This is a genomic window from Selenihalanaerobacter shriftii, from assembly GCF_900167185.1.
GTDB lineage: Bacteria > Bacillota > Halanaerobiia > Halobacteroidales > Acetohalobiaceae > Selenihalanaerobacter > Selenihalanaerobacter shriftii.
The window spans coordinates 1-57671 of the sequence record NZ_FUWM01000017.1 but is presented as its reverse complement, the minus strand read 5'-3'; the positions used below and the strand labels follow the sequence as shown (position 1 = coordinate 57671).

At 31.6% G+C, this 57671-nt stretch carries 61 protein-coding genes, 1 pseudogene and 1 riboswitch (1 of these 63 running past the window's edge); all 62 genes and pseudogenes read left to right on the top strand.

Features of this window, described 5'->3' with window-relative positions; translation table 11 throughout:
- On the top strand, positions 1-151 hold the end of the coding sequence (locus tag B5D41_RS09985) for a DMT family transporter (RefSeq protein ID WP_078810485.1). The gene continues 761 nt to the left of window position 1, outside the view; the window shows 151 of its 912 coding nt (coding positions 762-912); its start codon lies off the left edge, out of view; it ends in the stop codon at positions 149-151.
- Between the two features lie 190 nt (positions 152-341).
- Positions 342-427, bottom strand: a riboswitch (cyclic di-GMP riboswitch).
- A 316-nt stretch (positions 428-743) separates the two neighbouring features.
- The gene (gene ltaE, locus B5D41_RS09980) at positions 744-1778 is read left to right on the top strand and encodes a low-specificity L-threonine aldolase (protein ID WP_078810484.1); all 1035 of its coding nucleotides are present in this window, start codon (positions 744-746) and stop codon (positions 1776-1778) included.
- A gap of 130 nt (positions 1779-1908) precedes the next feature.
- Positions 1909-2781 carry a shikimate dehydrogenase gene (gene aroE / locus B5D41_RS09975; protein ID WP_078810483.1) on the top strand — a complete coding sequence of 291 codons (873 nt, stop codon included), beginning with the start codon at positions 1909-1911 and terminating at the stop codon, positions 2779-2781.
- A 271-nt stretch (positions 2782-3052) separates the two neighbouring features.
- A complete protein-coding gene (locus B5D41_RS09970; protein ID WP_078810482.1) occupies positions 3053-4750 on the top strand; it encodes a GspE/PulE family protein in 1698 nt (565 codons plus the stop codon).
- A gap of 12 nt (positions 4751-4762) precedes the next feature.
- Entirely contained in the window at positions 4763-5809 is a 1047-nt protein-coding gene (locus B5D41_RS09965; protein WP_078810481.1) for a type IV pilus twitching motility protein PilT, read from the top strand.
- Positions 5810-5831: 22 nt separating this feature from the next.
- Entirely contained in the window at positions 5832-7049 is a 1218-nt protein-coding gene (locus B5D41_RS09960) for a type II secretion system F family protein (RefSeq protein WP_234983930.1), read from the top strand.
- A 138-nt stretch (positions 7050-7187) separates the two neighbouring features.
- Positions 7188-7676 carry a prepilin-type N-terminal cleavage/methylation domain-containing protein gene (locus B5D41_RS09955; protein WP_078810480.1) on the top strand — a complete coding sequence of 163 codons (489 nt, stop codon included), beginning with the start codon at positions 7188-7190 and terminating at the stop codon, positions 7674-7676.
- A gap of 397 nt (positions 7677-8073) precedes the next feature.
- Complete coding sequence (locus B5D41_RS09950) at positions 8074-9561, top strand: O-antigen ligase family protein (protein ID WP_159442938.1); 1488 nt, start codon at positions 8074-8076, stop codon at positions 9559-9561.
- Complete coding sequence (locus B5D41_RS09945; RefSeq protein WP_327293036.1) at positions 9558-10310, top strand: prepilin peptidase; 753 nt, start codon at positions 9558-9560, stop codon at positions 10308-10310. The genes B5D41_RS09950 and B5D41_RS09945 overlap by 4 nt, the downstream gene beginning before the upstream one ends.
- A 37-nt stretch (positions 10311-10347) precedes the next feature.
- The gene (locus B5D41_RS09940) at positions 10348-10800 is read left to right on the top strand and encodes a type II secretion system protein (RefSeq protein ID WP_078810478.1); all 453 of its coding nucleotides are present in this window, start codon (positions 10348-10350) and stop codon (positions 10798-10800) included.
- Positions 10801-10820: 20 nt separating this feature from the next.
- Entirely contained in the window at positions 10821-11240 is a 420-nt protein-coding gene (locus tag B5D41_RS09935; protein WP_078810477.1) for a type IV pilus modification PilV family protein, read from the top strand.
- A gap of 4 nt (positions 11241-11244) precedes the next feature.
- Positions 11245-11829 (top strand): PilW family protein, encoded by a 585-nt coding sequence (locus tag B5D41_RS09930; protein WP_078810476.1) that lies wholly within the window; start codon positions 11245-11247, stop codon positions 11827-11829.
- 156 nt (positions 11830-11985) lie between these two features.
- The gene (locus B5D41_RS09925) at positions 11986-13059 is read left to right on the top strand and encodes a hypothetical protein (protein ID WP_078810475.1); all 1074 of its coding nucleotides are present in this window, start codon (positions 11986-11988) and stop codon (positions 13057-13059) included.
- A 106-nt stretch (positions 13060-13165) separates the two neighbouring features.
- Complete coding sequence (locus B5D41_RS09920; protein ID WP_078810474.1) at positions 13166-14290, top strand: hypothetical protein; 1125 nt, start codon at positions 13166-13168, stop codon at positions 14288-14290.
- A gap of 90 nt (positions 14291-14380) precedes the next feature.
- Positions 14381-15442, top strand: coding sequence for a type IV pilus assembly protein PilM (gene pilM, locus B5D41_RS09915; RefSeq protein WP_078810473.1), 1062 nt, complete (start codon positions 14381-14383; stop codon positions 15440-15442).
- Positions 15420-15995, top strand: a complete 576-nt coding sequence (locus tag B5D41_RS09910) for a PilN domain-containing protein (protein ID WP_078810472.1) — start codon at positions 15420-15422, stop codon at positions 15993-15995. Before pilM ends, B5D41_RS09910 begins: the two co-directional genes overlap by 23 nt.
- The gene (locus tag B5D41_RS09905; protein WP_078810471.1) at positions 15964-16542 is read left to right on the top strand and encodes a type IV pilus inner membrane component PilO; all 579 of its coding nucleotides are present in this window, start codon (positions 15964-15966) and stop codon (positions 16540-16542) included. The genes B5D41_RS09910 and B5D41_RS09905 overlap by 32 nt, the downstream gene beginning before the upstream one ends.
- Positions 16542-17177 carry a hypothetical protein gene (locus B5D41_RS09900; protein ID WP_078810470.1) on the top strand — a complete coding sequence of 212 codons (636 nt, stop codon included), beginning with the start codon at positions 16542-16544 and terminating at the stop codon, positions 17175-17177. Before B5D41_RS09905 ends, B5D41_RS09900 begins: the two co-directional genes overlap by 1 nt.
- Positions 17158-18957 carry a LysM peptidoglycan-binding domain-containing protein gene (locus B5D41_RS09895; RefSeq protein WP_078810469.1) on the top strand — a complete coding sequence of 600 codons (1800 nt, stop codon included), beginning with the start codon at positions 17158-17160 and terminating at the stop codon, positions 18955-18957. Before B5D41_RS09900 ends, B5D41_RS09895 begins: the two co-directional genes overlap by 20 nt.
- A gap of 284 nt (positions 18958-19241) precedes the next feature.
- Positions 19242-20294, top strand: a complete 1053-nt coding sequence (locus B5D41_RS09890) for a hypothetical protein (protein ID WP_078810468.1) — start codon at positions 19242-19244, stop codon at positions 20292-20294.
- Between the two features lie 113 nt (positions 20295-20407).
- Complete coding sequence (gene aroC / locus B5D41_RS09885) at positions 20408-21607, top strand: chorismate synthase (RefSeq protein WP_078810467.1); 1200 nt, start codon at positions 20408-20410, stop codon at positions 21605-21607.
- 26 nt (positions 21608-21633) lie between these two features.
- Positions 21634-22149: a shikimate kinase gene (locus B5D41_RS09880; RefSeq protein ID WP_078810466.1), complete on the top strand. Its 516-nt coding sequence runs from the start codon at positions 21634-21636 to the stop codon at positions 22147-22149.
- 6 nt (positions 22150-22155) lie between these two features.
- A complete protein-coding gene (gene aroB / locus B5D41_RS09875) occupies positions 22156-23247 on the top strand; it encodes a 3-dehydroquinate synthase (RefSeq protein WP_078810465.1) in 1092 nt (363 codons plus the stop codon).
- Positions 23248-23258: 11 nt separating this feature from the next.
- Entirely contained in the window at positions 23259-23690 is a 432-nt protein-coding gene (aroQ, locus tag B5D41_RS09870; protein WP_078810464.1) for a type II 3-dehydroquinate dehydratase, read from the top strand.
- A 168-nt stretch (positions 23691-23858) separates the two neighbouring features.
- A complete protein-coding gene (locus tag B5D41_RS09865) occupies positions 23859-24929 on the top strand; it encodes a M24 family metallopeptidase (protein WP_078810463.1) in 1071 nt (356 codons plus the stop codon).
- Between the two features lie 77 nt (positions 24930-25006).
- Positions 25007-25564: an elongation factor P gene (efp, locus tag B5D41_RS09860; protein ID WP_078810462.1), complete on the top strand. Its 558-nt coding sequence runs from the start codon at positions 25007-25009 to the stop codon at positions 25562-25564.
- Between the two features lie 137 nt (positions 25565-25701).
- On the top strand, positions 25702-26682 hold the full coding sequence (gene spoIIIAA, locus B5D41_RS09855) for a stage III sporulation protein AA (RefSeq protein WP_078810461.1): 981 nt from the start codon (positions 25702-25704) through the stop codon (positions 26680-26682).
- Positions 26679-27197, top strand: coding sequence for a stage III sporulation protein SpoIIIAB (gene spoIIIAB, locus B5D41_RS09850; RefSeq protein WP_078810460.1), 519 nt, complete (start codon positions 26679-26681; stop codon positions 27195-27197). The genes spoIIIAA and spoIIIAB overlap by 4 nt, the downstream gene beginning before the upstream one ends.
- Positions 27198-27230: 33 nt before the next feature.
- Positions 27231-27425: a stage III sporulation protein AC gene (gene spoIIIAC, locus B5D41_RS09845; protein ID WP_078810459.1), complete on the top strand. Its 195-nt coding sequence runs from the start codon at positions 27231-27233 to the stop codon at positions 27423-27425.
- Positions 27426-27437: 12 nt separating this feature from the next.
- Positions 27438-27824 carry a stage III sporulation protein AD gene (spoIIIAD, locus tag B5D41_RS09840; protein ID WP_078810458.1) on the top strand — a complete coding sequence of 129 codons (387 nt, stop codon included), beginning with the start codon at positions 27438-27440 and terminating at the stop codon, positions 27822-27824.
- Between the two features lie 29 nt (positions 27825-27853).
- A complete protein-coding gene (spoIIIAE, locus tag B5D41_RS09835) occupies positions 27854-29053 on the top strand; it encodes a stage III sporulation protein AE (protein WP_143555696.1) in 1200 nt (399 codons plus the stop codon).
- 5 nt (positions 29054-29058) lie between these two features.
- The gene (gene spoIIIAF / locus B5D41_RS09830; protein WP_078810457.1) at positions 29059-29670 is read left to right on the top strand and encodes a stage III sporulation protein AF; all 612 of its coding nucleotides are present in this window, start codon (positions 29059-29061) and stop codon (positions 29668-29670) included.
- A 24-nt stretch (positions 29671-29694) separates the two neighbouring features.
- Positions 29695-30315 carry a hypothetical protein gene (locus tag B5D41_RS09825; protein ID WP_078810456.1) on the top strand — a complete coding sequence of 207 codons (621 nt, stop codon included), beginning with the start codon at positions 29695-29697 and terminating at the stop codon, positions 30313-30315.
- 9 nt (positions 30316-30324) lie between these two features.
- Complete coding sequence (locus tag B5D41_RS09820) at positions 30325-30894, top strand: SpoIIIAH-like family protein (RefSeq protein WP_078810455.1); 570 nt, start codon at positions 30325-30327, stop codon at positions 30892-30894.
- Positions 30895-31093: 199 nt separating this feature from the next.
- On the top strand, positions 31094-32959 hold the full coding sequence (accB, locus tag B5D41_RS09815) for an acetyl-CoA carboxylase biotin carboxyl carrier protein (protein ID WP_078810454.1): 1866 nt from the start codon (positions 31094-31096) through the stop codon (positions 32957-32959).
- Positions 32960-33005: 46 nt separating this feature from the next.
- Entirely contained in the window at positions 33006-34358 is a 1353-nt protein-coding gene (gene accC, locus B5D41_RS09810) for an acetyl-CoA carboxylase biotin carboxylase subunit (RefSeq protein WP_078810453.1), read from the top strand.
- 101 nt (positions 34359-34459) lie between these two features.
- Positions 34460-34855: an Asp23/Gls24 family envelope stress response protein gene (locus B5D41_RS09805; protein WP_078810452.1), complete on the top strand. Its 396-nt coding sequence runs from the start codon at positions 34460-34462 to the stop codon at positions 34853-34855.
- Positions 34856-34926: 71 nt separating this feature from the next.
- The gene (gene amaP, locus B5D41_RS09800) at positions 34927-35460 is read left to right on the top strand and encodes an alkaline shock response membrane anchor protein AmaP (protein ID WP_078810451.1); all 534 of its coding nucleotides are present in this window, start codon (positions 34927-34929) and stop codon (positions 35458-35460) included.
- Between the two features lie 12 nt (positions 35461-35472).
- Positions 35473-35703: a DUF2273 domain-containing protein gene (locus B5D41_RS09795; protein WP_078810450.1), complete on the top strand. Its 231-nt coding sequence runs from the start codon at positions 35473-35475 to the stop codon at positions 35701-35703.
- A gap of 100 nt (positions 35704-35803) precedes the next feature.
- Entirely contained in the window at positions 35804-36217 is a 414-nt protein-coding gene (nusB, locus tag B5D41_RS09790) for a transcription antitermination factor NusB (protein ID WP_078810449.1), read from the top strand.
- A 13-nt stretch (positions 36218-36230) separates the two neighbouring features.
- Entirely contained in the window at positions 36231-37181 is a 951-nt protein-coding gene (locus B5D41_RS09785; protein WP_078810448.1) for a Kae1-like domain-containing protein, read from the top strand.
- A 176-nt stretch (positions 37182-37357) separates the two neighbouring features.
- Entirely contained in the window at positions 37358-38227 is an 870-nt protein-coding gene (locus B5D41_RS09780) for a bifunctional 5,10-methylenetetrahydrofolate dehydrogenase/5,10-methenyltetrahydrofolate cyclohydrolase (RefSeq protein ID WP_407695266.1), read from the top strand.
- A gap of 136 nt (positions 38228-38363) precedes the next feature.
- Complete coding sequence (gene xseA, locus B5D41_RS09775; protein ID WP_078810446.1) at positions 38364-39587, top strand: exodeoxyribonuclease VII large subunit; 1224 nt, start codon at positions 38364-38366, stop codon at positions 39585-39587.
- A 251-nt stretch (positions 39588-39838) separates the two neighbouring features.
- Positions 39839-40087, top strand: a complete 249-nt coding sequence (xseB, locus tag B5D41_RS09770) for an exodeoxyribonuclease VII small subunit (RefSeq protein WP_078810445.1) — start codon at positions 39839-39841, stop codon at positions 40085-40087.
- A complete protein-coding gene (locus tag B5D41_RS09765) occupies positions 40087-40974 on the top strand; it encodes a polyprenyl synthetase family protein (RefSeq protein WP_078810444.1) in 888 nt (295 codons plus the stop codon). The genes xseB and B5D41_RS09765 overlap by 1 nt, the downstream gene beginning before the upstream one ends.
- Positions 40975-41001: 27 nt before the next feature.
- Positions 41002-41448: a divergent PAP2 family protein gene (locus tag B5D41_RS09760; RefSeq protein ID WP_078810443.1), complete on the top strand. Its 447-nt coding sequence runs from the start codon at positions 41002-41004 to the stop codon at positions 41446-41448.
- Between the two features lie 76 nt (positions 41449-41524).
- Entirely contained in the window at positions 41525-43399 is a 1875-nt protein-coding gene (gene dxs, locus B5D41_RS09755) for a 1-deoxy-D-xylulose-5-phosphate synthase (RefSeq protein ID WP_078810442.1), read from the top strand.
- Positions 43400-43413: 14 nt separating this feature from the next.
- Positions 43414-44223, top strand: a complete 810-nt coding sequence (locus tag B5D41_RS09750) for a TlyA family RNA methyltransferase (RefSeq protein ID WP_078810441.1) — start codon at positions 43414-43416, stop codon at positions 44221-44223.
- Between the two features lie 36 nt (positions 44224-44259).
- Positions 44260-45117, top strand: coding sequence for an NAD(+)/NADH kinase (locus B5D41_RS09745; RefSeq protein WP_078810440.1), 858 nt, complete (start codon positions 44260-44262; stop codon positions 45115-45117).
- Between the two features lie 13 nt (positions 45118-45130).
- Positions 45131-45583 carry an arginine repressor gene (gene argR, locus B5D41_RS09740; RefSeq protein WP_078810439.1) on the top strand — a complete coding sequence of 151 codons (453 nt, stop codon included), beginning with the start codon at positions 45131-45133 and terminating at the stop codon, positions 45581-45583.
- Positions 45584-45597: 14 nt separating this feature from the next.
- Positions 45598-47325, top strand: a complete 1728-nt coding sequence (gene recN, locus B5D41_RS09735) for a DNA repair protein RecN (protein ID WP_078810438.1) — start codon at positions 45598-45600, stop codon at positions 47323-47325.
- Between the two features lie 118 nt (positions 47326-47443).
- Positions 47444-48769 carry a SpoIVB peptidase gene (gene spoIVB, locus B5D41_RS09730; RefSeq protein ID WP_078810437.1) on the top strand — a complete coding sequence of 442 codons (1326 nt, stop codon included), beginning with the start codon at positions 47444-47446 and terminating at the stop codon, positions 48767-48769.
- Positions 48770-48903: 134 nt separating this feature from the next.
- On the top strand, positions 48904-49695 hold the full coding sequence (gene spo0A, locus B5D41_RS09725; protein WP_078810436.1) for a sporulation transcription factor Spo0A: 792 nt from the start codon (positions 48904-48906) through the stop codon (positions 49693-49695).
- A gap of 194 nt (positions 49696-49889) precedes the next feature.
- Entirely contained in the window at positions 49890-51011 is a 1122-nt protein-coding gene (gene steA, locus B5D41_RS09720; RefSeq protein WP_078810435.1) for a putative cytokinetic ring protein SteA, read from the top strand.
- 23 nt (positions 51012-51034) lie between these two features.
- Positions 51035-51631, top strand: a complete 597-nt coding sequence (locus tag B5D41_RS09715; RefSeq protein ID WP_078810434.1) for a copper transporter — start codon at positions 51035-51037, stop codon at positions 51629-51631.
- A complete protein-coding gene (locus B5D41_RS09710; protein ID WP_078810433.1) occupies positions 51621-52304 on the top strand; it encodes a glycosyltransferase family 2 protein in 684 nt (227 codons plus the stop codon). Before B5D41_RS09715 ends, B5D41_RS09710 begins: the two co-directional genes overlap by 11 nt.
- A complete protein-coding gene (locus tag B5D41_RS09705) occupies positions 52304-53104 on the top strand; it encodes an MraY family glycosyltransferase (protein ID WP_078810432.1) in 801 nt (266 codons plus the stop codon). Before B5D41_RS09710 ends, B5D41_RS09705 begins: the two co-directional genes overlap by 1 nt.
- Positions 53105-53404: 300 nt before the next feature.
- Entirely contained in the window at positions 53405-54316 is a 912-nt protein-coding gene (locus B5D41_RS09700; protein ID WP_078810431.1) for a bifunctional enoyl-CoA hydratase/phosphate acetyltransferase, read from the top strand.
- A 72-nt stretch (positions 54317-54388) separates the two neighbouring features.
- Positions 54389-55462 carry a Glu/Leu/Phe/Val family dehydrogenase gene (locus B5D41_RS09695; RefSeq protein ID WP_078810430.1) on the top strand — a complete coding sequence of 358 codons (1074 nt, stop codon included), beginning with the start codon at positions 54389-54391 and terminating at the stop codon, positions 55460-55462.
- Positions 55463-55483: 21 nt separating this feature from the next.
- Positions 55484-56557, top strand: a complete 1074-nt coding sequence (buk, locus tag B5D41_RS09690; protein WP_078810429.1) for a butyrate kinase — start codon at positions 55484-55486, stop codon at positions 56555-56557.
- Between the two features lie 95 nt (positions 56558-56652).
- Positions 56653-56862, top strand: coding sequence for a 4Fe-4S dicluster domain-containing protein (locus tag B5D41_RS09685; protein ID WP_078810428.1), 210 nt, complete (start codon positions 56653-56655; stop codon positions 56860-56862).
- A 261-nt stretch (positions 56863-57123) separates the two neighbouring features.
- Positions 57124-57671: pseudogene (locus B5D41_RS09680) on the top strand (3-methyl-2-oxobutanoate dehydrogenase subunit beta); the annotation flags it as partial.

The window sequence follows — 57671 nt, the reverse complement described above, 5'->3', positions numbered from 1 at the left end:
TGTTGGAGCAATATTTGCTTATCTATATTTAGGTGAGATGATATCTATTAACGGTTATTGGGGCGGTGCATTAATAGTATTCGGTATGTTATTAGCAGAAATTAAGTTTGGTAACCTTAAAGGTTTATTTGAAGAGATTACAGAAGTATAAAGGATTCTTGTTTATTATTAGTTTTGATAGTAATTAGATTAATAGATGTTAAACTGAAAAGGATGTCTCTTAAGAGACATCCTTTTCAGTGATACAAGGGGGTTTAAAAAAATTGATTTTAAAAATAAAAATTCCTTTCTATAACAACTACAAAGCTGCACAGAAAGGAATATATTAATCAAGTGTCCTCCTTGGCAACCTGGCAGTCTCAATCTTTTAAAAGAGAGACCCATAGTTTTGCGCCCTCGTTTCGCAACGAGTTTGCCTTTAGCAAGGTCAATATTTAGTTTGTATTTATATAGTAACATATTATAGAAGAAAAGTCAATAATTTATACTAAAAAATAATAATTATTGAATATTTGGATATAATTAACAAAATTATTAAAAAGATTAACTATATGACTCTTTACAAATATAGTTAATCTTTTTCTTCTTAAGAGTTGAATATTATAAAAGGTTAAATAGGGCTAAATAATAAGCAGGATTAATAGTATAATAGAGAGAATTATGAAGTTAGCTAGTGAATTGAGTCTAATAAGTTTTTTTAGGATTAAATAAATTAATTATTAAAAATAGGAGTGTGATTAAGAATGCAAGTAGTCGATTTAAGAAGTGATACTATTACTAAACCAACACTTAAAATGCGGGAGGTTATGGCTCAAGCTGAAGTAGGAGATGACGTTTATGGAGAAGATCCTACAGTTAATCGATTAGAGAATATGGCTGCTGAATTGGTAGGTAAGGAAGCAGCATTATTTGTACCAAGTGGAACCATGGGAAATCAGTTAGCGGTGATGACTCATACCCAACCTGGTGATGAGATTATTTTAGGTCAAGAGTCTCATATTTTTTATTATGAAGTAGGAGGTTTTGCTAAATTATCAGGTGTACAAGCTAGAACTCTTGATGATAGTATAGGTATTTTTTCAGGGGATGATTTAAAAAGTGTTATTAGAGATGATAATATTCATTATCCTAAGACAGGACTAATCTGTTTAGAAAATACTCACAATCGGGCCGGTGGAGTTGCTATTACTAAAGAAAAGACAGATATGATTTGTAAAGTTGCTCAAAAGAATAATATTCCTATTCATCTAGATGGAGCGAGATTATTTAATGCTGTGATTCAGTTAGATATAGAAGTTAAAGAGCTAGTTAAAAATGTTGATTCAGTGATGTTTTGTCTTTCTAAAGGATTAGCAGCACCAGTTGGTTCTATTTTGGCTGGTTCTAAAGAATTTATAGAGCAAGCTAGAAAGAATAGAAAGATGCTAGGGGGCGGAATGAGACAATCTGGAATTATAGCAGCGGCTGGTTTAATTGCTTTAGATGAGAGGGTAGAAGAATTGCAGGTTGATCATGACTTAGCTAATAGATTAGCTAAGGGAATTAAAGAAGCTGGTTTAAAAGCGATAGATATTAAAGAAGTAAATACTAATTTTGTAATTTTAGAGGTTGATGAAGATGTATATACTACTGATGAGGTCTTAGAGATATTAGCGGAGCATGGAGTAAAGATGACTTATTTCGGTTCTGGATTAATTAGAGCAGTAACTCATAAAGATTTATCTGTTGGAGATATAGACTATGTCATTGAGGTAATGAATGGTGAGTTATTAGTGTGAGTGTCTGTGTCAGGAATCAGTGTCAGGCAAGGTAAGGTTAGAGCTAAGTTAATAATCTAAAAAGCAGGAGCTTATTTAATTTCCCCTGACACTGCCACTGACAACTATGAAGGAAAGGAGCTAAAATATTATGCTAAAAATACCGATAGATAATTTGCCCAAAACAGAGATAGTTGGATTATTAGGTTATCCAGTAGAACATTCCTTCTCGCCATTAATGCATAATGCTGCTTTTAAAGAATTAGATCTAAATTATTTATATCTTCTATTTGAAGTTCTTCCTAAGAACTTAAAGGCAGCTATAGATGGTATAAGAGGATTAAATCTAAAAGGGGTTAATTTAACTATTCCTCATAAGGAAAAAGTGATTCCTTATTTAGATGAAATTTCTAAAGAAGCAGAACTTATTGGAGCGGTTAATACTATTAAGAATGACGATGGAAAATTAATTGGCTATAATACTGATGGTAAAGGATTTGTTAAATCATTATTAGAAAATGATTTTTATCCACAAGATAAGAATGTTTTAGTCATCGGTGCTGGTGGAGCTGCTAGAGCAGTAAGCTTTCAATTAGGGTTAGAAGGAGTCAATGGGTTATATATTACTAATCGTACTTTTGAAAAAGCTGAAGTATTAGTTAAAGAAATTGACACAAAATTGCATTTAAAAAGAATAGAATCTGTTCCGCTAGAGGAGCAAAAGTTGTATAATATAATAAGTAAGATAGATTTAATAGTAGATACTACTCCAATTGGAATGCACCCAAATCATAAAGTACCTCCGGTGATTAATCCTGAAATGCTTCATCAGGAACTAACAGTAGTAGATTTAGTCTATAACCCAGTGGAGACTACTTTATTGAAAGCAGCAAGAAAGGCAGGAGCTAAAGTTATTAGCGGTTTAGGAATGTTAATTCACCAAGGAGCAATAGCTTTTGAAATTTGGACGGGAAAAACAGCACCAACAGAGATTATGAAGAAAGAATTTGAAAAATATTCTTAAATAAAATGAAATTTAAAATATAGTAAAAAATGTAACAGAATAAAGGTGGATAAAGTGGTATCCAGAATATTATGTAATAAACTTATAATATTAGGTATAGATGACAAATATATAAATATTTAGTTATTAAGTGATTAATAGTTATATTTATCCAATAATTTTCCAAATTAGAAGGAATTTTGGTATTGATATAGAAATATTTTAGTGATAGATATTACAAACAGTAATATCTGTATAATGAATAAGAATAATTATATTACAGGTGATATAAATGATAAAGAAAAAACGGTTAGGTGATATTTTAGTTGAAGTAGGCTTGATTACTAAAGAAGAACTGAATAAAGCTTTAGATAAACAAAGAGGAAGTGGAGAGAAAAGGTTAGGCCAAGTTTTAAAAGATATGGGATTAGTTACTGAAGATCAGGTGATGGGTGCTTTAGAACATCAGTTAGGTATTCCACAGGTTGATTTAAAGAAATTTATAATTGATACTGATATAGTTAAATTAATTCCTAAGGCATTGGCTGAAAGACATATGGCTATTCCGATAAGACAGAAGAACGATATTCTAACTGTTGCTATGGAAGATCCGTTAGATGTATTAGCCATAGATGATATTAGGCTTAAAACTGATTATGAAGTTGTACCTGTTATTGCTAGTAAAGAAGAGATTAGATATGCTATAGATCAATATTTTAGTAATGAGAAGATGATTAATGAATTTATTAAAGATGTCAATGCTACGAAAGATACTGATGGTCAGGATATAGAAGTTGATAAACTACAAGAAATGGTAGAAGAAGCACCAGTAGTTAAATTAGTTAATAATATTATTCTAGAAGGTATAGAGTTAAGAGCTAGTGATATTCATATTGAGCCTCAAGAAGCAGAAGTAAGGATTAGATATAGAATTGATGGTATTTTACATAATGAAATGACTGTTCCTAAACATACTCATTCAGCTTTTGTTTCCAGGATTAAGATAATGGCTGATATGGATATAGCTGAAAGAAGGATTCCTCAAGATGGTAGAATTCAGATGATCGTTAAAGATAAAGAAGTAGATTTACGAGTTTCTATATTACCAACTGTAAAAGGAGAAAAGGTTGTCATTAGAATTTTAGATAAGAGCAACCTAATGTTAGATGTTGATGAATTAGGCTTTCTAGAAGAACATAAGAAGCAATTTAAAGAGATGATTCATAGCCCACATGGGATATTATTAATTACAGGCCCAACCGGAAGCGGTAAAACAACTACTCTTTATTCAGCTTTGAGTTCTTTAGATACAGACTCTGAAAATATAATCACTGTTGAGGACCCGGTTGAGTATAGATTAGATGGAATTAATCAGGTTCAAACTAATCCTAAAGCCGGACTTACATTTGCTAGTGGCTTGCGTTCAATCTTACGTCAGGATCCTAATATAGTGATGGTAGGAGAGATTCGAGATAAAGAAACAGCAAAAATTGCTATCAATGCTGCCTTAACTGGTCACTTAGTATTAAGTACTTTACATACTAATGAAGCATCTGGAGCTTTAACTAGATTAATAGATATGGGGATTGAACCTTTCTTAGTAGCATCTTCAGTAATTGGAGTTATTGCTCAAAGACTAGTGAGAAAAATATGTGATGAATGCATAAGTGAAGAAGAGAATATATTAGTTGATTCTAGATTAGAAGAGTACTTAGGTAATGGAAGAGATAGTATTACCTTAAAACATGGAAGTGGATGTAGAGAATGTAATGAGACTGGATATAGGGGTAGAACTGCAATCCATGAAATGTTAAAGATTAATGATAAGGTTAAGCGGTTAATAGTTAATAAAGCATCAGCGGCTGATATTGAAGAAGCAGCTAAAGCTGATGGGATGATTACTCTTGAAACTTGTGGCTTAGAAAAGGCTAATCAAGGGATAACTACTCTAGAAGAAGTAATGAGGGTGACAAAAGTGCAAGTCGACTAAGGGGGCAATTAGATGGAATTAGTTGATATATTGCAAAAGGGAATAAAGTTAGGTGCTTCTGATATTCATTTGACTGTTGGTATTAATCCTACTTATAGAGTCAATGGCAGATTAAGAAGTAAAGGCACTGAGGTAATAGAATCTGATCAACTTAATGCATGGGTTAAAGAGCTGATGGGTCCTAAACAAGAAGAGAAATTTGAGAGTAAAGGTCAAGTAGATTTTACTTATTATCAAGGAAAGTATACATTTAGAGTTAATGCTTTTCATCAACGAGGAAACCCAGCAGTTGTATTAAGGGTAATTCCCAATGAAATTATGGGATTAAATACTTTAGGATTACCAGATACATTAGAAAAGATGGCATTAAAACCTAGAGGTTTATTTGTAGTAACGGGCCCCACCGGGAGTGGGAAGTCTACTACTTTAGCAGCTATGATTGATTTAATTAATCGACGAAAAGATAAACATATTGTTACTTTAGAAGATCCAATTGAATATGTACATCAACATAAGAAGAGTATAGTTAATCAAAGAGCTGTTGGTATAGATACTGATAGTTTTGCTAATGGATTGCGTTCTGCTTTACGTCAAGATCCAGATATTATTATGGTAGGAGAGATGAGGGATCGTGAAACTATTTCTACTACTATCGAAGCAGCAGAGACAGGTCACTTTGTTTTAGCAACAATGCATACAAATAGTGCTTTAGAGACTATTGAACGGATTATTAATTCATTTCCTCCTTATCAGCAGCCACAGATTAGAATTCAATTAGCTTTAACATTAAAAGGGGTTTTATCTCAACAATTAATCCCAACATTTGATAATTTAGATCGAGTTGTAGCTACAGAACTTTTAATAGCAAATGCAGCAGTACAGAACTTAATTAGAGAAGGAAAAACTTATCAATTAGAATCGATAATGCAGACTAGTAAAGATAAAGGTATGCATACAATGGATAATTCATTATGTGAATTATATTCAGCAGGAAAGATAAGTCGATCTGATGCTTTAAGTAGGGCAGTAGATGTTCAAACATTAAGGAAGCGAATATAGCCATTTAGAATTGAAGGGGGTGATGACCATCGCTCAGTTATTCGATTATAAAGTTAGAAATGAAGATGGAGAATTATTAGAAGGTGTTATAGAAGGAAAAAGCAAGGAAATTGCTGGTGATAGACTTAAAGATAAAGGATATTATATAATTTCTCTTGAGCAGGACGAGGATAGTAGTGATATTAGTGAACAGTTGAAACAATTAAGACATGTAAAGACTAAAGATTTAGCTTCTTTTTGTAGGCAGTTTGCTACTATGATTAATTCTGGACTTTCATTAGTAAGGTCTTTAGATATATTAGTAGATCAAATTGATAACCCCAGGCTACAGGGAGCGGTTGAAGAGGTGCAAGATGATGTAGAGAGCGGATTAGATCTCTCTACTGCTTTAGGGAAACATCCAAATATATTTCCAAAGTTATTTATTAGTATGGTCGAAGCTGGAGAAACTGGTGGAGTTTTAGATGAAGCATTATTAGAAATGGCTGAACATTTTGAGAAAGAAAGTGAGATGAAACAACAAGTAACATCTGCATTAGTCTATCCGGCAGTTATCACTTTAGTGGCCATTGGGGTAGTAACCTTTTTAGTTGTTGGAATTTTACCTACATTTGAAAGCATCTTTGCAGGGATGGATAGACAATTACCTCTTCCTACAAGAATTTTATTACAGATTAGTGATCTTTTTCAAAGTTATTGGTATATCCCTTTAATTTTGATTGGAATCATTCTTTTCATTAGTTATCGCTATTATAGAACAGAAAATGGGAAGCGGAAGATAGATTATATTATATTGAAGATGCCTATTTTTGGTGATTTAATTACTAAGATTACGATTACTAGATTCAGTAGAACTTTAGGTACATTACTAAATAGTGGAGTTTCAATTTTGGAGGGATTAGAAGTTGTAAGTAGAGTAGTCTCTAATCAAGTAATAGTTGATGAAATTAATAGAGTTAGGCAGAGTGTTAGTGAAGGAGAGAACATGGTGGCTCCATTAAAACAGAATAAACTATTTCCAGAGATGGCATTGCAGATGATTAGAGTTGGTGAAGAGACAGGTACTTTAGATGAGATGTTAAAGAAGATAGCTCACTTTTATGAGCAAGAAGTAGAGCATAAGGTAGAATGGATGGTTTCTTTAATAGAACCAGTTATGATTCTAGTGTTAGGTGTAGTAGTAGGGGGCATAGTTATCTCTATGATGTTACCGATGTTTGACATGATGCAAGGATTTTAATTAGTAGTGTCAGTGGTCAGTGTCAGTTATTACTGACATTGATAACTAACTAGGGAGGTGATTAAGAGGATTTCTTAATAGAATTTATATTAGTTGTTAATTATGTAGTAAATTTTAAATTAATAAGGGGGAATAAAAATGATAAAAAAAATTAGAGAAAGATTATCTTTTTTAGCAGAAGGTGAAGAAGGCTTTACTTTAATTGAATTGATGATTGTAATTGCAGTTTTAGGTATTTTGGCTGGTATTGCTATTCCTAAGCTTGGTGGAGTACAGGATAAAGCGAAGGAGGCAGCTCTTACTACTATGGGTGGTACAATTAGAACAGGTATGGAAATGTACAATGCTCAAGAGGGAGATTATCCTACAGTTAATGATGGACGTAGTATTAGTAATTTTAGTGAGTTAGCTAGTGCTTTAAGTGTAGTAGGAGTTGATTTAGAAGCGCCAGATGTTTTGGATACAAGTACAAGCACAGGTACAGGTACAGGTATTACTTATAATGCTGATGATGATCAATATTTAATAGTACTTCCTAGTACTGCAAGTTCAACAATATATTATGTTGGAGATCAAGGAGTTTCAACTACTACAGGTGATGCTACTAGTGGTGGTGCTGTTAACTAGGATGATAAAATAATTATTACAACCTGGTTGACAACAACCAGGTTGTAATCTAGCAGTAAATTTTGTTAGTGAACTATTTATTTCTTATGTTATAGTTATTATTGAAAATTAGGAGATTACAATGAGAGTACAGAAACGGAATTCAAATATTAGATATTTATTTCCTATTGTTTTTATAATAGGGGCAGTGCCTTTAATAGTATTTGGGAAAGAGATTCCCTTAAAAGGTGTATTATTAGGGTATTGGGTTAAAGAATTAGATTTTTTCTCATATTATAAAATGGTGTTTCTCTTAATTAGTATTGTATTAGCATTAGTAATATCTTTTATATATTTTTTCAAAGGAGGAAGGATAAAAAAGACTTATTATTATGTTTCTATGGAGATATATGGTGTAATGATCATTCTATCAACGATGTATTCTGCTTATCCTAAAGTAGCAGTTTGGGGATTTCCTGATCGTTATGAAGGGATGCTTGTTTTATTATCATATTTAGTTGTAATGTTTCTAAGTATAAATTTAATAAATCATGAACGAGATATGAAATTTTTATTAAGAGTATTATTTATTTCGGCTAGTCTTATTTCAATAATAGGTCTTTTACAGTACCTTGGATTTGATATTTTTGCTAATGTAATTGAGAAAAAATTAATTTTACCCGATACTTTAAGCAAACTTAGTAATGAAATTAATATTAAATTTGACTATATTTATTCCACTTTATATAATCCGAATTATGTTGGAAGTTATATGGGAATGTTATTTCCTTTGACAGTAGCTTTATATATTTCAATTGAGAGTAAAAGAGATAAAATAATTTTAGGGTGCCTTAGCCTTTTAATATTTTCTAATTGGTTGGGATGTCTTTCTAGAGCAGGTATTATTGCTGGTTTTGGTTCTAATATTTTATTGTTCTTACTATTAACCAAAGAAAAATTAATGAAAAGTCGTTTACCAATATTAATTTTAGGAATTAGCTTTATACTTGTTTTTACAGTTATGAATTATACAGGAAACGGACGATTAATTAGAGAACTATTATCATTCAATAAAGAAATTCAAAAAGACACAAGAAGCTTAGAGAATATTGTGATTAACAAAAATAGACTATTAATAGTTACTGATAAAGATGAGTTACTAATAAAGATTAATTCTGATAATAGATTAGAATTTTTTAATAAAGATAATAAGATAATTAATTATAATATGGAAGAATCAAATGGAAAAATAAAATTTAAGAATAAAGAATATCAGAATTATAGATTTAAATTTATTAAGTCTACAAATTTATTAAATTTTGAATATGGAAAGGAAAAAGCTGATTTTAAGATTAAAACTAATCATGAAAAGGAATTTTTGATTTTAGGATTTATGGGTCGTGGATGTAAAACAGATGAAGTAGAAAAGTGGGGATTTACTAATCATGAAGGCTTTGCTAGTCATAGAGGATATATTTGGTCGAGGTCAATTCCACTTTTGAAGGAAACGTTTTTCACTGGTTATGGACCTGATCTTTATGCTCTTTATTTTCCACAGTTTGATACTGTAGGAAAACTGATTAATTTTGGAACCACTAGAATCATAGTAGATAAACCACACAATATGTATTTGCAGATTGCAATTAATACAGGGATTATTTCATTGATAACAGTACTATTAATGTTTGGAAGTTATATATACTCCAGTATTAAGCTCTACTGGAATAGAAACTTAAATGACTTTTATAGTAAAACAGGAGTAAGTATCTTTGTAGCCATAGTTGCTTATCTAATAGCTGGCTTATTCAATGATAGTGTGATTTCAGTAGCACCGGTATTTTGGACTCTACTAGGAATGGGGATTAGTATTAATTTAAAACTAAAGAAAGGTATGAAAACTAGATGACATACATGATGATTATCATCTTCATTTACGGTTTATTAATTGGTAGTTTCTTAAATGTAGTAATATATCGCTTGCCTAATGATGAATCAATCATTTTTCCACGTTCTAGTTGTCCTGAATGTAATACTAAATTAGGAATAATAGATTTAATTCCAGTCATTAGCTTTTTAATAAATAAAGGCAGATGTCGTTATTGTGAAACTAAGATTTCTTATCAATATCCAATAGTTGAAATTTTAACGGGAATATTGCTTAGTATGCTATTTATGTATTACCAATTTAGCGCTAAGTTTTGGATGTATTCTTTCTTGGTTTCATTATTAATCATCTGTACTTTTATTGATTTTAGGCATAAAATTATTCCTAATAAGATAACATATCCAGGAATTATAATTGGACTCATATTGAGTCTATTATTTAATCATATTTCTTTTAAATCTGCTCTATTAGGAATGGTGATTACTGGAGGAACATTACTATTAATTGCGATATTAACTAAAGGTGGGTTAGGGATAGGTGATGTGAAGTTTGTAGCTATGATTGGAACTTATTTAGGAACTTCCTATACATTAATGGGAGTATTTATTGGATCTTTTGTTGGTTCGATTTTAGGTATAAGTTTAATTGGTTTAGGTATTAAAGGTAGGAAGGATAGTATTCCTTTTGGTCCTTTAATAGCAATGGGTACTATATTAATGATGCTGTGGGGGCATAAAATTATTGCTTGGTACGTTAGTATTTATAACTAATATACGTTTAAAATAAAACGGTAAGAGGTAGTTGATAATGAAATTAAATTACAAGGGGAAAGAAGAAGGTTTTACGTTATTAGAGATTATGGTTGTATTAAGTCTTGTTGGTATTTTAAGTTCTTTAATCATCGTAAGAAGTGGAAATTTAGTATCAAGATATAGATTAGAAGCAACTATTAATGAGATGACATCTGATTTTAGACGAGTACAACAAAGAGCTATAAGTGAACAAGTTACTTATGGGATTAGATTTAATCCAACTAATGAGACATATACATTATTTAACGAAGATGATGGAGATATTGAAACTAAAGATCTAGATGATAGCTTAGAATACGATGATGTTGTTTTCGGAGGAGATCAAGAGGTAACATTTAAGCCTATAGGAACCGCAGATAATGGACATATTACAGTAGCTAATGATAATAACGATGGATATACAATTTGGGTTAGTATTTTAGGTAGAATTAGGTTAGAGAAGGTATAAGTGGTACTGGGGGAAGATAAATGTTTCAAAAAGAGTCTTTACAACAGGAAGAAGGTATGAGTCTGATTGAAGTGGTAGTTGGAATTACTTTATTAACTATTGCTTTAATTCCGATGATGAATTTCTTTGCTAATAATACGAGGATGACTCATAATCTTGGAATGAGAGAAAAGGCACTTAATTTAGCTCAAGCTACAATAGAAGGGTTAAAAGCCCAAGATTTTGATAGTTTAAGTGATAGTACTGATGATTATGGTAACATTACTATTGATGTTGATGGTGATGGGAATAGTGATTATTTAAATTTTAGAAGAGTAATTAAAATTGAACCATATCCAGCTGATCCGGGTGATTTAGCTATAAGATTAGTAACTGTAGAAGTTTTTTGGGATAATGATAACCAACATGTAGAGTTACAGACTCTAATTGCAAGAAGGTGATTGAATGATTAAGCAAGAAGAAGGTTTTACTCTAATTGAAATTTTGATTGTGCTAGCAATTTTAGGAGTAGTGAGTACAGCTATATATAATATTAATATTACAAGTTGGAGAGTATTTCATTTTAATCAAGATCAAGTAGATTTACAGCAAAATGGTAGGATAGCTATGTTAAGAATAGTTGATAGAGTAAAAGGAGCAATGGATGTAAGAGTAGTGAATAATGGTGAAGAGAATGATGAATTGCAGATAAAGTGGGAGAATGAGGATGAGGATGGTAATATTAATATCAATTATAGTAGATATTCAGTTTCTGATAATACTCTTTATTATGAGTATGTTTTACTATCTGAAATACCTAGTGATGATTCAGATTCTTGGCCCACTGATAACGATTGGAATACTTTGAGTCGTAGTGCTCCAATTACTACTGAAGTAGTAGATAGTATTCAATTTAATTCTAATTCTACAACAGATGCAGGAAATGTAAATTTATTGGGGATTAATTTGAGCCTTTCGGAGAACCCTGGGAATAATGATGCTCAAACATATGAATTACATAATGAAGTCTTTCTCAGAAATGTTCAATAAAATAATCATAATTTATAGTGAGGTTGATTAATAAAAAGAAAGTATCTAATATTGCAACAACTTTTATGAATTATTATATGGCATTTAGACTTAGCATTTAAACTTATCAACCTTAAGGACGGATTCTATTTATGGCATTAATGAAGGGGGATAAGTATGCTAACTATGTTTAATGATGAAAGTGGTTCGGCAATGGTGTTAGTTTTTTTAGTAATGACAATTATGATAATAATGACTACTAGCATGATGGCAATTGTGACTAATGAAATAAACATATCTAAAGCTAAGGCTGATGTAGTGCAGGCTTCCTATTTAGCAGAAGCTGGAATAGAGAATGTTATAAATGTTATTAATAATAGACCATTAGCTTTTACTAATGGGGTAGAAGATTTTATCAATGAAAGGAGTTCTAATTTAACTAGCATTTTATATAATGATTCAACATTAGGATATAATTATGATAAAGATGATGATGGTAGCATAGATAAAGATGATATTCAGAGAAATGGTAAGGTTTATACCATTACATCTGAAGGAGAAAGCAATGGGATTAATCGTACTACAAGTGTAGATGTTGAAATTGATGATCTGAATGCATTTGAGAATGCTATTACAGCTGGTGGTGAAATAGATATTAATAAGACTCTAATTTTGCAAAAACCTTTTGTTGATGTTATTGGTGGTCAGGTAGAGAATGCTAATAATATACTTGATTTTAAATTCAGCAAATATAAAAAAATAGCTCAAGTTAAGGATCAATATTTTACTAGTATTAATAAATTTAAAAGCACATTTGGATTAATAGAAGGTGTAACTATGCCACCAGGTGTTGTTTATATTGATAATGATTTACCTGATTTATCATTTTTGATTGGAGTAAAAGGACATAGTAAAGAAAAACCCACGATTCTAGTGATTGATGGGGATGTTAAGATTACAAACTTTCTTTCTAGTGGTGGAGAGAATATATATTTTATTGTTAATGGGAAGTTTGAACTTAAGTATAGTACTACAATGGATGTTAATAATATTTTTATATATGCAGAAAAAGGTGTTTCTCTTAGGGCATTGCATTTAGATTATTCAGGGGTAATAATGACTCCTGAAAGTGTTACTTTACGTAACCTTGATCTTGTTTCTTCAGATGTGACTTATAAGCCTATAGACATCGGAGCACTACGTCCTATAGATCAAGGTTGGATTGACATTAAAGGATATCAGTATAATTAAAGAGTAAAAAGGCTTAAAAGAAGTTTTAAAGACGAACATTATGGGGTTCAAGATTAAAATTAAGTAGACTTATCAACCTTAAGAGGTGTAAAATAGGGGGATAAGTATGCTGACTATGATTGACAGTGAAGATGGTATGGCAATGGTGTTAGTTTTTGTAGTGATAACAATTATGTTGACTATGATTGCTAGTATGATGGCAATTACAATTAATCAAATAAACATATCTGAAGTCAATGCTGATGGAGTGCAGGCTTCCTATATTGCAGAAGCTGGAATAGAGAATGCTTTACATATTATCGAGGATGATCCAATGAATTTTACTTCTAGTCCAAATGGTACTTTAACGAGTGATCTAACATTAGGATATGATTATGAACCTGTTCAGCAGGATGATAATTTTTACACGATTACATCTGAGGGAACGTCTAATGGGATTACCCGCAGTGTGAGTGTAGAAGTTGAAATTGATGATCTTAGTGCGTTTGATAATATTATTACAGCCGAGGGTGATATAAATTTCGATGGTGATAATCCTATTAATATTAGTGGAGATAAAAAAGATAAAATAGTAGCAAACACTAGTAATATACCCACATTTGATTTTGGTGCGTATGAAGAGGTAGCTAGAGATAATGATCAGTTTTTTGATGACTTAGCTGAATTTAAGAGTTGGCTTACAGACAGTCACAGATATATATCTAGTAGTGGGACGTTTCAAATAGTTGAATTACCATCAGGAGTTGTTTATATCGATAGCGGTATATCTGAGGTATCAGACTATATATCTTTAAATGGAGCTAGTAAAGAAAACCCAACAGTTTTAGTCATTAATGGGGATTTTGATATTGAGAATTCATTTGGAGGTATTAATTTTGGAGATAATGTATATGTCATTGTTAAAGGAACATTTAAATTTGATGGTAACTTTCCTGGAGGCCGCAGTATGTTAGTGGACGGTGATAATGTTTTTATATATGCAGAGGGATACGTTACAATTGTATCAGAATCCATCAAATATCATGGATCAATAATGAGTAAAAAAAGCAAAAAATTAGAAGAAGAAATGAAAGAGGAAGATGAAGAAGAAAAAGATAAAGTAAAAGGAAATGTTACTTTATCTAATGATAATTGGTGGCCAGAGTTGGAATATGATAATAATCTAAATGTCAGAGCATTACTTCCGGAGGAACAAGATTGGGTTACAGTTCATGGGTATCAATTTGATTAAAGAATTAAACTTAATAATAATAATAATAAGTTAGAGTATAGATTGGTTATTATATTCAAAAATTGATTTAGACTGAAAAGAGGTGTGAGAATGGGACTAATCAATAAGTTTAAGAGTCTATTACAAAGTAGTCTAATTGGTTTAGATATAGGTGATAGCTTAATTAAGTTATCAGAAGTTGAAATTAATAAAAGTAATGTGTGTTTAAATAATGTAGCTATTGGGAAGACACCAATAAATTCCGTTTCAGAAGGAAAAATCAAAGATGTTGAGATATTAGGTGATAAAATAAATTCATTATTAGAAGATAATAACTTTGCTTCTAATAGAGTAGTTACGGCTATCAGTGGGGAAGAAGTCTTAATTAGAATGGTAGAAGTTCCAGAAATGCCAGAGAATGAATTGGCTGAGGCAGTTAAGTGGGAGGCACGAGAACAACTTCCGATTCCAGTAGATGAAGCTATTTTAGATTATGAAATAATTAATCATAAGAAAGAAGGCGGCTATAAATTAATGATGGTCGCTACCAAACAGGATGTAATAAATAGATATTTAAAGCTATTTCAAGTATTAGATTTAGAAATAGTTGCTATAGAAATAGAACCTATTGCCATTGTGAGAAGTCTTAAATCTTCATATCCAAATAAGACCATGGCTTTAATAGACATGGGGACTCAGACTACTGATATTTTAGTCTTTAAAGATGGGCAACTTTTATTTACTAGGAATATAGGAATAGCTGGTCAAAATATAACAAAAGAAATATCTGAAAATTATAATATGAGCTTTAAAGAAGCTGAAGATTATAAGAAGAGTAATAATTTATTTGGTGATGCTGATTTGAATTTAATCATTAGAAATCTTACTACAGCAATATATCGATCATTAGATTATTTTCAGGTTAAATATAAAAGTTATGATATAGATAAATTGATTTTAGCTGGAGGAGGAAGTAAGTTACTTGGATTTAGAACGCATTTAACCAATGAGTTTGGGATAGAAGTAGAAGGTTTAAGTATTTCAAATAATATTGAATCGAAGGTAGAAAGAGTTAATGACCAATACTTATCTGAAGTAGCTCACTTATTGGGACCTAGTTTAGGTTTGGCTTTAAGGGAGGCGGTGCAGAATGATAAATTTACTACCTCCTAAATATCTTAAAGAAGAGAATAATAATAGGAATAAAATCTTAATATGGGTTTTAATTCTAAGTTTATTATTAGTTCCAACACTTTATTCAGTAAAATTATTTTATCAAAATGATAAGGTCGAAATGAAATTGAAAGTAGTTAGGTCTGAGTTAAATAAGTTAGATAAGGATATTAGTAAGTTAAATAAGATGAAGAAAGAGTATAAAAATCTGCAAAATAATTTGCAGAAGAGAACAGAAATAGTAGGAAGTGAAATTGATTGGTCTTCCGTTTTAAAAGAAGTAAGAGTGATTCTCCCGGGAGATAGTTGGATTAAGAATTTTAATATTTATAATCATAATTTATTTAGGATTACAGGTTATACTTTAAATCGTCAAGAGCTAAAGACAATAGTAAATAAAATGGGAAAATCAATCTATTTTAATAATATATCAATAGATTTTGTTAAACGCAAAACATTAAATGTATCAAATTATGATAAAACCCAGGTTATACATTATCAGTTGAGTGGAGTAATAGGAAATGATAAGGGTGATAATTATGAGGTGGAGTAATCTCACTAGTCGAGAGCAGAAATTATTGATTGTTGGGTTAATAATAATTATGGGAACTGCTTTTTATATTGGAATTTATCAACCTCAAGTAAAAACTTTAAGTAGCAATCAGCAGAAGGTTAAGCAAGCTATGAAGGATTTAAGATTAAAAAGTATTATGCTTAAAAAGAGATCAACATTAGAAGAAAGGTACAAGAAAATGCTTGCTAAATTAAATCAGAAAGAAGAAAACTTCCTATCGAAAAACCAAAAACCAAAATTAATCATGGATTTAAATGACTTGGCACTTAAAACTAATGTTAATTTAGTTTCTACAGATCCATTACAAATGGATAAAGATAATATATATATTCAATTCCCAGTTAGAGTTAAGCTAAAAGGCACATATGGCAATATAATTAATTTTTTAAAAGAAATAAATAATTTAAGCTATTTAGTTAGAGTTAAAAATTTGAAGCTGTCGTCACAATTAAATCCTACTAATCAATTGGAAGTAGAACTTAGAGTAGCTAGTTATGCTATAGTTCAAAGGTCTGGTGATAAATGATGAAGTTAAATATACAAAATCAAAACAAATTAAAATTTTCGAAAAATAGTGGAAAAATAGTATTGATTATTCTGTTAATACTAGTTTCATTAAGTGCTAGTGGCTTTCTTGCTTATCAAATTGTGAATTTAAAGGTTGATGACCAAGGTATGAAAGATTTTAAATTGAAAGTAAAAGAGATAGTAAATAATCCAAATATAAAAAAAGTGAAAGTTAAAGAGGAATTAGGTAAGAGTGAAGATGCTAATTCAAAATCGGCATTATTCATTTATAATAATGATTATAGTAATGTAAACCCTTTTAAGTCATTATTAAGAAAACAACCAAAGCCAAAGTCAAAATCACAGCTTAAATCTAAAAGAAAAAAGTCTAGTAAAGAAAAGGATAAAGCTTCTAAGATAGAAAAACCTAAAATTAAATTTATAGGCTTATTAGGTAATGGACTTGATAGGCGAGCTATTATACAGTTAAGTGATAAGGAGTCTGACACTCTTATTGTAAAGGAGGGAGATAAATTTGACCAATTAACAGTTGAAGAGATTACAGCTACGAAATTAATTATTGATAAAAGGGGTAAGGTTTTTGTATATAAATTTGGGGGTGAAGCGCGTAAAAATGGAAGACAAAACGTCTAAAAAAATTGTAATTGTTGGTTTGTTGATTTTATTAACAATTTCATTTTCAGTAGGTACTATGGCTGAGGAAACGAAACCTTTACCAGGGGCTAGTAAGAATATAAACTTGAAACTTAAAGGGGTAAATTTACGTGATGCTTTTAGAGCATTAGCGGATGTAGCTAATATGAATATAATTACTGATAATTCGGTAAAAGGAAAAGTAACCATTAATCTCAATAATATTACTTTTTTAGAATCTGTTGAGCTTTTAGCTAAGACAAATGGTTTATCATATAGGATTGTAGGTAATACTGTATTGGTAGCACCACCACAGCGGCTAGAGGCATCTTTTGCTGAAAAAGTAACGAGAGTATATAAACTAAAGAACTCTAAGCCAAAAGAAATAAAGAGTAGTTTAAATTTATTAGTAAATGAAAACTCAATAAGAATTGATGAAAGAACTCAGAGTCTAGTAGTGACTACATACAAAGGTAGAATTCCAGAAATAGAAAGACTGATTACTAAATTAGATCAATCCAGAAAACAGATAGTTTTACAAGCTAGAATAGAAGAGGTTTCACGAGATAAAGCTGAAGAATTAGGGATTAGTTGGGGATTTGGGAAATTAAATTTAAATCCTAATCTTTCTGAAACTACTGATGAAGAAAATAGTAATATTGTTAAGATAGGTAGTACTGAATTAGGTTATCAGGCGGCTTTGGATTTATTAGAATCTAATGGTGATGCTACCCTTTTAGCAAATCCACAGATTGCCACTATTGATGGTGAAAAGGCAAGCATCAATATTAGTGATAAGGTTCCAATTATAACTACAGTAACTACTGATAAAGAGGTTAGGGATAAGGTTGAATTTAAGGATATAGGAATTAAATTAGCAATTACTCCACGAGTTACGAATAATGGCAAGATAATTGTAAAAGTTAAGCCAGAAGTTAGTACTATTTCAGGATATGTAAATAGTGGTACTAACTCATATCCACAAATCAGTACTAGAAAAGCTGAGACAATGATTAGAATTCAAGATGGTAAGACGATAGCAATTGGTGGTTTAATTAAAGATAAGGAGATTAAAAATTTAGCTAAAGTTCCTCTATTAGGTGACCTACCTATTCTAGGAAAACTATTCCAAAATAAATCTACTACAAACAGAAAATCGGAATTAATTATCTTTATTACACCTAAGATTATAGGTGATGGTAATGCTGAAAGTCATGATATGCTTAAAGATAAATTATCAAAAATTTCTGATGGCACAATTACTATTCCAAACGAATCAGGTAGTGGAGAAGTAATGATAGTACCTTATAAATATAAGACACAGGAATCAGACACTTTCTGGAGTGTGTCTCAGCACTTTAATATTTCTTATACTAAGATTATGGGATGGAGTAATATCGAATATGTTAGACCTCTAGAAGCTGGAGAGGTCTTATCAATTCCATTATCACAGAGTCGATACTATAAAGTGCAGAAAGGTGATTCTTTAGAATCTATTGCTGGAGAATATGATATTAAAGTAGAAAAGATTAAGTTGATAAATAAGATTAGTTCAATAAAAGAAGCTAAACCATATTTAGTACTGCCGGTTACTGTTAAAGAAGAAGATAAAATAGAAGATTTCAAAAAAGTTCTTAATAAGATTCAAAAAGATGCTTTAAAAACAAAAAAAGATAGTTCAGAATCTCAAGAGGAAACAGCCCAAGATGCTTCTAGGACTAAGAATGAAGAAGCCTCTGACTGGAGTAACTTTAAAAGAAGGCAGGAGTACCAGCAGTAAGCAACCAGGATTAACTATCTTTCAAAAATTTATTAGGATAACTTTATAAGCTCCCTATTAATAGGGAGCTTATTCTCAATTTTAAAACTTCGTGATTAAATTCACTAATATTTGCGATAAATATTAATAGGCTATTTTATAAAAATGTAGGAGGTGGTGGAATGAAGTTATATTACCAAATCCGTTGACATAAATCAGGCAAGAATGATATAATTAATCACCCAAGCAAATTTTATGCAAAATTTATTATTTAAGTTTATCATGGAGAAACGAGGTTATAAGAGATGATCGAAGAAGAACAGGGTTCAGTAACTGTCTTAACCTTATTAATTATTACTCTATTATCTATAACAAGTGCTGGATTAATGAGTATGACTTATAATGAAATTAAAACATCTAATTATAACTATCAAAGGGTTCAAGCCTTTTATATAGCAGAAGCAGGGATTGAGTATGCTAAAAATAAGTTTGCAAATAATATTTCATGGTTAGCAGATGGGGAAGATAATAATAATGATTTGGCTAAGAGTTTTGCAGGGGGAGAATTTAATTTAAGTAAAGAAGTCAATAATAATATAGTAAAAATTAATAGTACAGCAAATTATAATGATTTGACTAAGACTGTAGTTGCAACTTATTTATATAATAATTCTTTTAAATATTCTATAGTAGCAGGTGCTTCAAGTACAACTGAAGAAGTGGCTATTAATATTAAGAAAAATGCTAAAATTACTGGTGCTGATAGTGGTGGAGATATTTATGTAAATGGAGAAGTTGATTTTGGTAAAGGGTATGAATTGATTAACTGTGATATTGTAGAGGATGATGAAGCAATTGGTTTAAAGTTTGATATTGACTTATTGGAAGCAAAGGCAGATGATTATTTTGTACAAGAGACAAGTCCAGTAATTAATGGGAATAGTATATCATATAGTGATCATAGTTTAGAGTATAATAATAAGAATAATCCATTTAATATTAATGGTAGTGGAATTTTAGTAGTAGATGGCAATTTAACGATTGGTAAGAATGCAGATATAAATTCTAATCAAAATAATGATGACTCTTTTATTATAATAACTACCGGTGATATAAGGATCAAAAAAGAGTTTGATATGCAAGGGCTATTATATTCCCAAGGTAGTATTAATATAAAAAAGGATGCAAGGATTAAAGGGAGTTTAATTGCACAAAAAGAAATTGAAATTGCTAAGGATTTAAATTTAGTATTTGATGATTCTTATCTCAATATTTTTAAAGATTTTAATCTTGAAGTAGTAGAGGTAGTTAAGGAACCGAGTTTAGATTTGATTTCTTGGAAAGAAGTAAATAATTGATTAAAATTTAGGTCCTATATAAATAGGTCCTTATTTTTTTACTTAATTTGCAGGATAATAATTATATTAACAGGAATTACAATATAAATTTACTTTATTGAGGAGTGGATAAGGTGTTTAGATATTTAACGACAGGAGAATCACATGGTAAAGCAGTAACTGCAGTAATTGAAGGATTACCAGCCAATTTAAAGTTAACACCTAAATATATAAATAATGAGTTAGCTCGTAGACAAGGTGGTTATGGTCGAGGAGGTAGAATGAAATTAGAGAATGATCAAGTAGAGATAATGTCAGGTATTAGAGCTAATTATACTCTAGGTAGTCCAATTACTTTTCAAATTAAGAATAAGGATTGGGTGAATTGGCAAGAGATAATGTCTCCTACAGGAGATGGGGGCTATGACCAAGGTGAAGTAAAGATTAAGAAGGATAAAAAAGTTAAAAGAGTAGAACCTAAGGTAACTAAACCACGGCCTGGACATGCTGATTTAGCTGGAAGTTTAAAATATGACCAACAAGATATTAGAAATATATTAGAAAGAGCTAGTGCACGAGAAACAGCAGCTCGAGTAGCAGTTGGAGCTGTGGCAAAACAGTTTTTAAGAGAATTTGGGATTAAGGTTATTAGTCATATAGTTCAAATAGGAAGTATAAAAGCAGAAGATAAAGATTTAGCGGTTAATCAGATAATAGATAATGTAGATAGCTCACCGGTTAGGACTCTTGATGCTCAAGCAGAAGAAGAGATGATAGCAGAGATTAAAAATGCAAAAGAAGAAGGAGACTCATTAGGAGGAGTTTTTGAAGTAGTAACTACTAATTTACCGATAGGATTAGGAAGCCATGTTCAATGGGATAGAAAATTAGATGGTAGATTAGCTCAAGCTTTAATGAGCATTCAAGCAATTAAAGGAGTTGAAGTTGGTTTAGGTTTTAAAGCTGCTGGGAAACCAGGGTCGCAGGTGCATGATGAGATTATATATAAATCTGAATTTAAACATAAAAGTAATAATGCAGGCGGTATAGAAGGTGGTATGACTAATGGAGAACCTTTAAGAGTTAAAGCTGCAATGAAGCCAATTCCTACATTATATCAGCCGCTAGAATCAGTAGACTTGGAGACAAAGGAAAAGTTTAAAGCCAGTGTAGAACGTTCTGATGTAACAGCGGTGCCTGCTGCAGGAGTAGTAGGAGAAGCAGTAGTTGCTATTGAACTAGCTAAGGCTTGGCTAGAGAAGTTTGGTGGAGATAGTATGGCAGAAGTAAAGAGAAATTATGAAAGTTATATAGAATCCTTAAAAAACAGATAAAATACTTAAAGAAGAGGTAAAAAGTTATGAGTAAGAATATAGTATTAATTGGATTCATGGGAACTGGGAAGAGTACAGTAGGTAAAGAATTAGCTGATAAATTAGGAATGAAGTTTGTTGATTCAGATGAAGTTATTAAAGAAGATAGTGATAAAACAATTGAAGAAATTTTTGCTGAGGATGGAGAGGATTACTTTAGAAATTTAGAAACTAAAGTTATATCTGATTTAAGTCAAAGAGATAATTTAGTAATTTCAACTGGTGGTGGAGTAGTACTTAAAGAAAACAACATAAAGCTTTTAAATCAAAATGGAATTGTTATTCTACTTACAGCAACACCTGAAGTAATTTTAATGCGGGTGAAAAATACTGATAGACCTCTATTACAAGTTGAAAAACCATTAGAGAAGATTAAAGAATTACTTGCAGAACGTGAAGAGTTTTATAATATTGCTAAATATCAAGTAGACACCTCTAGTTTAGAAGTGGATGAAGTCATAAAGAAGATTGAAGAGATAATTATTGGAAGTGAAGGTGATTAAAACTCTATGGAACTAGTAGGAGTAGATTTAGAAGAAAGAAGCTATGAGATTAAAATAGGAGCTGGACTATTAGCAAATTTAGGTCAATCTTTAATTGATTTAGATATCAAAGCAGGTACTAAAATTTTAATTATTACTGACAAAAGAGTTAATGATTTATATGGTTCTGAAATTAATCAAAGACTAGAAGAAACTGATTTTGAATTTAAGATAATTGTTGTGCCTGAAGGTGAGAAATCTAAAAGTTTAAATATGACCAAAGTATTATATGATGAAGCTGTTGATTTTGGATTAGATCGTAGTTCATTAATTATAGCTTTTGGCGGAGGAGTAATAGGTGATTTAGCAGGTTTTATAGCTGCTACCTATATGCGAGGTGTGCCATTTATACAGATTCCTACTACTTTGTTGGCTCAAGTAGATAGTAGTGTAGGAGGTAAGACAGCCGTTAATCATGAAGCAGGGAAGAATTTAATAGGAGCCTTTTATCAACCTGAGTTGGTTTTAATAGATTTAGAGGTTTTAAATACCTTAGATCAGCGGGATGTTAGGTCAGGATTAGCTGAGGTAATCAAATATGGAGTCATTTGGGATAAAGAATTTTTTAATTATTTACAGGCTAATCATAAAGAAATTAAAGAATTAGATTTAGATGTTTTAGCTAAAGTTATTCAGCGGTCTTGCCAGATTAAAGCTGAAGTAGTTGCTAAAGACGAGAAGGAATTAGGATTGAGAGCTATTTTAAATTATGGACATACTATTGGTCATGCTATTGAAGCTTTAGCTGGATATGGGGAGTATCGTCATGGAGAAGCGGTAGCAATTGGGATGATCAGCGCTATGGAATTAGCGTACAAATTAGATATGGTAACTAAAGAGGAAGTAGAGGCGCAAACAGAATTAATTAATAATTTTGGATTACCTACTACTATTAATAAGTTAAGACTTGATCAGATAATCTCTAAGACTAAACAAGATAAGAAAGTAAAAGATGGTGAGGTTAATTTTATTCTACCTAATTCTATTGGAGAAGTAGAGATAGTAAGTGGAGTAAAAAACGAAGTATTGACAGAGGTATTGGCTAAACAGTTACGTTAGGGGGAGTAAGTATGTATTTAGTCATTCATGGTCCTAATTTAAACTTATTAGGTAAAAGGGAACCAGAAGTTTATGGGAATTTAACTTTAGAAGATATTAATCAGCAATTAAAAGATTTAGCTGTTGATTTAGAAATAGAGCTAACAATTACTCAGTTAAATGGAGAAGGAGAGATTGTGGATTGTATTCATCAAGCTTTAAATGATGAAATTGAAGGAATATTAATTAATCCTGGAGCTTATACTCATTATAGTATAGCCATTAGAGATGCCATATCTGGAGTAGAAATACCAACAGTAGAGGTGCATTTAAGTAACATTTATCAACGAGAAGATTTTAGACATAAATCGGTTATTGCTCCAGTAGTAAAGGGGCAGGTATCAGGATTAGGTTTAAATAGTTATTTATTAGGGTTAAGAGGGTTGGTCAGTGAAGTTTGGTAAGAGATTATCAAGCTAAAAAGTAATAGCTAGCATAAGCTTATGACCAGCTTTGTTCTTTAAGCTGGACAAAAGGGGCAGGTATCAGGATTAGGTTTAGATAGTTATTTATTAGGGTTAAGAGGGTTGGTTTAGATAAAAAGCAAGTGATGAAAGAAAGGGAATGATATAATGGAAGGAAGAATAAAATTAGTACGTAATAAATTAGATGAATTAAATTTAGATGGAATTATGATTAATAATCCCCAAAATCGTTATTATATGACTGGCTTTACCGGTACAGCTGGAACCATATTAATTACTAAAAAAACTGCTAAGATAATTACAGATTTTCGTTATACTGAACAAGCTAAAGAGCAGGCTGTTGATTATGAAATAGTTGAACATGGCAACTCTAAACTTGAGACTTTAAGCGAGGAGTTAAAAGATTTAGAGATAAATAGATTAGGATTTGAGGCTGCTTACGAAACATATAAGCAGTATAATAAATACCAAGATAAATTTGGTTTTTTAGAGCTGGTTTCTACTAAAGGTTTAGTCGAAGAGTTGAGAAAGATAAAGGATGCTTCTGAAATTAAGGAGGTTAAGAAAGCAGTAAAGATTGCTGACCAAGCTTTTGATCACATTTTAGATTACATAGAACCTGGTTTGACTGAAAGAGAAGTGAGTTTAGAATTAGAATATTTTATGAAAAAACAAGGTGCTACTGATAATGCTTTTGATTTTATTGTAGCGTCAGGTAAACGTGGAGTACTTCCACATGGAGTAGCTACTGATAAGGAGTTAGAAGCTGGAGATATGTTAACATTAGATTTAGGTTGTGTTTATAGAGGATATAATTCTGATTTAACCAGAACTATTATTATAGGAGCAGAGCCGACAGAGAAGCAAGAAGAAGTTTATCAAATAGTATTAAAAGCTCAATTAGCAGCAATAGATGCTATTAAACCAGGTAAGACAGGAGCAGAGGTTGATAAGATAGCTCGAGAGATTATCACTAAAGCTGGATATGGAGAGAATTTTGGACATGGATTAGGTCATGGAGTAGGTTTACAAGTTCATGAAGAACCTCGCCTTGCTAAGACTGGTAAAACAAAATTAGAATCAGGAATGATAGTTACTGTGGAACCTGGGATTTATCTACCTGATTGGGGTGGAGTGAGGATTGAGGATATAGTAGAAGTTACTATAGATGGATGTAGAATTTTAACAGAAGCCTCTAAAGAATTGATTAGAGTTTAATTAAGGGTTTAAGCAGGAGATTGGGAAGAAAAGCTAGAATTATAGAGGTGATTCAAAATAATAAGGAGGTTTAAGTGTTGATTTCAACTAATGATTTTAGAACAGGAATGACGATTGAATTAGATGGAGATCTTTATAAAATTATTAATTACGAACATACTAAACCAGGTAAAGGTGGAGCATTTATACAGACTGAATTAAAGAATCTAGATACTGGGTCTACAACAACTAAAAGATTTAGGTCTGGTGAAAAAGTAAATAAGGCCTATATTGAAACTAAGCCGTATCAATATTTATATCGCAGTGGTGAAGATTTTGTTTTTATGGACAAAGAGACTTATGAACAGATTAATTTAAATGAAGAAACATTAGGTGAAGCTATTAAATACTTAAAAGAGAATGAAGAGTTAGAACTTAAACTTTATGAAGAAGAAGTTATTGGAGTAAATATACCTAGCTCTGTAGAATTAGCAGTAGCAGATGCACCTCCAGCTATAAAAGGAAATACAATAAGTGGAGGTTCTAAAGTTGTAACATTAGAAACTGGAGCAGAAGTAAAGGTACCTCTCTTTATTGAAGCGGGAGATATCTTAAAGATAGATACTCGGACTGATGAATATATTGAGAGAGTTTAAAATATAATTTAAGTTAGATATAAATATTAATCTATATGATTTTAAAAGTGTGCTGAGATTTCTCAGCACACTTTTTTTATTTTATTTGCATATTTTTACCAATAAATTAATATAAATTATAAAGAGGTGGTTAACTTATGGTCAATAAAATACAAAAAGATATTATACCTATCTTAGCAACTAAATTGAGAGAAATATTAAAACAGGTTGACACTAAAATTTTGAGAGTAACTGAAGAGGTTAGACTTAGAATTAATCAACCATTAATCTTGAATTTAAATAATGGTGAAGCCATCTTAACTGAGAGAGGAAAAATAACTTCAAATCCTAAACAAGCTTATCAGATTACTCAAAGAGATTTGAAAGATACTATGAATTTAATGACCCAGAATTCTTTATATGCTTTAGAAGAAGAATTAAGACAGGGATATTTAACATTAGAAGGAGGACATCGAGTAGGTTTTGTAGGAAGGGTGATAACCAATTCAGAAAAGATAGAATTAATTAAAGAATTTACTGGTTTAAATATTAGAATAGCTAAAGAAGTGATTGGTGCAGCGGATTCAGTAATTAAGAAAATTATTAAAAATAAAGATATGATTTATAATACTTTAATTATTTCACCTCCCCAGTGTGGTAAGACAACCCTTCTTCGTGATTTAACTAGACAATTAAGTAACGGATTACCGTCAATAGATTTATCAGGTTTAAAGATAGGGGTGGTTGATGAAAGAGGAGAAATAGGTGGAAATTATCAAGGGATTGCTCAAAATCAATTAGGAATTAGGACTGACATATTAGCTAATTGTCCTAAATCTGAAGGAATGCTTTTATTAATTAGATCTATGTCTCCAGAGGTAATCGTTACTGATGAAATAGGCAGTCATAAAGATGTCCAGGCTATTTTAGAAGCAATTAATGCTGGAGTTAAGATTATTGCTTCAGTTCATGGAAGTGACTTAGCAGAAATAAAAAGGAGACCAGCCTTAAAAGGGTTACTAAATCAAAAACTTTTCCGACGTTTTATTATTCTAAGTAGGAGAAGTGGGCCAGGAACAGTAGAAAAGATTCTAGGAGAAAATAAAGAAAGGATTAGAGGAAGAAGGCGGATAGGATGATTAAGATTCTAGGGAGCGTATTGATAATTGGAGCTAGTACTTGGCTAGGGTTTGCAATAGCTCAGGACTTGATTTTAAGGACTAAGCAACTACAAGAATTACAGACGGCCTTTCGGCTGTTAGAAACAGAAATCATGTATACTGCCACTCCTTTACCAAAAGCTTTATTGAAAATAGGAGAGAAGGTTAATTCACCTATAGCCGATTTATTTTTAAAATGCGAAGTGATTTTAAAGAATGAGTTAGGCATTACTGCTGATCAGGCATGGAATCGAGCAGTAGAAAAAATAATACCTAAAACCGCTTTAACTTATGATGATAAAAAAATATTGACTAGTTTTGGAAAAAACTTAGGTAATTCTAGCCGTGAATATCAGGAAAAGAATCTAAAATTTATTCAAGAACAATTAAAGTTAGCGGAGAAAAACTCAGTAACAATTAAAGAAGATAGAGTTAAAATTTGGAGGTACTTTGGGGTTTTAGGAGGGGGATTAATAGTCATCTTACTCTATTGAGCAAATCTTTATTTGGTGGAAGGAGCGGAATAGATGAATGTAGATTTAATATTTAAGATTGCCGGTTTAGGAATCCTAATTTCTATCTTCAATATAGTTTTAGAACAAGCAAATAAAGAGGAACAAGCAGAGATGTTAACATTAGTAGGAGTAATTATAGTCTTAATGATTGTTATTCGCTTAATTAACGATTTATTTACAAGTGTACGACAGATATTTGGTTTTTAATGAGGTGGTCTGATGCAAATAATTCAGATCGTAGGATTAGGTCTGATAGTAACTATTTTAGCTACTATAGTTAAAGAAAAAGAGCCAGAGATTGCTTTACAATTAAGTTTAGTAGTAGGAATTATGATTTTTAGTTTAATGTTAGGTAAGATTATAGCTATTATAGATCTTTTACGAAATCTAGCTTTAAAAGCTAATATTAATTTAATCTATTTAGATACTATTCTTAAAGTTATAGGGATTGCTTATATTGCAGAATTTGGAGCAGCTATTTGTCGAGATGCTGGTCAGAGTATTATAGCTTCAAAGGTAGAGTTTGCAGGTAAAGTATTAATTATGGTCTTGGCTATTCCAATTATGTTAGCAATTTTAGAATCAGTAATGCAATTAATGCCATAAATTCATTAGAAATCAAAGGTGTGAGTTAGTTGGAGATTAATAAGAAGGTTATCTTAGTTACTATATTTATAATTGTCATGAGTCAATTAATAGTTGGGCAAAGTTGGGCTCAAGATAGAGAAGATGTTAAGAATAAGAATCGACAATTAATGGATAATCAGTTAGAAAAACTGGATTTAAAACAGATTAAGGAGCAGATAGACAAGTTAAATAGGGAAGCAGGAGAATATTTACCGAAACTAACTTTAAATGATGTTGTTAATCTTTTTACTAATGGAGAGTTTAATTTAAAATTCAAGGCTATCTTTACAGGTATGTTAAAATATCTGTTTAAAGAAATAGTAGTTAACTTTAAATTATTAGGGCAATTGATTATTCTGGCTGTAATAGCTGCAGTTTTAAAGACCTTCCAAAATTCTTTTGCCCAACAAGATATAAGTCGATTAGTTAATAGCATAGTTTATTTAGTCCTAGTAATTATTGCTCTTAATTCATTTAAAATAGCAATTAATGTTGGGGTACAAGCAATAGATGATATGGTTAGTATAATGCAAGCCTTATTACCAACTCTACTGACATTATTGGTAGCAGTAGGAAATATTACTTCGGCAGCACTCTTTCAGCCGATTACTTTCTTAATAGTTAACTTATTGAGTGTATTAATTAAGAATATTATCTTCCCATTAATATTATTTTCAGCAATTTTAGCAGTAGTAAATAATATTTCAGATAATTTTAATATTTCTGGTTTAGTTAAGTTGATTAGTGAAATAAATGTAGGTTTACTAGGAGCTTTTTTAACTGTATTTATTGGAGTCTTAGTAGTACAAGGAACAGCTGGAGCAGTAGGTGATGGAGTTACTATTAGAACTGCTAAGTACTTAAGTGGTGCTTTTGTACCGGTAATAGGTGGGATCTTTGCAGATGCTTTAGATATGATAATTGGTGGTTCATTATTGATCAAGAATGCTTTAGGTTTATTAGGAGTAATTATTATCTTTCTTTTCTGTACTTTTTCACTAATAAAAATAATAGCTTTAATCTTTATTTATAAGTTTGCTGGGGCTGTTATCCAGCCAATTAGTGATTCTAAAATAGTAACTTGTTTAAATGATTTAGGTAATAGCTTAATACTAGTTTTTGCTTCTGTACTTTCAGTAGCATTAATGTTTTTTATTACCTTAACTATCTTAATTGGAGTAGCTAATATGACAGTAATGCTGAGGTGAATTAAATGATAACTTATTTAGAAGTATGGATTAAGAATTTAGTATTAATTATGATCTTAACTTCATTTGTGGAATTATTACTACCTAAAAATAAATTAGAGAAGTATATACGAGTAGTATTAGGATTATTTATTGTAATAGCGATTTTAAATCCCATTTTAAATCTCTTTAGTGGCAATTATGATCTGCGAGAGATAACTGATCTATTAACCGTCCCAAAGAATAATACAGGGCAGATGGCAAGTATAATGCAAAGAGGGCAGGAATTAAAAAATAATAATCAATCTAAAGCTAGAAGTAATTATAAAAAACAGCTTGCTAAACAGATTAATGCCTTATTATCTTTTGATGATAATTTACCTCAGACTTCTATAGTTGTTAACTTACAAGCCAATAATCAAATTGAAAATATAATAGTTAAATTAACAGGGAAGAAAATTTCAAATAATTTTAGTCAAATTAAACCGATTGAAGTAAGTAATGTTGGAGATGAAAATCAGGAGAAGATTGAGGACAAAAGAGAATATTCTCAAGCAAAAGTTAGTAAACAAATCAAGGAAAGATTAGCTGACTTTTATGGTTTAAGTATTAACCAAATTTTAATTCAGGCAGAATGATTTAGTTGGAGTGGGGGGAAGATAATGGCCGACAGTAAAGAATCTAAAGGAATAATTGATCAGATATTTAGTGGTAATATATTAAGTGGAAATAATGGCAAACTAGTACGAAGATTGATTATCCTAATATTTGCGGGAATTGTATTCATCACTTTAGGTAATTTAGCAGATTCTGATAGGCATTCTCAGGTTAGTCCTGTAAAGGATTCCAATATAAAAGTTAGTAAACAGAATTCTCAAAGCTATGACCCTGAATCAATGATGGAAGAAAAACTAGTTAAAACTTTAAGTAATATTTCAGGAGTCAGAAAGGTAGCAGTAGATATAACATTAGACACTAGTTCTAAATATGAATATGCTAGAAATAATAATATTTCATCTAAATTAACAGATGAAGTAGATAGTAATGGTGGGGAGCGACAGATAGAACAGGAAGATAGACAACAAGAAGTAGTAATTATTCGTAATAATGATGGTAGTGAGGAAGCTGTGGTCAAAAAAGAGATAAAGGCACAGATAAGAGGGGTAATGGTAGTAGCACAAGGCGCTGAATCTTCTTATATTAAGGCTAATTTAATTTCAGCGGTTAAAGTAGGCTTAGGAGTACCTGCATATAAGATAGTTGTATTACCAATGAAAAGGTAGGTGAAAGAAATGTCAATCGTTTTACGTAAGAAAGTAATATGGTTTTTGGTGTTAATGTTATGGGTGGGGATGGTATCAGCAATTGTTGTTTATAATGTGGATGATTCAGTTCCAGCTAATGAATTAAAAATCAATGAAAAAATTAAGCCAGAAGAAAAGTTAAGGTTAGCAGAACAGAAGGCAGTCAGTGTAGCTAAAGTGAATCAAAAGGTAAAGAATGAGAAGAAAGATTTTTTTGTAGAATATAGATTAGAGCGAGATAAGATTAGAAGTGAACAAGTGAATTTATTAAGAGAGATGATTAATAATCCAAACTCAAATCAGGATTTAAAGAGTAAAGCTCAGAATAGATTATTAGGTATAACTAAAAACCTTGAAAAAGAAATGGAAATAGAGAGTTTAATCAGAGCTAGAGGGTATAAAGATGCAATTACCTTTATTCACCAAAATTCTGTAGATATAATTGTTTCAACTAAAGGGTTAAAGAAGAAGGATGTTGCTAAAATAGGTGATATTGTGGCTAAAACTACAGGTTTAGGATTAGAAGATATTACGATTATAGAAAAAACTCTTAGTTAATAGATTGACAAAATCACTAAAAAACTATATAATAGTTAAATAAGGCTATACAACTCAGGTTATAAATATACAGACCTGAGTTTTTTTATAAATAAATTTAAAATTCATACAAGGTTTACTTTATCTAAAAGCAGTTCAAAAAAGGAAATTATAATTAAGTCTAGAAAGTAATATTATGAGAAAAATAGGAGGGAGAAGTATGTCAACACAGGTTAAAATAACAGATACTACCTTACGTGATGCTCATCAATCATTGTGGGCTACGAGGATGCGTACTGAAGATATGTTACCTATAGTTGGTAAATTAGATGAAGCTGGTTATCATTCTATGGAAGTTTGGGGTGGAGCTACTTTTGATGTTTGTATGAGATATTTAAAAGAAGATCCTTGGGAAAGGCTAAGGTTATTAAATAAATATATTCGCAAAACTCCATTGCAGATGTTATTAAGAGCTCAGAATGTAGTTGGTTATAAACATTACCCCGATGATGTAGTGCGAAAATTCGTTGAGAAAGCAGCCGAGAATGGAATAGATATTTTTAGAATTTTTGATGCATTAAACGATGTTAGAAATATGAAGACAGCCTTAGAAGCAGTTAAAGAGTCAGGAGCTCATGCTCAAGCAACAGTAGTATATACAGTAAGTCCAGTACATACTATTGATCATTATGTAGAGACAGCTACTACTTTAGAAAACATGGGGGCAGATTCCATCTGTATTAAAGATATGGCTGGATTATTAAAACCTTATAGGGCTTATGAATTAGTAACTGCCTTTAAGGAAGCACTAGACATTCCAATTCAAGTACATAGTCATTATATTGGAGGTTTAGCAATTTCTACTTATCTTAAGGCAATAGAGGCAGGTGCTGATGTAGTTGATACTGCTACGGCATCATTGGCTTTTGGTTCTTCACAACCGCCAGTAGAAACAGTAACAGCTATTTTAAGTGATACTGAATATGATACAAAACTGGAATTAGAACATTTATTTGATATAGATCGTTATTTTGAGCAAGTTAGAAGAAACCGTGGATTTGAAAGAGGAGTCACTAGAATTACTGATATGCAGACTTTTTCTCATCAAGTTCCTGGTGGAATGATATCTAATTTGGTTTCACAGTTAGAACAACAAGATTCCTTAGATAGAATTCATGATGTTTTGAAGGAAATTCCAAAAGTAAGAAAAGAATTAGGATATCCACCATTAGTAACTCCAACTAGTCAAATAGTAGGAACTCAAGCAGTATTTAATGTTTTATTAGGTGAAAGGTATAAAGTTATACCAGATGAAGTTAAATCATACATTAAAGGTTATTATGGAAAACCACCAGCAGAGATAGATCCTAAGATTAGAGAGAAAGCAGTTGGGGATGAAAAGATAATAACTTGTCGTCCTGCTGACTTGTTAGATCCAATGTTAGATGATATTAAGGATGAAGTAGAACATTATGTAGAAAAAGAAGAAGATTATATTTCTTATGCATTATTTCCACAAGTTGGTTTAAAGTTTTTAAAAGAACGAAAGCAAGAGAAAGATATATTTGGAGAAAATGAAGAAGGAGTAGTAAAGGAGGAAGAAGAAATGAATTTCAAAGAAATTAAAGAGTTAGTTGAAATATTGAATGAAACTGATATTTCTGAGATTAACTTAGAAGGTGATGGTACTAAGGTCAATATCAAGAAAGGCGGAGTCATAGCCAAAGAAGTTACAAAGTCAGTAGAAAATACAGAAGTGCAACCTCAAGTGCAGTCTACATCTAAAAATGTAGAACAACAGGAGGCTAAAGGTGTGCAGGAAGAAGTAACAGAAACTGTTGCTGGTGGAGAGAAGATTGAAGCACCTATGGTAGGTACTTTTTATCGAGCACCATCTCCAGATGCAGATCCATTTGTAGAAGTAGGAGATATTGTTGAAGAAGGAGATACACTATGTATTATAGAAGCAATGAAATTAATGAATGAGATTGAAGTTGAATATAAAGCTAAAATAATAGATATTTTAGTTGATGATGCAGAACCTATCGAATATGGTCAACCATTATTTGTAGTAGAGAAATTATAGTAGGTAGTTAATAGATGAGATCTAGAGATGGAGAGGTTGTGATATAATGTTTGAGAAAATTTTGATTGCTAATCGTGGTGAGATTGCTTTAAGAATAATTAGGGCCTGTAAAGAGTTAGGGGTTGAAACAGTAGCTGTTTATTCAGAAGCCGATAAGGATGCATTACATGTTAGGTATGCCGATGAAGCTTATTGTATCGGTCCACCGTCCTCTACTGACAGTTATTTAGATATTCCCAGCATCATTGCTACAGCAGATATAGTTGGAGTAGATGCAATTCACCCTGGATACGGGTTTTTGTCGGAAAATGCTCATTTTGCTGAAGTCTGTGAAACATGTGGGATTAAGTTTATCGGTCCATCAGCAGAGAATATGGAAAAAATGGGTGATAAATCTGTAGCTAGAGAGACTATGATTGCTGCCGATGTTCCGGTTGTTCCCGGAACAGAAGGTGGTTTAGATGATGAAGATGAAGCTATAAGAATAGCAGAAGAGATTGGTTATCCAGTCATTGTTAAAGCAGCTTTTGGTGGTGGTGGGCGTGGAATGAGAACTGCCCATAATGAAGATGATTTAATCCAAGCTATTCAAACTGCTAGTTCAGAAGCAAAAGCTGCTTTTGGTAATGCGGAGGTTTATCTAGAAAAATATATAGAAGAACCACGTCATATTGAATTTCAGATTTTAGCTGATGAACATGGTAATATAATTCATTTAGGAGAGAGAGATTGTTCGATTCAACGGCGGCATCAAAAGGTAATTGAAGAAGCTCCTTCTCCTGCTTTAGACCCAGAATTAAGAGAAGAAATGGGGAAAGCAGCAATTAAAGCAGCTAAAGCAGTTAATTATAGTAATGCTGGGACTGTTGAATTCTTATTAGATACACATAATAACTTCTATTTTATTGAAATGAATACTAGAATTCAGGTAGAGCATCCAGTGACAGAGCTAGTTACTGGCATTGATCTCATTAAAGAACAGGTTAAAGTTGCTACTGGTCAAGAATTAGAATATACTCAAGATGATATTGAATTTGATGGGGCAGCTATTGAATGTCGAATTAATGCTGAGGACCCATATAATGACTTTAGACCATCCCCTGGTAAGTTAGAAGAATATTTAGTACCAGGTGGATTAGGAGTTAGAGTTGATAGTTGTGCTTATCCTGGATACTTAATTCCACCTTATTATGATTCCATGGTGGCGAAATTAATCGTTTGGGGCAAAGATAGAGAAGAGGCAATTACAAGGATGTTAAGATCTTTAGATGAGTATGAAATTTCTGGCATTAAAACTACTATACCTTTTCATAAGATAGTCTTGAATAATGCTTTCTTTAGAAAAGGAGAATTTTATACTAACTTCATTCAACGTAGAATTGGTAATGAATTAGATTAATGCTGGTAATTATTGGTTATAATATACATGAATTATTTATAATATATTTAAATGAAATATATAGAATAAATTTAGTTAATAACAACTAGGGGGTGGAAGTTATGACTAAAAATGAGAATGAGGTAGGAACAGTTAGAATAGCTAATGAAGTAGTAGGGATTATAGCTAGTTTAGCAGCTACAGAGGTAGAAGGTGTGGCTGGAATGAGTGGAGGCATTGCCGGCGGTATTGCGGAGATGTTAAAGAAGAAATCATCTAAAGGCGTTAAAGTTGAGGTTGGTGAAAAAGAAGCAGCCATTGATCTTTATATGATTGTAGAATATGGGAGTAAGATTCCAGATGTTGCTTGGCAAGTCCAAGATAATGTACGGCAAGCAATTGAAGATATGACAGGTTTAAAAGTAGTAGAGGTTAATGTTCATGTGCAAGGAATTAATTTTGAAGAAGAAGAAGAAGAAGAAGTACAAGAAGTAATAGATGAGACTAGAGTTAAATAAGCGATGAAGTAACTAACCCTTACTTAAATAGCAAGGGTTAGTTATATTTTTACTTAGGAAAGGAGATTTAAATGAAGATTGTAGACCGGATTATTATTTTAGTTTTTACAATTATTTTAATTTTTGTTTCATTAGGAATGATGTTATCAGCTTTTGAATTAATCCCACAAAGTTATATAACTAATTTTGTTATGCAATATTATGGTAGAGTAGAAGTTGGAATTATTGGTCTTATTTTCTTTATAATATCTATTAGAATTCTCCATCCTTTATTTAGTAAGAATAAAAAGCCGAACGCAATAGTTCAAGAAACTAGTTTAGGACAAGTACAACTGTCTTTGGTTGCTATTGATGCTTTAGTTAAAAAAGTAGTTATCCAGACGAGAGGTGTTAAGGAACTTAAATCTGACTTAGAGGTTAGTGAAGATGGTTTGAGAGTGGTTTTGGAAGTTATTGTAACTCCTGACATCAATATTCCAGAATTGACTGAGGAATTACAAGAGCAGATTAGCGAGTATTTAGACCAGACTACAGGAATTATGGTTAGCCAGATAGAAATTTTGGTAGATAATATTGCTCAAGACTCTAATTTGAGAGTAGAGTAAGGGGTGCTAATAATGGAAAAGGAAATATTTGAAAAGGTTTTAACCCTTCTCTATGAATATAGAGGGAGGGCAATAGGAGCTCTACTGGGTTTATTATTTAGTTTTGTTTTTATAAATTTTGGATTTATTTTAACAGTCTTTATTTTTGCATGTATTTTTGTAGGTTATTACATAGGAAGAAAGTATGACCAACAAGAAGATCTTCGGGAAATAATTGATGATATTTTACCACCTCGTAGATAAGAATCTTTATTTTTATTACCACCTGAATTAAGGTGGTTTTTGCATGTTTTATAGATAAAATGTTAAACTAAAGATAGAGTTAACATAAGGAGGAGAAGATATGGCTAAAAAATATAGTAGACATAAAGCACGTAAAATTGCATTACAGACATTATATCAGATGGATATAAATGAAGAAGATTTAGAAAAAAACTTAGAAATGTTGAAAAGTAGGATGGATATTAATAATTTAGAGTTAGAAGCTGCCTTTTTAGAAGATGCAGTTAGAGGTACATATGAATATTTAGATCAGATTGATGAAAAATTAAATCGAAGTGCTGAGGGTTGGAAGGTAAGTAGAATGGCAAAGGTAGATAGAAATATATTACGTTTGGCTGTATATGAAATTTTATACCGAGATGATATTCCTATAGAAGTATCTATTGATGAAGCAGTAGAGTTGGCTAAAGATTTTGCAACAGATAAATCTCCAGCTTTTATCAATGCAGTTTTAGGTAAAGTACTAGACGAGTAGGAGGATATCAATTATGGGGTTAATTTTAGGGATTGATACGAGCAACTATACTACTTCAGTGGCTTTAATGGACGAAGAAGGTAATTTAATAACTGAAGTTAGAGAATTGTTAACGGTACAAAAAGGGGAGCGCGGTTTACGTCAATCAGAAGCTGTCTTTAAGCATGTTGAACAGTTTCCAGAAGTAATTAATGGATTAGATTATACTACTTTTAGAGAAGAATTAGTTAAAGTAGTCGTCAGTGATCGGCCTAGAAACGATATTGATTCTTATATGCCTGTCTTTAGAGTCGGTGAAGGACAGGCTAAAAGTATTGCTAAATTATTTCAAATTCCTTTACAGAAATTTTCTCATCAAGAGGGACATCTGATGGCAGGGATTTGGTCAGCAGGTGGTCCTAATGTTAAAGAATTTTTAGCTGTTCATCTTTCTGGAGGAACTACAGATATTTTAAAGGTAACTAAAAAGAATGATAATGGATTTAGAATAGAAAAATTAGGTTCAGCAGTTGATTTACATGCTGGTCAATTTGTAGATAGAGTGGGGGTTAAGTTAGGGCTTAATTTTCCTGCGGGTCCTGAATTAGAAGAAATGGCTAAATCAGGAAAGAAAGGAGAAGTAATCTTACCTTCTTCAGTAAATGGCTATAATATTAGTTTTTCTGGCCCTAATTCTGCTGCCATGCGAGCTATTGAAGCAGGAAAATGTTCAGAGGATATTGCTTTGGCTGTACAGTCCTGTATTGCTAAAGCATTGGAAAAGGTATTAAGATTAGCTTTATCTGAGCATAAGATAGAGCAAACTTTAATAGTAGGAGGAGTAGCAGCCAACCAATATATTAGGCAAAGATTGAAGAAGAAGCTGGAACATCCTGCGGTTGGTGGTAGGCTTTTCTTTGCTGAACCTAAATTTAGTAGTGATAATGCCGTAGGAATTGCTGCTTTAGGTTTAGACTCAATATAATCTGCAAATAGAATAATTTTCTAAAAATTATTAAAATAGAAAGGTATTTTATTACAGTTTGGTGAATAAATAATATGGTGAGACCTTTACTTTAATTATAATTAAAGTAATAATTATACAAGAAAGCCGTTCTTTTTCTAAGGAGAAGGTCTTGTCAAATATTTATTCATGGAGGGATTCTAAAAATGTCAGAGGAAACTTTGATCTTAGATGGTAGTGTTAAGTCAAAAGAGATTCAGGAAGAAATTAAAAGAGAAGTGGAAAAGTTAGAAGATGAGGAGGGGGTTGTACCTAAATTATCTATCGTTTTTGCCGGTAATAATCCTGCTTCAAAATCTTATATTAAACTTCAACAAAGAATTTGTGATAAAGTAGGTATTGAGTCAGAAGTAGTTGACTTACCAGGAGATATTTCTGAGGAAGACTTATTGGCAGAATTGGATGACTTAAATAATGATGATGATGTTAATGGTATTTTAATTCAAATGCCTTTACCAGACCAGGTGGATGACGATAAAGTGATTAGATCTATTGATCCTGATAAAGATCTTGATGCTTTTCACCCTTATAATATCGGAGAGTTAGTAATTGATGGGGATGCATATGTTCCGTGTACTCCAGAAGGAGTTATGGCCTTATTTGACATGTATGACATTGAGTTAAAAGGTAAAGATGTAACTGTAGTTGGTCATAGTAATATAGTTGGTAAGCCAATGGCGCTTCTATTATTAAATAGAAATGCTACAGTCTCTGTTTGTCATATTGATACTAAGGATACTGCTAGTTATACTACAGAATCAGATATTGTCATTGTGGCTGCAGGAGTACCTAATTTAATTACGGCTGATATGGTTAAAGAAGGAGCAATTGTAATTGATGTGGGAATTAATGAAGTAGATGGAAAAATAGTAGGCGATGTTGATTTTGAAAATGTAAAAGAGAAAGCAAGTGCAATTACTCCTGTACCTGGAGGAGCAGGCCCGATGACTATTGCTATGTTATTAAAAGATACGGTTCAATCTTGTAAGGATATGTTAGCTAACTAATAGTTATATTAATATTAATAAAGATGCCAGGAGTCAGTTTAAATTAACGACACTTGGCATCTTTATTGTTGTGTAGCCTTCTCACTTTCTAACTTGGGCTCTAATTAATACTAAATAAGGAGTTATTAAATTAATTATGAAACAAAAGATAATTACAGTAACAGAGTTAACTAAATACATTAAAAGTAAATTAGAGCAAGATGAATTATTGAGTAATCTCTTAATTACTGGTGAAGTATCTAATTTTCATCATCATAGTTCAGGACATATGTATTTTACTCTTAAAGATGAGAATACACAAATAAGTGGTGTGATGTTTAGAAGTTATAATCAGAATTTAAAATTTGAACCTGAAAATGGAATGCAAGTATTAGCTACCGGTTATGTCAGTGTTTATGAACCAAGAGGTCAATACCAATTTTATGTAAAAGATTTACAGCCTGATGGTGTCGGGGCTTTACATATTGCTTATGAACAATTAAAAGAACGGCTAGAAAAAGCAGGATTTTTTGCAGAAGAGTATAAAAAAGAGATTCCTAAGATTCCTAAAAAGATAGGAGTTATTACTTCCCCAACAGGTGCAGCTATTCGTGATATTTTATCAGTTATTAAAAGAAGATTTGCTAATGTTTCAATCTTAATTGCACCAGCTACGGTACAAGGGGACCATGCTGTTCCTACGTTAGTAAATGCTCTAGAAATACTGAATCAACAAGATGATGTTGATGTAATTATTATGGGAAGAGGCGGAGGATCATTAGAAGATCTTTGGGCTTTTAACGAAGAGGAGTTAGCTAGAGCTATCTTTGATTCTAAAGTTCCAGTTATATCTGCTGTAGGCCATGAGACGGATTATACTATCTCTGATTTTGTAGCAGATTTAAGAGCTCCTACTCCGTCAGCAGCAGCAGAGTTAGTAATTTCTAATCGTGAGAATTTAAAAAAATATTTAGACAGATTAACCAATAATTTAGTCCAAAGTATGAAAAAGAAAGTGAAAAATTCTCATGAGAATTTAGAGGACTTAACTAAAAGAAGAGCTCTTTTAGAACCTAAAAGTAGATTACAGGATTTAAACCAAAGGGTTGATGAACTAAAAGAAAGATTAACTAATAATATGCAGAATCGTATTAATTTAGCTAAAGAGCAGTTTCAAAGTCAAGTAGGCAAATTGAATAGTTTATCCCCTTTAAATATTTTAACAAGAGGTTACTGTTATTGTAGGAATGAAGAAGGATTAGAAGGATTATCTTCAGTAGATGAAGTTGAGCTTGGTGATGATTTAGAAATTATATTATCAGATGGTAGAATAAAGTCTAAAATCAACAATATAAATAAAGAAGAGATTGGCAAAGAATAACGAGTTAATAGTAAAAATAATTTTCAATGCTATTAAAGCATTACCCAGGAAATTTTAATTAGATTCTAATCCTCTATCAGATGTATATGGTAGAGGATTTCTTATTGTATAGAAAAATACTTATTCCTGAATTAACCTACGGTTATACTAAGATTACAGTAAGAAAATCAGTATTTTGCAGGGAATAGAAATTTGATGTAGAAATAAGTTATGTGATATTAATGTGGATTAACTTAAGGGGAGTTGTAATGATGAGTAATAAAGATGAATTATCTTTTGAAGATGCTCTAGAAGAATTAGAGGAAATTGTCGATAAATTAGAGGTTGGTGAGCTAGGGTTAGAAGAGTCATTAACGGAGTTTGAAGAAGGGATTAAACTTTCTAAATTCTGTTCTCAAACCCTGCAAGAAGTTGAAGAAAAGATAGAAATAATTATTAATAATGAAGTAGATGGTTTAGAAGTGAAATCTTATAATTTAGAGGAGAAAGGGGCAGAATAATGGATATTAATGATTTTATTATATCTAAAGCTGATATAATAAATGAAGCTTTAACTATTTATTTGCCAGCTAAAGAAGAAAAACCTAAAGCTTTACATCAAGCAATGGGATATAGTGTTTTAGCTGGTGGTAAACGTTTAAGGCCAGTCTTGACTTTAATGGTAGCTAATTTATTATTTAAAAAGAAAGAAGAAGAAGTTTTACCGGCCGCTATAGCTATAGAATTAATTCATAATTATTCATTAATTCATGATGACCTACCCTGTATGGATGATGATGATTATCGTCGCGGGAAATTAACTAATCATAAAGTCTTTGGTGAGGGGATTGCAGTTTTAGCTGGGGATGCCTTATTAACTTATGCATTTGAGCTAATAACTCAATTAGAAGGAGATTTTACTCCTAAACAAGTAATTAAAGTAACAAAGGAAGTAGCAAAAGGGGCTGGCCATCAAGGAATGATAGGAGGGCAAGGAGCTGATATTGTTGCTGAAGGTGAAACAGTATCAGAAGATGAATTAGAATATATCCATAACCATAAGACGGGTGCCCTATTGAAGACGGCAGTTAGAGTAGGGGCGATTCTTGGTGGGGCTAATAATGAAGAGTTAACAGCATTAACCACTTATGCTCATAATATAGGATTGAGTTTTCAAATCATTGATGATATCCTAGATATAGTAGGGGATGAAGAAAAGTTAGGTAAAGATGTTGGTAGTGATATAGATAGAGACAAAGCAACGTTTCCTGCTATCTATGGTTTAGAAGAATCAAAGAGAATGGCTAAGGATAAAATTCAGGAAGCTAAAAAGATTCTTTCTATCTTTGGTGATGATGCTGAACCTTTAATTGAATTGGCTGATTATATAGTAGACCGTGAGTATTAATCTAATATTGATATAGGGATGGGATACATGTTTATAAAACAAATATTAGCTAATCAGGTCTTACTAACTGGAGCTACTGCTTGGTTAATTGCTCAGTTATTAAAAGTTATTCTTAATTATTCAATGAACCGTAGGCTAAACTTAGAACGGTTTGTAGGTTCTGGGGGGATGCCTAGTTCACATGCTGCTTTTATAATGGCCTTATCGACTAGAGTTGGCTTAAAAGAAGGTTGGAATTCTAGTCTATATGGTGTTACTCTAGGGGTAGCATTAATCGTGATGTATGATGCTGCAGGTGTAAGAAGAGCAGCAGGGAAGCAGGCTAAAATATTAAATGAGATAGCTGATGAAATTTTTCATCATGGGGAGTTAAAACAACAAAAGCTAAAAGAATTAGTTGGACATACTCCGTATGAAGTTATTGTTGGTGCATTATTAGGTATTCTTATTGCTTTATTACTTTACTATTATTAAATCTTTCAACTGTGAGTTTATAATTCTTAAGTATTAATAATTAACTAATAAAATTGTGAGAAGGTGATATCTTATTATGTCAGAATATTTATCGAAGATTAGTTCACCTCAGGATTTGAAGAAGCTTTCATTAGATGAATTAGATGAATTAACAGAAGAAATTCGTAAAAAAATTATACTTACTTTATCTAAAACAGGAGGGCATTTAGCTTCAAGTCTTGGAGTAGTGGAGTTGACTTTAGCATTACATACCGTTTTGGATAGTCCTAAAGATAAGATAATTTGGGATGTAGGTCATCAGGCTTATGCTCATAAATTAATTACTGGACGTTATAATAAATTCTCTTCTTTACGCCAATATGGAGGTTTAAGTGGCTTTCCTAAACGTAGTGAAAGTGAACATGATTTTTTGGATACTGGTCATAGTAGTACTTCTATTTCTGCAGCTTTAGGAATGGCTTGTGCTGCTGAACATAAGAATGAAGATAACGATGTTGTAGCGGTAATCGGTGATGGAGCTTTGACAGGTGGGATGGCATTTGAAGCTTTAAATCATGCTGGACATTTAGGTAAGGATTTAACTGTTGTATTAAATGATAATGAAATGTCCATAGCAGAAAATGTAGGGGCCATATCAAATTATCTAACTAAATTAAGAACAGAACCGATGCTCCATCGAATTAAAGAGGATGTAGAGTATTTACTTAACAAGATTCCTGCTATTGGGGGAAAAGTATTTAATACAGTAGATAGGGTAAAAGATGGTTTAAAGTATTTAGTAGTTTCAGGTGTTTTATTTGAAGAGTTTGGTTTTACTTATTTAGGTCCTATAGATGGTCATGATTTAGAGGCAGTACAAGAAAATTTAAAACGTGCTAAGAAGATAAAGGGGCCTGTTTTATTACATGCCATAACTACTAAAGGTAAGGGTTATCCACCGGCTAAGAATTCACCGACAAGTTTCCATGGGACAAGCCCTTTTGAGATTAAAACAGGAAAGAGTAAAAGAAAGCGAGAGATTCCAACGTATACTGAAATATTTAGTGATGCTTTATTAGAATTAGCTGCTGAAGATAATGATATTGTAGGGATTACAGCGGCTATGCCTAGTGGAACCGGATTAAATAAATTTAAAAATAAATTTCCAGAAAGATTTTATGATGTAGGAATTGCTGAACAGCATGCAGTAACTATGGGGGTTGGTTTGGCATTAAGTGATATGAAACCAGTAGTAACCCTTTATTCTACTTTTTTACAACGTGCTTATGACCAAGTGGTACATGATGTAGCTTTACAAGAAGCCCCTGTTACATTAGCGATAGATAGAGCAGGTTTAGTAGGTAAAGATGGGGAGACGCATCAGGGAGTATTTGATTACTCTTTTCTAAGACATATTCCTAATTTAACTATAATGGCACCTAAGGATGAAAATGAATTACGGAATATGTTGAAGACAGCTGTTAATCATCCAGGTCCAACTTCAGTTCGGTATTCTCGGGGTTCAGCTATAGGAGTAGAACTAGATGATGAGATTAAGGAATTAGAGATAGGTAAAGCTGAAGTATTAAGGGAAGGAAGAGATATTGTTATTTTGGCTATTGGTTCTATGGTTATGCCGGCGCTAAAGGCTAGTAAAAAATTAGCTGACCAAGGCATAGAAGCTACCGTAGTTAATAGTAGGTTTGTTAAACCTTTAGATAAAGAGTTAATTTTAGAATTAAGTAAAAAATGTGGTAAAATATTAACAATTGAAGAACAGGCGTTACAAGGTGGATTTGGTAGTGCTATTCTAGAAATGCTATCTGATAATGATTTAAACGATATTCAAGTTAGTCGTATGGGGATTCCAGATGAATTTGTCAAACAGGGTGCTCAAGATATTCTATTGGGTAAATATGGTTTGAATCAAACAGGAATCATTAATAGAGTATTAAAGATAATAGAAGATTAAGGAGCTGACTGTTGATGTCTAAAGATAGATTAGATAAAATAGTTACTAAAAGAGAATTGTTTCCTAGCCGGTCTAAAGCTAAGAGAGCTATTATGGCCGGTTTAGTTTTGGTTAATGGTGAAATAGAAGACAAAGCTGGAACTCAAGTTGAGAAGGATGCAGATATAGATGTTAAAGGTAAAGTACATCCTTATGTTAGTCGAGGTGGTCTTAAATTAGAGAAGGCATTAGATATATTTGATATTGATCTTCAAGATAAGTTCATTGTAGATATTGGGGCCTCTACAGGTGGTTTTACTGATTGTTCATTACAAAATGGCGCTAAGTGTGTATATGCTATTGATGTTGGTTACGGACAATTGGCTTGGAAATTACGACAGGATGATAGGGTTGTTAATTTAGAAAGAACTAATGCTCGATATTTAAAACCAAAAGATTTTGATGTCAGGTTTAATTTAGCAACTATTGATGTAGCATTTATCTCGTTAACTAAAATATTACCAGCCTTGATAGATTTATTAATAGAAGAAGGAGATATTATAGCTTTAATTAAGCCTCAATTTGAAGCAGGGCCAGAAAAGGTAAATAATAATGGGGTAGTTAAAGATCCTGCAGTGCATAAAGAGGTTATTAATAGAACTGTAAATTTTGCACAAGATATTGATTTATCTTTAATTGATCTATCTTTCTCACCGATTACAGGAGCTCAAGGACATAATATTGAGTACTTAGCTCACTTTAGTCTTAAATTTACAGAGAATAGAATTGATAATTTAGAGCAAAAAATTGCAAAAGTAATTGAGAAGGCACAGAATGAATTATAGACAAGGATAATGAACAGGTTATGAAGGAGTGGTTTGGTGAAAAGAGTTGGATTAATACCTAATCCTACTAAAGAAAGAGCAGTTGAAGTAGTTAAAGATGTTATAGAATGGTTTCGCGAGCAGGGAGTTAATTATTTAATTGAAGAGAATGCTGCTAAAGTAATAGGAGATATAAAACATAGTTCGTCCTATCAAGAGATGGTAGGTAAAGTAGATCTCGTAATTGTATTTGGTGGTGATGGAACTTTTTTAAATACTGCTCGTAAGTTTGCTACTGCTGAACTTCCTATTTTAGGAGTTAATTTGGGTAGTTTAGGTTTCTTGACTGATATAGAATTAAATGACCTTAAGAAGGCCTTAAAAAATTTAGTAGCAGGTAATTTTGAAGTAGAAGAACGAATGATGATTGAAGCAGAGGTTATTAGAGATGGAGAAAGTATTAGTAAAGTAATTGCTATTAATGATGTAGTAATAACTAAAGGATCTTTTGCTAGACTGATAGAACTAACTACTTATATAGATGGAGAATACTTAACTACATATCCAGCTGATGGAGTAATTATTGCTTGTCCTACTGGTTCGACTGCGTATTCTTTATCCGCTGGAGGACCAATAGTTAACCCAAAATTAAAATCATTAGTTATAACTCCTATTTGTCCACATACTCTACATGCTCGTTCAATAGTAACTTCTCAAGAAGAGGTAGTTAAAATAGAAGTTGGGGCTGATCATGAGGATGTCATGTTAACTGTAGATGGTCAAGAGGGGTTAAAATTATTCTCGGATGATCAAGTGATAATTAAACAATCTAATTTAGTTACTAAGTTAGTTAAGTTAAAAGATTATAATTTTTATAAAATTTTAAGAACACGGTTACAAAGAAGTGACTTTTAAAGGGAGGATTGCAATGAAAAGCAAACGCCATTTAAAAATAATGAATTATATTCAAGAAGAAGAGATTAGTACCCAAGAGGAATTAGCTAATCGCTTAAGACAGGATGGTATTAATGTAACACAAGCTACAGTTTCTAGAGATATTAAAGAGTTGGGATTAATCAAAGTTCCTACGCATGGTAGAGGATATAAATATGCGTTACCGCCGGAAAGACAAGAGGGTAATTTCGAAGGGCGAATGGAAAGAATGTTCCAAGATGCTGTAATTAAAATTGATTATAGTGAGAATTTAATTGTAATTAACACTTTACCAGGGACTGCTAATGGAATAGCCTTTTTATTAGATAATGCAGATTGGGATGGTGTTTTAGCTACTTTGGCTGGTGATGATACTGTTTTAATTATTGCCAAGCCTATGGAAGTAGTACCTCAACTTTTAGAAAGATTAAAAAATTTGAGTATTTAAGGAGTGAAGTAATAGTGTTGCTAAACTTAAGCATCTATAACTTTGCTTTAATTGAAAAATTACAAGTTGGGTTTCATGCTGGATTGAATGTGATTACAGGTGAAACTGGTGCCGGGAAATCGATTATAATTAAAGCTCTTGAGATGTTATTAGGAGGAAGAGCTTCTACTGAATATATTAGAAGTGGCCAAGAAAAAGCTGTTATTGAAGCAAATTTTAGTATTAAAGATAATGAAAAAGTCCAAAATAAACTTAAAGAGTTTGGTATTCAATATAATTCAGTTGAGGGCATAATTTTAACTCGAGAAGTAAGCCATAGCGGTAATAATCGCAGTCGAATTAATGGAAGAATAGTTACTTTAGATATGACTAGAGCAATTAGTCAATATTTAATTGAGATTCATGGTCAGCATGATGATCAATTATTATTCAAAGCTAGTAATCAATTGATGTTATTAGATGAATTTGCCGGCGATAAAGCAAAGGGATTATTAGAAGAAGTGGGAAAAGTTTATGAATCGTTAAAAAAGAAGAAAAAGAAGTTTGCTACTTTAAATCAGAACGAAAAAGAAAGAGCTAGAAAGGTAGATCTTCTAAAGTTTCAAATAGATGAAATAGTTAAAGCTGAGTTAACTAAAGGAGAAATGGAAGAATTATTAGTTGAAAAGAAAAGGTTAAGTAATGCAGAAGAAATGGCTAAAGTAACTAATCAGGTATATAATCAACTTTATGAGAGTGGTTTTCAAGAGATGGCAATTGTTGACCAACTACATCAATTTGATAAAGACTTAAGTACTATTGCTGAATTAGATCCTAAATTGGAATCAATTGTTGAATTATTAACTGATGCTACTTATAAATTAGAAGAAGTAGCCTATGAATTAAATGATTATCAGGATGGATTAGAATTTAATTCTCAGCGATTAAATGAAATAGAAAAACGGATTCAAGTGATTAATCAACTCAAACGAAAATATGGAGATAATATTGCTGAAATCTTAGAATATAAAGCAGAGATTCAAGCAGAATTAGAAGAATTAACAGTTAGTGAAGAAACTTTACAAGAATTAGAAAAAGAGATTAAAGGATTGGAAGTGAAATATTTAGAGGTAGCTAATCAATTATCAAACCTTCGGAAAAAAGTGGCTCATGATTTTGAAAAAAAGGTTATGTCAGAATTACAAGATTTATCTATGGGTAAAAGTGAATTTGAAATTAAATTAACATCAAAAGTAGATAATGATATAGATTTAAGTTTAAATCATATTACAGCTTATGGTATAGATAATATTCAATTTTTAATATCTCCTAATCCAGGAGAGGATTTAAAACCTTTGGCAAAGATTGCTTCTGGTGGAGAATTATCTAGGACTATGTTGGCTTTGAAAAAGATCATAGCTGAATCAGATCAAGTTCAAACATTAATCTTTGACGAAGTAGATACAGGAATTGGTGGAAGAATAGCAAATTTAGTAGGTGAAAAACTAGCTATTATTGCCCAAAGTCATCAGGTAATTTGTATTACTCATCTTCCTCAGATTGCTAGTATGGGAGATACACATTATTATATTTCTAAAGATATGGCTGCTAATCATACAAAGACAAAATTGGCTTATTTAACTGAGGAAGCAAGAATAAAAGAACTGTCTCGTATGTTAGGTGGTAGTAGTCTAACTGATACTACTCGAGAACACGCACATGAAATGATTAGATTAGCTAGAAAGAAGAAGGGTAATTTTTAATAGAGTTAAAATTGAATAAATGAGAGTAAAACAGGGCATCTTTAATATAGAGATGTTCTTATTTTTTTGGAGGAAGTCTACACAATTGGGGAGGGTGTGTAGGAGTGTGATTTAATTTGTGAAGCAACGATGGAAAAGATATCTATTTTATGCTGTAATTTGTCTAGTATTAATTGCCTTTTTAACTCCTAAATTACTAACTTTGATTGGCTTTCCTGAAGAATTTCAAATAATCCAAGGTCGACAACAACTTCTAAATATTAACTTTCCTTTTAGTGTTTATATTCGAGTTCACCAAGGTAATAAAATAAAAATAAATGGTGATGAAGTAAGTAAAGATTATTTTAAGGTTAATTTAGGTAAACCTTTATCAATTAAATCAATGGCTTTAGGAAAAGTTAATTTAGAATTTAATTTATTTGGAGTAATTCCTTTAAGGAAAGCAGTAGTTAATGTAATTCCTCAAGTTAAAGTGTATCCAGGTGGACAATCAATTGGAGTTATTTTAAAGTCAGAAGGTGTATTAGTAGTAAAAAATTCACATGTATTAGGTACAGATAATCAAAAGTATTATCCGGCTAAAAAGGCAGGAATAGAAGTAGGTGACCGAATTTTAGCAGTAAATAATCAACCGGTAAAAGGTAAAGAATCATTAGCTAAATTAATTAATTATTATGGAAGTAAACAGAAGATTATTAAACTTAAATTAAAAAGAAAAGATAATTTAATTATTAAGGAGCTTCATCCTAAGAAGAATAAATTTGGACGTTATATGATTGGTCTCTATATTGATGATGGAGCTACTGGAGTTGGAACATTAAGTTTTTATGATCCTTTATCTAAAAAATATGGCGCATTAGGGCATATGATTACTGCTCCTAATAGTAGAAATAAAATTATGGTTAGTGAAGGAAAGATAGTTAAAGCGGATATTTCTGGTATTCACCAAGGAAGCAATGGTTATCCAGGAGAAAAATTAGGAACATTTTTTAGTAATCAGGATATCATTGGTAAAATTCGGATGAATAGCAGATTTGGAATTTATGGACGTTTAAATAATATTATTTCTAATAGTTTTTTTCCAGACCCAATCCCAGTTGCTACAGCATTACAAGTAAAGAAAGGACCAGCAAAGATTTATACAGTAATTAAAGGTGGTGCAATTGAAGAATTTGATGTAAGAATTGAGAAAGTATTTAAACAGTATCACCCCAAAGAAAAAGGTTTAATAGTCAAAGTAACTGATTACGATCTATTAAATATGACTGGGGGTATAGTCCAAGGTATGAGTGGTAGTCCAATAGTTCAGAATGAGAGATTAGTAGGAGCGGTCACTCATGTGTTTGTCGATGATTCGACAAGGGGTTATGGTATTTTGGCTGAATGGATGATTCAAAAGTCAGGAATTATACAACAAAAAATGACAAAAAAACTAGAGAATTAATTTAAATTAATTCTCTAGTTTTTTAAATTAAAAGGAGGAAACTGGAAATATATGTAGAAGTTATAACTAAGATATACATAATATTTACAAATATTTTACAAATTGCGAACTATATTTATAAGGAGGATTCAATTATGGCAGATGAAAGTGTCAAAGTATTATTAGTAGATGACAACAAGGAGTTTTGTCAGTTAGTTAGAGAATTTATTGATGAACAAGAAGAAATGGAAGTAGTAGGAGTAGGGAATAATGGCCTAGAAGCACTAGATTTAATTGAGGAGGAAGATCCTGATGTTGTAATTTTGGATATAATTATGCCGCATTTAGATGGAGTAGGAGTATTAGAAGAGTTAAATAATAATGGTAAGATTAATGAATTAAAAGTGATTATGTTAACTGCTTTTGGTCAAGAAGAATTAACGCAAAGAGTTGTAGAGTTAGGTGCTAATTATTATATTCTAAAACCTTTTGATTTGGATAAGTTAGTAAGTAGAATTGAACAACTAATGAATCCAATTAGTAAAAAAGGTGGCTTAACTGCTAGTGCTACTTCAAGCAATGCCAATAAGAGTCAAAATTTAGATATTAGAATAACTGATATAATGCATCAAATCGGTGTACCAGCTCATATTAAAGGTTATCTATATCTAAGAAAAGCTATTAGTATGGTAGTTGAGGAAGTAGAATTATTAGGTGCTATTACTAAAGAATTATATCCATTAGTAGCTCGTAAGTTTAATACAACTCCAAGTCGAGTAGAAAGAGCAATTCGTCATGCAATTGAAGTTGCTTGGGAACGTGGCAATACTGAAGCTATTAACAGATTATTTGGTCATTCTGTTACTACTGAAAGTGGTAAACCGACTAACTCTCAATTTATTGCTAAAATAGCTGATAAGTTACGATTGGAATTAAGAGCTGGATAATTAATGATACTTCTTTTTATAATTAAGATTTTAAAATCATATAAATAATAATAAGTTATTTAAAGACTAAGCTATCATGCTTAGTCTTTTTTATTTTTATAACCACTTTTTACTTTAAAATGTAGTTTTTTATCTGGTATTAGAACTGACTGTAGAGTATATACTAAAAATGAAATTAATTTGGAGGGACTTACATGGAATTAGAAGGTAGAGTAAAGCTAGGGAAGAAAACAAAAGATTTAGTTAAAAGGCTGAATGGAAAGGAGATAGCAGTAATTGATCACAAAGATATAGATGAGTTGGCAGCTATCTCTTTAACTAATACTGAAGTTAAAGCTGTCATTAATGCAAGTTCTTCTATTACTGGTAAGTACCCTAATTTAGGTCCAGAAAAATTAATTGAAAATGGGATTTTCATATTAGAAGAAGTGGGTTCAGATATTTTTGAGAAATTAAATGACGGAGAAAGAATTAAGTTAATAGATAATAGAATAATTAAAGATGGGATAGAAATATCTCAAGGTAAAGTCTTAGATAGGGTTAAATTAGAGGAAAGACTTATAGAGAGTAGAAATAATTTAGAAGATGAGTTAGAAAAATTTGTGGAGAATACTTTAGAATATGCTAAAGAAGAAAAAGAACTGGTTTTAGGCCTAAAGACTCCTGAAATAAAAACTAGTATTAAAGGAAGGCATGTATTAATTATAGTAAGAGGTCAAGATTATAGACAGGATTTAGAAGCTATAATTTCTTATATTAGAGAAGTACGCCCAATATTGATAGGTGTAGATGGAGGAGCTGATGCTTTATTAGAAGTTGGCTTAAAACCTAATATAATTGTGGGAGATATGGATAGTATTAGTGATCGAGCTTTACAGCAAGAAAATGTAGAATTAATTGTTCATGCCTATCCTGATGGAAGAGCTCCAGGTTTAAAACGGGTCAAAGATTTAGGTTTAAATGCTCATAAATTTCCGGCTCCAGGGACTAGTGAGGATATAGCTATGTTATTGGCGTATGAAAAAGGAGCAGAATTAATTACTGCCGTAGGAACCCATTCGAATATGATAGATTTTTTAGAAAAAGGTAGACCAGGAATGGCCAGCACCTTTTTAATTAGGCTAAAAGTAGGGGATAAATTAATAGATGCTAAAGGGGTAAATAAACTTTATAATAGTCGTCTACGATCAAAACATATTCTACAGTTATTATTTGCTGCTTTAGTTCCAGTGATAATTATATTAGGTGTTGCTCCACCGATGCAGCAAATGATGCGATTACTATTAATAAAGTTACGATTTAGTTTAGGTTTCTAGAATTAGAAGGGAGAAGGTTGTGGATGGTAATTGATCTTAGGTATCAAATCATAACTGTAGTTATAATCTTTTTAAGTTTAGGGATTGGAATCTTGATTGGTAGCTCAATGGTAGGAGAAGAAGGGGTAATAAAGGAACAGAAAAGGTTAATTAGCCGTTTAGAAACTGACTTTAATCAATTACGTCAAAATAATCAACAATTTCAGAATCAAGTCCAAAGTTTACAAGAAAAACTAGAAACAAATCATAAATTTCAAGAAAAAATTTTACCTTTAGTAATTAAAGATAAAATTAATGGTAGTAAAGTTTTGGTAGTATATAATAATGATGATTTTAAAGAAAAAGCAGCCAAAATGAAACAGATTTTAAGAATAGCTGGTAGTGATAAGATAACTATTAAAACTGTAAATAACTTAAAAGAGAATTCTAAAATAGAGACTTATGATTATTTAATCTGTTTAGGCAAAGAAGAGTTTTTTGTTGATCGAGGTATAAAAAATAAGTTTCAAGGGATAGTTAAAAGAATTTCTTATTTATCAGAGAGTTTTTTTATGTCTAATCGGAAGTTAATTAAGTATATATTAGAATTAAATAAGGGGTTAGATGATAATGTTAAATAAAGAAGTTACTGTATTAGTCCCTGCATATAATGAGGAGGATAAAATTGGAGATACAATATCTAGTTTGCAACAATTAGAAGATGTAAATGAAATTATAGTAATTAATGATGGTTCTACTGATAAAACTGTTAATATTGTAAAAGAGTTTAAAGATATTAAATTGATAGATTTGAAGATTAATCAAGGAAAGGGAGAAGCATTGAATCAAGGGTTAAGTGAAATCAAGGGACAGATAATCTCTTTAATAGATGCTGACTTAGGTAAAACAGCTTTAGAATTAAGGAAGCTTTTAAAACCTGTTTTACAACAAGAGGTGGATATGACGATTGCTAAATTTCCTGCTCCTAAGAAAAAAGGAGGTTTTGGTTTAGTTACTACTTTGGCTAGAGTAGGATTAAAGATATTCACAGGTTTACAATTTGACTCGCCTCTTTCTGGACAACGAGTCTTAACTAAAAATTTAATAAGTTATTTAAATGGTTTTGAATCAGGATTTGGAGTAGAGGTAGGGATGACAATTAAAACTATTAAAGGTGGTTTTAAAGTAAAAGAAGTACCAGTGAATATGAGCCACCAAGAGACTGGGAGAGATTGGATGGGTTTTAAACATCGGGGCCGACAATTTAAAGATGTGTTAACTGTATTCTTATCTCAAATCCAAGGAGGAAAGTAATGTTATTCTTATTTAGTTTAGCTTTAATGTTAACTTATATTGGTTACCCTTTAACTAAACATTTTCTAGTGAGGTATCATTTAGTAATTGAAAATTATTCAGGTAACCAGTTGCCTGTTGGTTATGGTATATTATTAGTAATTAATGCAATTATTATTTTAGCAATAGGGCAAACCATTAATATATATCCCCGGCAACTTAGCCTTTCATTTTTATTTTTAATTTCAGTTGTGGCGTTAGTAGGCCTACTTGATGATTATTTTGGAGATGGAACAAATAGAGGATTTAGTGGACATTTAGGAAAGCTATTTTATGACTTTGAGATAACTACGGGTTTGTTAAAGGTAATATTAATTGGTGTAGCAGCTTTTTTAATTGTAAATAGACTAAATAGTGATTTGTTTTTATTAGGGGTTAATTTTTTAGTTATAGTTTTAATGACGAATTTTATTAATTTACTTGATTTACGACCTGGACGAGCATTAAAAGGGTTTATTATTATTATTTTAATAACAGGATTATTTTTTAATAAATTAATTATGCCTCTTTTGGCAATGACACTTATTTTGCTACCGATAGATTTAAGAGAAGAGGCTATGCTAGGAGATGTTGGTTCTAATTTTTTAGGTTCATTTTTAGGATTAAGTCTTGTATTTTCGTTAGAGTCAATTTATAAATTGATTTTAATTAGTTTTTTATTATTAATACATCTTTATACTGAAAAGTATTCATTAACAGAATTTATTAGTCAAAATAAGTTGCTGAATTATTTAGATGAGTTAGGCAGAAGCAAACCATAATTATGAATAATATTTCATGAATAATATTGCAGTATGAAAATAGTTGCGTAATTATTTCTGATAATATTATTTCATATTTAGAAGTTAAAGTAATAAATAGGTTTAAATTCCCTAAATATAATAAGAATAAAATGAATTCTGAATAATTTTGAGAGAATTCACAACCTAGGCATGAAATCTGCATTAATAAAATAATAAGAATATTTTAAAGAATCGTGACATTATAAAACTATATATGTCGAATTTTAAATAAGATATGAATATAAAAAGAAATATATGTTATATCAGGAGGGAATAATAATGATTCAAGACTTTGCTGAATTAACTGAACTAGCTGAGCAGAGCCCAACAAGCAAAATGACAGTTGCAGCGCCATATGATAGTGCAACATTAAAGGCGATTAAATTAGCAGAAGATGAAGGGTTAGTTGAGGCTATTTTAGTTGGAGATAAGGAAAAAATATTATCTGCAGCTAATGAAGAAAATTTAGAATTTATAGATGATAAAATTATTGATTTAAAGAATGTAAGTGCTGCTGCTCAAGAGGCAGTTAAATTAGTAAATCAGGGGAAAGCAGATTTTGTAATGAAGGGTTTATTAAGTACTTCTAAAATACTTAAAGCTGTATTAAATAGAGAACATGGCTTAAGAACTAATCAATTATTAAGTTATGTAGCTGTATTAGATGTTCCAAAATTTGATAGATTATTGGTTATGACAGACCCTGCAATGAATATTACACCGGATTTATCAGAGAAAGTGCAGATAACTGAAAATGCTATTATGGTTGCAAAGTCATTAGGAATTAAACAGCCGAAGGTAGCGTTGGTTTCAGCAGTAGAAAAAGTAAATCCTAAGATGCCGAACACATTAGATGCGGCTGCTATAGCTAAGATGGGAGATAGAAAGCAAATTCAGGATGCTATAATTGATGGACCTTTAGCTTTTGATAATGCAATTAGTATGGAATCTAAGGAAGTAAAAGGAATTGATAGTGAAGTTGCAGGACAAGCTGATGTTATAGTGGTACCAAATATAGAGGTAGGCAATGTATTATATAAATCTTTAACTCATTTAGCTAATACTATTATTGCTGGTACGGTGATAGGTGCTGCTGCTCCAGTGGTATTGTCATCTAGAGCTGATAGTTATAAGAATAAATTAAATTCGATTATATTAGGTAAAGTAGTTGCAGAGTATAATAATAGCTAATAAATTTTGGTTTAAATATTTAAACCAAATGTATCAAATAAATCAATTAACTAATTAAGGGGGATTTTAATAATGAATAAGTTTGAGTATTTAGAAAAGTATGATTATGAACAAATCGTTTATGTACAGGAGAAAAAGTCTGGTTTAAAGGCAATAATTTGTGTTCATGACACTACTTTAGGGCCGGCTTTAGGTGGAACTAGAATGTGGGCTTATGAGCACGAAGATGACGCTTTATTAGATGGATTACGTTTATCAAGAGGTATGACTTATAAGAATGCGGCTATGGGACTTAATCTTGGTGGAGGAAAGACAGTAATTATAGGCGATGCACGTGAAGATAAGAATGAAGAAATGTTTAGAGCATTTGGACGATATGTTGATAGCTTAGGTGGGCGATATATTACAGCTGAAGATGTAGGAATTAATACATCAGATATGCTTCATGTAAAAGAAGAGACGGATTATGTAGGTGGGTTACCAGGTTTAAGTGGAGATCCATCTCCATTTACAGCTTACGGAACTTACTGTGGAATGAAAGCGGCTGCAAATAAAGCATATGGTTCTGATTCTTTAGAAGGAAAGAAAGTTGTAATTCAAGGAGTAGGACATGTTGGATATTATTTAGCTAAGCATTTACATGAAGAAGGAGCAGAAATAGTTGTAGCAGACTTATACGAAGATAATTTAAAGAGAGTTGTTAACGACTTTGGTGTTGAAGTTGTAGATCCAGATACTATCTATGGTGTTGATTGTGATATCTTTGCTCCTACTGCTTTAGGTGCCATTGTTAATGATGAAGCTTTAGAAGTATTAAAGTGTGATGTCATTGCTGGAGCAGCTAACAATCAGTTAAAGGATCCAGAAAAGCATGGTAAATTACTAGAAGAGAAAGGTATGGTTTATGCTCCAGACTATGTTATTAATGGTGGTGGGGTAATTAATGTAGCAGAAGAATTTAATTCTAATGGATATAATGCTGAAAGAGCTACTCGTAAGGTTGAAACTATTTATGATAAAATTCAAAGAGTATTTGAAATTGCTCAAAGAGATAATATTCCAACTTATAAAGCTGCTGATGTAATGGCAGAGGAAAGAATCAATAAGTTGTCGAAGTTAAATAGTATAAGAAAACCTAACAAGTAAAAAAATGGAGGAGAGTAGCTAATGGAGAAGTTTAAAGTTTTAATAATTAATCCTGGTTCTACTTCAACTAAGCTTGCTATCTATGAGAATGAAGAAGTTATTATGGAAGTTAGCATTGAACATGACCAGGATAAGATTAGAAGTTACGAAAGAATAGCAGATCAATATGATTTCAGGAAAGAAGTTATACTTCAAGCACTTAAAGAGAAAGGAATTAATCTTGAAGAGTTAGATGCTGTTTCTGCTCGAGGTGGGTTATTAAAACCCATCTCGGGAGGAACTTACTCAGTAAATGAGTCGATGTTAGAAGATCTTAAAGTTGGGGTTTTAGGAGAACATGCATCTAATCTTGGTGGATTAATTGCTAATGAGATTGCTCAGCAGTATGATATTCCAGCGTATATTGTAGATCCCGTGGTAGTAGACGAGTTACTACCAATTGCTAGAGTATCAGGACATCCTAAATTTGATAGAGATTCTATCTTTCATGCATTGAATCAGAAAGCCATGGCTAGAAAGGCTGCTACTGAATTAAGTAGTTCGTATGAAGAATTAGATTTAATCGTAGCACATTTAGGAGGTGGCATTTCTATTGGTGCTCACCATCAAGGAAAAGTAATAGATGTCAATAATGCTTTAGATGGAGAAGGACCATTTTCACCAGAAAGAAGCGGTACCTTACCGGTTGGAGCATTGGCTAAATTATGTTTTTCCGGCGATTATGAATTAGTTGATGTCAAGAAAATGATTGTGGGTGAAGGCGGTTTAATGGCTTATTGTGGAACTACTGATTCTAGAAAGATAGAAGAAATGATAGATGATGGTGATGAAGAAGCTAAGAAATATTATGAAGCTATGGCTTATCAAGTAGCCAAAGAGATAGGTGCTGCTGCTACAGTTTTAAAAGGAAATGTAGATGCTATTGTATTAACTGGTGGAATTGCATACTCTGAATTATTTACTGGAATTATTAAAGATAGAGTTTCATTTATAGCACCAATTGATATATATCCAGGAGAAAATGAATTAAAAGCTTTAGCTCAAGGAGCTTTAAGAGTTTTAAAAGGTGAAGAGGAAGCAAAAAAATATTCTTAAATTTAGTTTAATAAATAGATAATATTGTGAAATGGCTTTTAATATTAATTAAGATATTGAGTATAATAATAAATGATAATAAAGGAGGTAGTGTAGTGGCAAAAGTAGAGTTTGATCAGGATAGATGTAAGGGTTGTGAACTATGCACTACAGTTTGTCCTGTAGATATAGTAGTTATAGATGATAAGATTAATGTCAAAGGTTTTCATGCAGCTACAGTTAGTGATGAAGATAAGTGTATATCCTGTGGTCGCTGTGCTAGTATTTGTCCTGATGTAGTTATTGAGGTTAATAAAGAAGAATAAATTAATTTTCAATTTCACAAGAAGTTTTAGTGAAATAATTTTGTTAAAGATTGTTAAAATTTTAAGTTATATTAGATATTAATATTAGTTGAAATGACCAACTTAATTTAAATTGGTCATTTTAACTAAATTATCTTTTTATTATATTATAGTAATTGAAAATTATTTAGTATTTAATTATGATAATAAATAATTTTATTTGATTTCAAATTAATTAGATAATGAAATATAAATTCGAATAATATAGTGGGAGGTTTTAGGATGGGAAAAAAAGTATTAATGAAAGGGAATGAAGCCATTGCAGAAGCAGCCATTCAAGCTGGATGTAAGTATTTCTTTGGATATCCAATTACACCCCAGAATGAATTACCTGCGTATATGGCTAGAAAGTTACCAAAAGAAGATGGCGTATTCTTACAAGCAGAGAGTGAAGTGGCAGCCAGTAATATGATTTATGGTGCTGCCGGAGCTGGAGCTAGAGTTATGACTTCATCTTCTAGTCCAGGTATTAGTTTAAAGGCTGAAGGAATTTCATATATTGCTGGGGCTGAATTGCCAACGGTAATTGTAAATATAGTACGGGGAGGCCCAGGTTTAGGTGGAATTCAACCGGCTCAGTCTGATTATTTTCAAGCTACTAAAGGTATGGCCCATGGGGATTTCAAATTAGTAGTTTTAGCACCGTCTTCTGTCCAAGAGGCTGTAGATTTAACTATGGAAGCCTTTGATATAGCTGATAGATATCGAAATCCAGTTATGATTATGGGAGATGGAATCATCGGTCAGATGATGGAACCAGTAGAATTTAA

Bases quoted from the DNA above. Each gene is read 5' to 3' on its own strand.
- ltaE (WP_078810484.1), top strand. From the start codon at position 744: ATGCAAGTAGTCGATTTAAGAAGTGATACTATTACTAAACCAACACTT.
- aroE (WP_078810483.1), top strand. From the start codon at position 1,909: ATGCTAAAAATACCGATAGATAATTTGCCCAAAACAGAGATAGTTGGA.
- B5D41_RS09970 (WP_078810482.1), top strand. From the start codon at position 3,053: ATGATAAAGAAAAAACGGTTAGGTGATATTTTAGTTGAAGTAGGCTTG.
- B5D41_RS09965 (WP_078810481.1), top strand. From the start codon at position 4,763: ATGGAATTAGTTGATATATTGCAAAAGGGAATAAAGTTAGGTGCTTCT.
- B5D41_RS09960 (WP_234983930.1), top strand. From the start codon at position 5,832: ATGACCATCGCTCAGTTATTCGATTATAAAGTTAGAAATGAAGATGGA.
- B5D41_RS09955 (WP_078810480.1), top strand. From the start codon at position 7,188: ATGATAAAAAAAATTAGAGAAAGATTATCTTTTTTAGCAGAAGGTGAA.
- B5D41_RS09950 (WP_159442938.1), top strand. From the start codon at position 8,074: ATGATCATTCTATCAACGATGTATTCTGCTTATCCTAAAGTAGCAGTT.
- B5D41_RS09945 (WP_327293036.1), top strand. From the start codon at position 9,558: ATGACATACATGATGATTATCATCTTCATTTACGGTTTATTAATTGGT.
- B5D41_RS09940 (WP_078810478.1), top strand. From the start codon at position 10,348: ATGAAATTAAATTACAAGGGGAAAGAAGAAGGTTTTACGTTATTAGAG.
- B5D41_RS09935 (WP_078810477.1), top strand. From the start codon at position 10,821: ATGTTTCAAAAAGAGTCTTTACAACAGGAAGAAGGTATGAGTCTGATT.
- B5D41_RS09930 (WP_078810476.1), top strand. From the start codon at position 11,245: ATGATTAAGCAAGAAGAAGGTTTTACTCTAATTGAAATTTTGATTGTG.
- B5D41_RS09925 (WP_078810475.1), top strand. From the start codon at position 11,986: ATGCTAACTATGTTTAATGATGAAAGTGGTTCGGCAATGGTGTTAGTT.
- B5D41_RS09920 (WP_078810474.1), top strand. From the start codon at position 13,166: ATGCTGACTATGATTGACAGTGAAGATGGTATGGCAATGGTGTTAGTT.
- pilM (WP_078810473.1), top strand. From the start codon at position 14,381: ATGGGACTAATCAATAAGTTTAAGAGTCTATTACAAAGTAGTCTAATT.
- B5D41_RS09910 (WP_078810472.1), top strand. From the start codon at position 15,420: ATGATAAATTTACTACCTCCTAAATATCTTAAAGAAGAGAATAATAAT.
- B5D41_RS09905 (WP_078810471.1), top strand. From the start codon at position 15,964: ATGATAAGGGTGATAATTATGAGGTGGAGTAATCTCACTAGTCGAGAG.
- B5D41_RS09900 (WP_078810470.1), top strand. From the start codon at position 16,542: ATGAAGTTAAATATACAAAATCAAAACAAATTAAAATTTTCGAAAAAT.
- B5D41_RS09895 (WP_078810469.1), top strand. From the start codon at position 17,158: ATGGAAGACAAAACGTCTAAAAAAATTGTAATTGTTGGTTTGTTGATT.
- B5D41_RS09890 (WP_078810468.1), top strand. From the start codon at position 19,242: ATGATCGAAGAAGAACAGGGTTCAGTAACTGTCTTAACCTTATTAATT.
- B5D41_RS09880 (WP_078810466.1), top strand. From the start codon at position 21,634: ATGAGTAAGAATATAGTATTAATTGGATTCATGGGAACTGGGAAGAGT.
- aroB (WP_078810465.1), top strand. From the start codon at position 22,156: ATGGAACTAGTAGGAGTAGATTTAGAAGAAAGAAGCTATGAGATTAAA.
- aroQ (WP_078810464.1), top strand. From the start codon at position 23,259: ATGTATTTAGTCATTCATGGTCCTAATTTAAACTTATTAGGTAAAAGG.
- B5D41_RS09865 (WP_078810463.1), top strand. From the start codon at position 23,859: ATGGAAGGAAGAATAAAATTAGTACGTAATAAATTAGATGAATTAAAT.
- spoIIIAA (WP_078810461.1), top strand. From the start codon at position 25,702: ATGGTCAATAAAATACAAAAAGATATTATACCTATCTTAGCAACTAAA.
- spoIIIAB (WP_078810460.1), top strand. From the start codon at position 26,679: ATGATTAAGATTCTAGGGAGCGTATTGATAATTGGAGCTAGTACTTGG.
- spoIIIAC (WP_078810459.1), top strand. From the start codon at position 27,231: ATGAATGTAGATTTAATATTTAAGATTGCCGGTTTAGGAATCCTAATT.
- spoIIIAD (WP_078810458.1), top strand. From the start codon at position 27,438: ATGCAAATAATTCAGATCGTAGGATTAGGTCTGATAGTAACTATTTTA.
- spoIIIAF (WP_078810457.1), top strand. From the start codon at position 29,059: ATGATAACTTATTTAGAAGTATGGATTAAGAATTTAGTATTAATTATG.
- B5D41_RS09825 (WP_078810456.1), top strand. From the start codon at position 29,695: ATGGCCGACAGTAAAGAATCTAAAGGAATAATTGATCAGATATTTAGT.
- B5D41_RS09820 (WP_078810455.1), top strand. From the start codon at position 30,325: ATGTCAATCGTTTTACGTAAGAAAGTAATATGGTTTTTGGTGTTAATG.
- accB (WP_078810454.1), top strand. From the start codon at position 31,094: ATGTCAACACAGGTTAAAATAACAGATACTACCTTACGTGATGCTCAT.
- accC (WP_078810453.1), top strand. From the start codon at position 33,006: ATGTTTGAGAAAATTTTGATTGCTAATCGTGGTGAGATTGCTTTAAGA.
- B5D41_RS09805 (WP_078810452.1), top strand. From the start codon at position 34,460: ATGACTAAAAATGAGAATGAGGTAGGAACAGTTAGAATAGCTAATGAA.
- amaP (WP_078810451.1), top strand. From the start codon at position 34,927: ATGAAGATTGTAGACCGGATTATTATTTTAGTTTTTACAATTATTTTA.
- B5D41_RS09795 (WP_078810450.1), top strand. From the start codon at position 35,473: ATGGAAAAGGAAATATTTGAAAAGGTTTTAACCCTTCTCTATGAATAT.
- nusB (WP_078810449.1), top strand. From the start codon at position 35,804: ATGGCTAAAAAATATAGTAGACATAAAGCACGTAAAATTGCATTACAG.
- B5D41_RS09785 (WP_078810448.1), top strand. From the start codon at position 36,231: ATGGGGTTAATTTTAGGGATTGATACGAGCAACTATACTACTTCAGTG.
- xseA (WP_078810446.1), top strand. From the start codon at position 38,364: ATGAAACAAAAGATAATTACAGTAACAGAGTTAACTAAATACATTAAA.
- xseB (WP_078810445.1), top strand. From the start codon at position 39,839: ATGAGTAATAAAGATGAATTATCTTTTGAAGATGCTCTAGAAGAATTA.
- B5D41_RS09765 (WP_078810444.1), top strand. From the start codon at position 40,087: ATGGATATTAATGATTTTATTATATCTAAAGCTGATATAATAAATGAA.
- B5D41_RS09760 (WP_078810443.1), top strand. From the start codon at position 41,002: ATGTTTATAAAACAAATATTAGCTAATCAGGTCTTACTAACTGGAGCT.
- dxs (WP_078810442.1), top strand. From the start codon at position 41,525: ATGTCAGAATATTTATCGAAGATTAGTTCACCTCAGGATTTGAAGAAG.
- B5D41_RS09750 (WP_078810441.1), top strand. From the start codon at position 43,414: ATGTCTAAAGATAGATTAGATAAAATAGTTACTAAAAGAGAATTGTTT.
- argR (WP_078810439.1), top strand. From the start codon at position 45,131: ATGAAAAGCAAACGCCATTTAAAAATAATGAATTATATTCAAGAAGAA.
- spo0A (WP_078810436.1), top strand. From the start codon at position 48,904: ATGGCAGATGAAAGTGTCAAAGTATTATTAGTAGATGACAACAAGGAG.
- steA (WP_078810435.1), top strand. From the start codon at position 49,890: ATGGAATTAGAAGGTAGAGTAAAGCTAGGGAAGAAAACAAAAGATTTA.
- B5D41_RS09715 (WP_078810434.1), top strand. From the start codon at position 51,035: ATGGTAATTGATCTTAGGTATCAAATCATAACTGTAGTTATAATCTTT.
- B5D41_RS09710 (WP_078810433.1), top strand. From the start codon at position 51,621: ATGTTAAATAAAGAAGTTACTGTATTAGTCCCTGCATATAATGAGGAG.
- B5D41_RS09705 (WP_078810432.1), top strand. From the start codon at position 52,304: ATGTTATTCTTATTTAGTTTAGCTTTAATGTTAACTTATATTGGTTAC.
- B5D41_RS09700 (WP_078810431.1), top strand. From the start codon at position 53,405: ATGATTCAAGACTTTGCTGAATTAACTGAACTAGCTGAGCAGAGCCCA.
- B5D41_RS09695 (WP_078810430.1), top strand. From the start codon at position 54,389: ATGAATAAGTTTGAGTATTTAGAAAAGTATGATTATGAACAAATCGTT.
- buk (WP_078810429.1), top strand. From the start codon at position 55,484: ATGGAGAAGTTTAAAGTTTTAATAATTAATCCTGGTTCTACTTCAACT.